Origin of the sequence: Caulobacter zeae, from assembly GCF_002858925.1 — a bacterium.
GTDB lineage: Bacteria > Pseudomonadota > Alphaproteobacteria > Caulobacterales > Caulobacteraceae > Caulobacter > Caulobacter zeae.
Window position 1 is genome coordinate 57,672 of sequence record NZ_PJRS01000045.1, and the last position, 42,670, is coordinate 100,341.

General features: G+C 69.3%; 34 protein-coding genes (1 of these 34 running past the window's edge). 25 read left to right on the forward strand and 9 right to left on the reverse strand.

Going from position 1 to position 42,670, the window contains the following annotated elements; all coding sequences use genetic code 11:
* Nucleotides 1-683, reverse strand: the 5' portion of a protein-coding gene (locus tag SGCZBJ_RS21705; RefSeq protein ID WP_101720042.1) for a fatty acid--CoA ligase. It extends 922 nt beyond the left edge of the window; only the first 683 of its 1,605 coding nucleotides appear in the window; its start codon is at nucleotides 681-683; the stop codon falls past the left edge of the window.
* A gap of 157 nt (nucleotides 684-840) precedes the next feature.
* Between SGCZBJ_RS21705 and SGCZBJ_RS21710 the strand changes: the two genes are divergently transcribed.
* The 5 genes from SGCZBJ_RS21710 (at nucleotide 841) to SGCZBJ_RS21730 (ending at nucleotide 5,591) form a co-directional block, all read left to right on the forward strand.
* On the forward strand, nucleotides 841-3,363 hold the full coding sequence (locus SGCZBJ_RS21710) for a CHASE3 domain-containing protein (protein ID WP_165799409.1): 2,523 nt from the start codon (nucleotides 841-843) through the stop codon (nucleotides 3,361-3,363).
* Nucleotides 3,360-3,740 (forward strand): response regulator, encoded by a 381-nt coding sequence (locus tag SGCZBJ_RS21715; RefSeq protein ID WP_101720013.1) that lies wholly within the window; start codon nucleotides 3,360-3,362, stop codon nucleotides 3,738-3,740. Before SGCZBJ_RS21710 ends, SGCZBJ_RS21715 begins: the two co-directional genes overlap by 4 nt.
* Complete coding sequence (locus SGCZBJ_RS21720; RefSeq protein ID WP_101720014.1) at nucleotides 3,737-4,000, forward strand: Hpt domain-containing protein; 264 nt, start codon at nucleotides 3,737-3,739, stop codon at nucleotides 3,998-4,000. Before SGCZBJ_RS21715 ends, SGCZBJ_RS21720 begins: the two co-directional genes overlap by 4 nt.
* Before the next feature lie 80 nt (nucleotides 4,001-4,080).
* Complete coding sequence (locus tag SGCZBJ_RS21725; RefSeq protein WP_101720015.1) at nucleotides 4,081-4,755, forward strand: DUF2306 domain-containing protein; 675 nt, start codon at nucleotides 4,081-4,083, stop codon at nucleotides 4,753-4,755.
* On the forward strand, nucleotides 4,740-5,591 hold the full coding sequence (locus SGCZBJ_RS21730; protein ID WP_240621604.1) for a LytTR family DNA-binding domain-containing protein: 852 nt from the start codon (nucleotides 4,740-4,742) through the stop codon (nucleotides 5,589-5,591). The genes SGCZBJ_RS21725 and SGCZBJ_RS21730 overlap by 16 nt, the downstream gene beginning before the upstream one ends.
* A gap of 59 nt (nucleotides 5,592-5,650) precedes the next feature.
* Here the strand turns inward: SGCZBJ_RS21730 and SGCZBJ_RS21735 are convergent, their stop codons facing one another.
* Nucleotides 5,651-8,113 carry a glycoside hydrolase family 3 protein gene (locus tag SGCZBJ_RS21735; protein WP_420808187.1) on the reverse strand — a complete coding sequence of 821 codons (2,463 nt, stop codon included), beginning with the start codon at nucleotides 8,111-8,113 and terminating at the stop codon, nucleotides 5,651-5,653.
* Between the two features lie 445 nt (nucleotides 8,114-8,558).
* Here SGCZBJ_RS21735 and SGCZBJ_RS21740 point away from each other — a divergent pair, with 445 nt between their 5' ends.
* From SGCZBJ_RS21740 to rutA, 6 genes are all read left to right on the forward strand, one after another.
* The gene (locus SGCZBJ_RS21740) at nucleotides 8,559-9,602 is read left to right on the forward strand and encodes a LacI family DNA-binding transcriptional regulator (protein WP_101720016.1); all 1,044 of its coding nucleotides are present in this window, start codon (nucleotides 8,559-8,561) and stop codon (nucleotides 9,600-9,602) included.
* A 99-nt stretch (nucleotides 9,603-9,701) separates the two neighbouring features.
* The gene (locus SGCZBJ_RS21745; RefSeq protein WP_338065467.1) at nucleotides 9,702-11,423 is read left to right on the forward strand and encodes a sensor histidine kinase; all 1,722 of its coding nucleotides are present in this window, start codon (nucleotides 9,702-9,704) and stop codon (nucleotides 11,421-11,423) included.
* Between the two features lie 195 nt (nucleotides 11,424-11,618).
* Nucleotides 11,619-12,320, forward strand: a complete 702-nt coding sequence (gene rutB, locus SGCZBJ_RS21750; protein WP_165799410.1) for a pyrimidine utilization protein B — start codon at nucleotides 11,619-11,621, stop codon at nucleotides 12,318-12,320.
* A 148-nt stretch (nucleotides 12,321-12,468) separates the two neighbouring features.
* A complete protein-coding gene (gene rutC / locus SGCZBJ_RS21755) occupies nucleotides 12,469-12,858 on the forward strand; it encodes a pyrimidine utilization protein C (RefSeq protein WP_101720018.1) in 390 nt (129 codons plus the stop codon).
* 8 nt (nucleotides 12,859-12,866) lie between these two features.
* On the forward strand, nucleotides 12,867-13,676 hold the full coding sequence (gene rutD / locus SGCZBJ_RS21760; protein WP_101720046.1) for a pyrimidine utilization protein D: 810 nt from the start codon (nucleotides 12,867-12,869) through the stop codon (nucleotides 13,674-13,676).
* 195 nt (nucleotides 13,677-13,871) lie between these two features.
* Nucleotides 13,872-14,930, forward strand: a complete 1,059-nt coding sequence (rutA, locus tag SGCZBJ_RS21765; protein WP_101720019.1) for a pyrimidine utilization protein A — start codon at nucleotides 13,872-13,874, stop codon at nucleotides 14,928-14,930.
* Nucleotides 14,931-15,074: 144 nt separating this feature from the next.
* On the opposite strand, the gene SGCZBJ_RS21770 is transcribed toward rutA, so the two are convergent.
* The gene (locus tag SGCZBJ_RS21770; protein WP_101720020.1) at nucleotides 15,075-15,587 is read right to left on the reverse strand and encodes an FKBP-type peptidyl-prolyl cis-trans isomerase; all 513 of its coding nucleotides are present in this window, start codon (nucleotides 15,585-15,587) and stop codon (nucleotides 15,075-15,077) included.
* Between the two features lie 84 nt (nucleotides 15,588-15,671).
* On the opposite strand from SGCZBJ_RS21770, the gene SGCZBJ_RS25470 reads away from it, so the two are divergent.
* Nucleotides 15,672-15,899 carry a hypothetical protein gene (locus tag SGCZBJ_RS25470; protein WP_133149309.1) on the forward strand — a complete coding sequence of 76 codons (228 nt, stop codon included), beginning with the start codon at nucleotides 15,672-15,674 and terminating at the stop codon, nucleotides 15,897-15,899.
* On the opposite strand, the gene SGCZBJ_RS21775 is transcribed toward SGCZBJ_RS25470, so the two are convergent.
* The 4 genes from SGCZBJ_RS21775 to SGCZBJ_RS21790 all read right to left on the reverse strand — a co-directional run bounded on the left by SGCZBJ_RS21775 (nucleotide 15,883) and on the right by SGCZBJ_RS21790 (nucleotide 23,423).
* Nucleotides 15,883-17,217 carry an alpha/beta hydrolase family protein gene (locus tag SGCZBJ_RS21775; RefSeq protein WP_240621605.1) on the reverse strand — a complete coding sequence of 445 codons (1,335 nt, stop codon included), beginning with the start codon at nucleotides 17,215-17,217 and terminating at the stop codon, nucleotides 15,883-15,885. The genes SGCZBJ_RS25470 and SGCZBJ_RS21775 overlap by 17 nt on opposite strands.
* On the reverse strand, nucleotides 17,214-18,899 hold the full coding sequence (locus SGCZBJ_RS21780; protein ID WP_101720022.1) for a glycoside hydrolase family 43 protein: 1,686 nt from the start codon (nucleotides 18,897-18,899) through the stop codon (nucleotides 17,214-17,216). The genes SGCZBJ_RS21775 and SGCZBJ_RS21780 overlap by 4 nt, the downstream gene beginning before the upstream one ends.
* Before the next feature lie 12 nt (nucleotides 18,900-18,911).
* A complete protein-coding gene (locus tag SGCZBJ_RS21785; protein ID WP_101720023.1) occupies nucleotides 18,912-20,042 on the reverse strand; it encodes an endo-1,4-beta-xylanase in 1,131 nt (376 codons plus the stop codon).
* Between the two features lie 114 nt (nucleotides 20,043-20,156).
* On the reverse strand, nucleotides 20,157-23,423 hold the full coding sequence (locus SGCZBJ_RS21790; protein WP_101720024.1) for a TonB-dependent receptor: 3,267 nt from the start codon (nucleotides 23,421-23,423) through the stop codon (nucleotides 20,157-20,159).
* Nucleotides 23,424-23,731: 308 nt separating this feature from the next.
* On the opposite strand from SGCZBJ_RS21790, the gene SGCZBJ_RS21795 reads away from it, so the two are divergent.
* On the forward strand, nucleotides 23,732-25,249 hold the full coding sequence (locus SGCZBJ_RS21795) for a tryptophan halogenase family protein (protein WP_101720025.1): 1,518 nt from the start codon (nucleotides 23,732-23,734) through the stop codon (nucleotides 25,247-25,249).
* Complete coding sequence (locus SGCZBJ_RS21800) at nucleotides 25,246-26,760, forward strand: tryptophan halogenase family protein (RefSeq protein ID WP_101720026.1); 1,515 nt, start codon at nucleotides 25,246-25,248, stop codon at nucleotides 26,758-26,760. Before SGCZBJ_RS21795 ends, SGCZBJ_RS21800 begins: the two co-directional genes overlap by 4 nt.
* A gap of 118 nt (nucleotides 26,761-26,878) precedes the next feature.
* Here the strand turns inward: SGCZBJ_RS21800 and SGCZBJ_RS21805 are convergent, their stop codons facing one another.
* Nucleotides 26,879-27,637, reverse strand: a complete 759-nt coding sequence (locus tag SGCZBJ_RS21805; RefSeq protein WP_101720027.1) for a transcriptional regulator — start codon at nucleotides 27,635-27,637, stop codon at nucleotides 26,879-26,881.
* A 183-nt stretch (nucleotides 27,638-27,820) separates the two neighbouring features.
* Between SGCZBJ_RS21805 and SGCZBJ_RS21810 the strand changes: the two genes are divergently transcribed.
* The 6 genes from SGCZBJ_RS21810 to SGCZBJ_RS21835 all read left to right on the forward strand — a co-directional run bounded on the left by SGCZBJ_RS21810 (nucleotide 27,821) and on the right by SGCZBJ_RS21835 (nucleotide 35,503).
* Nucleotides 27,821-29,959 (forward strand): marine proteobacterial sortase target protein, encoded by a 2,139-nt coding sequence (locus SGCZBJ_RS21810; protein ID WP_101720028.1) that lies wholly within the window; start codon nucleotides 27,821-27,823, stop codon nucleotides 29,957-29,959.
* On the forward strand, nucleotides 29,956-30,618 hold the full coding sequence (locus tag SGCZBJ_RS21815; protein WP_205685455.1) for a class GN sortase: 663 nt from the start codon (nucleotides 29,956-29,958) through the stop codon (nucleotides 30,616-30,618). The genes SGCZBJ_RS21810 and SGCZBJ_RS21815 overlap by 4 nt, the downstream gene beginning before the upstream one ends.
* Before the next feature lie 117 nt (nucleotides 30,619-30,735).
* Nucleotides 30,736-33,648: a TonB-dependent receptor gene (locus SGCZBJ_RS21820; RefSeq protein ID WP_101720048.1), complete on the forward strand. Its 2,913-nt coding sequence runs from the start codon at nucleotides 30,736-30,738 to the stop codon at nucleotides 33,646-33,648.
* Nucleotides 33,649-33,766: 118 nt separating this feature from the next.
* Nucleotides 33,767-34,375: a TetR/AcrR family transcriptional regulator gene (locus tag SGCZBJ_RS21825; protein ID WP_101720029.1), complete on the forward strand. Its 609-nt coding sequence runs from the start codon at nucleotides 33,767-33,769 to the stop codon at nucleotides 34,373-34,375.
* A 226-nt stretch (nucleotides 34,376-34,601) separates the two neighbouring features.
* Nucleotides 34,602-34,949, forward strand: coding sequence for a DMT family transporter (locus tag SGCZBJ_RS21830; RefSeq protein WP_338065468.1), 348 nt, complete (start codon nucleotides 34,602-34,604; stop codon nucleotides 34,947-34,949).
* On the forward strand, nucleotides 34,946-35,503 hold the full coding sequence (locus tag SGCZBJ_RS21835; RefSeq protein WP_101720031.1) for a TetR/AcrR family transcriptional regulator: 558 nt from the start codon (nucleotides 34,946-34,948) through the stop codon (nucleotides 35,501-35,503). Before SGCZBJ_RS21830 ends, SGCZBJ_RS21835 begins: the two co-directional genes overlap by 4 nt.
* Before the next feature lie 276 nt (nucleotides 35,504-35,779).
* Here SGCZBJ_RS21835 and SGCZBJ_RS21840 read toward each other — a convergent pair whose 3' ends face one another.
* Nucleotides 35,780-36,727: an acetamidase/formamidase family protein gene (locus SGCZBJ_RS21840; RefSeq protein WP_101720032.1), complete on the reverse strand. Its 948-nt coding sequence runs from the start codon at nucleotides 36,725-36,727 to the stop codon at nucleotides 35,780-35,782.
* 248 nt (nucleotides 36,728-36,975) lie between these two features.
* Between SGCZBJ_RS21840 and SGCZBJ_RS21845 the strand changes: the two genes are divergently transcribed.
* The 5 genes from SGCZBJ_RS21845 (at nucleotide 36,976) to SGCZBJ_RS21865 (ending at nucleotide 42,479) form a co-directional block, all read left to right on the forward strand.
* On the forward strand, nucleotides 36,976-37,185 hold the full coding sequence (locus SGCZBJ_RS21845) for an AtzG-like protein (RefSeq protein WP_101720033.1): 210 nt from the start codon (nucleotides 36,976-36,978) through the stop codon (nucleotides 37,183-37,185).
* Complete coding sequence (locus tag SGCZBJ_RS21850; protein ID WP_101720034.1) at nucleotides 37,182-38,570, forward strand: AtzE family amidohydrolase; 1,389 nt, start codon at nucleotides 37,182-37,184, stop codon at nucleotides 38,568-38,570. Before SGCZBJ_RS21845 ends, SGCZBJ_RS21850 begins: the two co-directional genes overlap by 4 nt.
* Complete coding sequence (hpxZ, locus tag SGCZBJ_RS21855; RefSeq protein WP_101720035.1) at nucleotides 38,567-38,968, forward strand: oxalurate catabolism protein HpxZ; 402 nt, start codon at nucleotides 38,567-38,569, stop codon at nucleotides 38,966-38,968. The genes SGCZBJ_RS21850 and hpxZ overlap by 4 nt, the downstream gene beginning before the upstream one ends.
* A gap of 218 nt (nucleotides 38,969-39,186) precedes the next feature.
* Entirely contained in the window at nucleotides 39,187-41,367 is a 2,181-nt protein-coding gene (locus SGCZBJ_RS21860; protein WP_101720036.1) for a TonB-dependent receptor, read from the forward strand.
* Nucleotides 41,368-41,510: 143 nt separating this feature from the next.
* Complete coding sequence (locus tag SGCZBJ_RS21865) at nucleotides 41,511-42,479, forward strand: nucleoside hydrolase (RefSeq protein ID WP_101720037.1); 969 nt, start codon at nucleotides 41,511-41,513, stop codon at nucleotides 42,477-42,479.
* Nucleotides 42,480-42,670 lie beyond the last annotated feature (191 nt).

A 42,670-nucleotide genomic window follows, 5' to 3' on the forward strand; every position in this document is an offset into this window, starting at 1 on the left:
TGGGCCACGGGCATGGCCACCAGGCTGACGTCGTCGGGGCCCCAGACGTTCCAGTCCATCGGCGCGCGCTCGGCGGCGGCCTTGCGCATGGCCAGCAGGTTGTCGTGGGTCAGCATCGCGCCCTTGGGCTTGCCGGTCGTGCCCGAGGTGTAGAGTTGCAGCACCACGTCCGACGACCGCAGCGGCGTGGCCGGATCGACGTCGCTCTGGGCGTCGCGCCAGGCGGTGAACAGCGGCAGGTCGGCCGGGCCGCCCGGCTCCATGGCCACCACCGGCGGGCGCGGCCCGTCCAGCAGCTTGGCCACCTCGCCCACGTGATCGACGAGCTCGGGACCGACGAACACCATCTTCGCCTCGGTGTCGGCGACGATGTAGGCGATCTCGGCGGGCGCCAGGCGCCAGCCGATCGGCGCGGTGACGATCCCGGCCTTGGCCGCGCCCAGCAGCATCTCGAAATAGAGGTCGCTGTTCTTGCCGACATAGGCGATGCGGTCGCCCGGCTTCAAACCCTCGGCGATCAGGGCCCGGGCCACCTGGTTGGTGTGCCGGTCGAGGTCGGAGAAGCGGGTGTCGCGTCCCTCGAACGAGAAGGCCACGGCGTCGGGTCGTTCCTGCGCGTGGTAGCGGGCGACGTCTCCCAGCGTGGGCATGCGGGCGAAGTCGACGGCGGCGGCCTCAGTCATCCGAACCTCCCTGCGCGCCGTCTGTCGCGGCTGCTCGGATAACATGGTTTTCGTCGTGACCCGGGGTAAGTCAACGGTAGCGGGAAACCCGCGTTTGGTCGCGCCGCCGACCGGCTCTAAGCTGTCGACTCGAACGCCCCCGAGGAAACCTCCGCCCATGACCAGCTTCCTCCTGCGCCGCGAGCAACGCGGCCTGCTGATCTCGGTGATCCTGGGGCTGATCGTCGCCCCGCTGCTGCTGCTGCTGACCACCTGGGAGATCCAGCGCGAGTTCACCCGCGGGCGCGTGCTGCGCGAGGCCGTCGACCACTCCTACGAGCAGCGCATGCAGCTTCAGACGCTGTTCTCCCTGCTGCAGGACGCCGAGACCGGCCAGCGCGGCTTCGTGATCACCGGCCAGCAGCGCTTCCTCGAACCCTATGACGCCGCCCAGCGGCGCCTGCCCAGCCACCTGGCCTCGCTGCGCGCCCTGCGCCAGCGCGACGTCGGCGACCTGATCGCCGGCGATGATCCCGTGTTCGACCGCCTCACAGCCCTCATCGAGCGCAAGCAAGGGACCATGGCCGAAGGCATCCGCCTGCGCCGGGACGAAGGCCCAGACGCCGCCCGCACCCTGGTCTCCAGCGGCCAGGGCAAGGTGATCATGGACGAGATCCGCGTCGTCACCACCGAACTCCAGGCCGCTGACAAGGCCGCCCTCGATCGGCGCATCGCCGCGAACGACGCCCTGACCAAGCGCACCGAGCGCCTGACCCAGACGCTGTTCATCGTGCTGGTGGTGTTCCTGCTGGCCGCCTTCCTGCTGCTGTCGCGCCAGATCCGCGCCCGCCAGCAGCTGTTTACCGTCGCCCAGGCCACGGCCGGGCGCCTGGACGCCATTCTCGACAACGCCCAGGACGCCATCATCACCCTCAATCCCAGCGGCACGATCGAGACGGTCAACAAGGCCGCCGAGGAGATGTTCGGCCAGCCGCGCGAGGCCTTGCTGCGCAAGGCCCTGGCCCAGTTCATCGACCTGCCCGACCGGGGCGAGCTGTTCATCCGCCAGCTGTCAGGCGCGGACGACCTGACCAAGGGCGTGCTGCGCGAGCTGATCGGTCGTCGCGCGGACGGGACCTCCTTCCCCATCGAGGCCTCGATCGGCCTCGTCCGCCTGCCCGAGGGCGAGCGCGTCGCCGCCTCGATCCGCGACATCTCCGAGCGCCGCCGGGTCGAGAAGCTGAAGGCCGAGTTCGTCTCCACCGTCAGCCACGAGCTGCGCACGCCGCTGACCTCGATCGCCGGCTCGCTGGGCCTGCTGGTCGGCGGCGCGGCCGGCGCCCTGCCCGAGCGGGCCGCGCGCCTCTTGGGCATCGCCCATTCCAACTGCCAACGCCTGGTGCGGCTGATCAACGACATCCTCGACATCGAGAAGATCGAGTCCGGCCAGATGGAGTTCGACCTGCAGCCGCTGGACCTGGGCGAGCTGGCCCGGCGGGCGGTCGACGGCATGGGCGGCCTGGGCGGCCAGATGAACGTCGCCTTCGAACTCGACGTGACGCCGGGCCTGCCGCTGGTGCGCGGCGACTCCGACCGCCTGGCCCAGGTGGCCGCCAACCTGCTGTCCAACGCCGCCAAGTTCTCGCCGGCCGGCGGAAAGGTCGAGGTCAAGGTCTCGGCCCCGCGCCCCGACCTGCTGCGCTTCTGCGTGCGCGACCACGGCCCCGGCGTGCCCGAAACCTTCCGTGACCGCATCTTCTCGAAGTTCGCCCAGGCCGACGCCTCCGACACCCGGGCCAAGGGCGGCACCGGCCTTGGCCTGGCCATCTCGCGCGAGATCGTCCAGCGCCACGGCGGCCGGCTGTGGTTCGAGTCCGAGCCCGGCCAGGGCGCGACCTTCATGTTCGAACTGGCGACGATCGAGACCCGCGCCCGTCAACCCGAGCCGTCCGACGGCGCGGCCCGGGTGCTGCTGTGCGAGGACGATCCCGACATCGCCGAGATCCTGTCGCAGGCCCTGCGCGAGGCCGGGGTGCGGGTGCACACGGTCGGCGACGTCGCCTCGGCCAGCGCGGTGATCGAGATCGGCGGCTTCGACGCCTTCGTCACCGACGTGCGCCTGCCCGACGGCAGCGGCCTCGACCTGCTGCGCCGCCTGCGCGCCGACGCCGCCACCCGCGACATCCCCGCCCTGGTGATCTCGGCCGAGGCCGCCGAGGGGCGTGGCGAGGCGTTGGACGTCGTCGACTGGCTGCAAAAGCCCATCGACCTGGAGCGCCTGCGCACCGCCGTGCATCGCGCCGTCAACGGCCACGCCGACACCCGCCGCATCGAGGTGCTGCACGTCGAGGACGACCTCGACGTCCACGCCGTGGTCCGCGACGCCTTGCAGGAACGCTGCGCCGTCCGCCACGCCGACAGCGTCCGCGCCGGCCGCGCCGCCCTGCAGGACGCCCGGCCCGACGTCGTGATCCTCGATCTTGGCCTTGGCGACGGCAACGGCGTCGAGCTCCTGGGCGACCTGCACGACGGCGGCGAGGAACCCGTGCCGGTGATCGTATTCTCGGCCCAGCCGCTGGAAGACAAGGCGCTGGCCGCCTCGGTCGACGCGGTGCTGACCAAGTCCAAGACCACGCTGGACCAGCTGGCCCGAACTGTGCGCAAGCTCGCCTCGGACGCCGATTCCAAGAGACGCCGATGACTGACCTGAAGCTCCTGTACGTCGACGACGAGGCCGACATACGCGAGGTGGCGACCTTTTCGCTGGAGCTCGATCCCGGCATCGAAGTGCGCTCGGCCGGCGGCGGGGTCGAGGCCTTCGCCATGCTCGACGGCGACGCCTGGCGCCCCGACGTGGTGTTGCTCGACGTGATGATGCCCGACATGGACGGCCCGGCCGTGCTGGAGCGTTTGCGCGAACGCGGCGACCTGGACGGCGCGCCGGTGATCTTCATCACCGCCCGCGCCCAGGCCGAGGAGCGCGCCCGCCTGCTGGGCTTCGGCGCCGCCGACGTCATCACCAAGCCGTTCGATCCGATGACCCTGGCCCAGGACGTGCGCGCGATCCTCGCTCGATGACCACCGCCGATCCCCTCGCCCCGCTGCGGGCCAAGTTCCTGGTCCGCGTCGCCGACGACCTGGCCAGGCTGCGCGCGGCCGACACCTCGATGAAGGACCGGCACTACATCGTTCACCGCCTGGCCGGCGCCGCGGGCGTGTTCGGCTACGCAGGCGTCACCGACCTCGCCCGCGACCTCGACGACCTGCTGCTCGACCAGGGCGAAGCCCCGCCCGAAGCCTTCGCCGAACTGATCGCGGCGCTGGAGGGACTGGGCTAGGGCCTGGGCCTCGCCCCGCGTCGCCGCGATCCGCCCCACGCCGCTTCCCCGCCCATGGCGCGCCGGCCACCACGGCGGTCATGCAACAGCTCTTCGCCCCTGCCCTCGCCCTGCACATCGCCTGCGGCCTGGCCGCCGTCGCCGCGGGCCTCGCCCCGATCCTGACCCGCAAGGGCTCGCGCCTGCACCGACTTTCGGGACGCGTGTTCGTCGTCCTGATGGGGGTGATGCTGGCGGCCGCCTGGCTGATGACGGCCCTGCACTTCAACGCCTATTTCACCGCCCTGTCGGCGACGGCCAGCCTTGGCCTGTTCTCGGGCTATCGGGTGCTGCGCCGCAAGCGGCCCGATCGCGATCCGGGCCAGCGCGCCACGACCCTCGACTGGATCGCCACCTTGGCCGTCGTGGCGATCGGCGGCTGGGTGCTGACCCTGCTGCTGGCCGGCGACAGCGACGCCCCGCGCGCCCCGGCCGTCGCCCTGGTCTGGGGCGCCTTCCTGATGGGCGGCTGGGACCTCTGGCGGTTCGCGCGCCCCGGTGACTGGCCGTTCTCGCCCGACCTCTGGACCTACGAGCATCTTATGAAGATGCTGGGCGCCTATGGCGCGGTGCTCAGCGCCTTCTCGGGCAACTTCCTGACCTTCCTGCCAACGCCGTGGAGCCAGCTCTGGCCGACCTTGCTGTTCCAACCGATGGCCGTGATCTGGATCGCGGCCCTGGCCATCCGGCGGCGGCGCACATGGTCGCTCGCCTGAAGGCCGCGCCGACCGCCGCCTGGGTCTGGGCCTTCACCGCCTACAGCTGGACGGTCACGAGCGTCAACGCCGCCTGGTTCGCCCGCCGGCTGGCGGCGGGGCGCGGCGAGAGCCTGTCCGTGGCCGCCTCCCTGCTCTGGCAGGGCGGGATCTACGCCGCCTGGCTGCCGGCGGCTGGGATCGTCTGGCTGGTGCTGCGCCGGTTCGAAGCCGGAGCGCGCGGGATCGCGGCGAGCTTCGCCGCCGGCCTCGCCGTCGTGCCGCTGGAAGCCCTGGCGGCCAGCCTGATCGACCGCGCCTTCGTCGGCGGCGAGACCGCCCTCGGCGCCCGCATGCTGGAGCGGACACCGGTCTGCCTGCTGCTCTATTCGGCCATCGTCGCGGTCGGCCTGGCCGCCGTCCACCACCGTCGCGCCCGCGAGGCCCGGGCCCGCAACGCCATGCTGGAAGCCGCGCTAGCGCAGGCCCGCGCCGTCGCCGCGCCGGCGGAGACGGCCGAACGGTTGATGGTGATGTCGGGGGCGCGCCGCATCCCGATCGAGGTTTCGGCCGTCGAATGGTTCGGCGGGGCCGACAACTATGTCGTCGTCCACTGGGCCGGTCGCGAAGGGCTGCTGCGCGCCACCCTGCAAAGCCTGGAAGCGAGGCTGGACCCCCGCCTCTTCGCCCGCGCCCATCGCTCGTCGCTGGTCAACCTCGCCCACGTGCGCGAGGCCCGTCCGCTGTCGGACGGCTCCTGGCGGCTGGCCATGGCCAGCGGCGACGAGGTGGTCACCAGCCGGACCTATCGCGACGCGCTGCTGGAGCGGCTGGGGGGACGGGCTTCATCCCCTTAATAACCTCCCGTCATTCCCGCCCTTGTGGCGGGAATGACGGGAGGTAAAAGTAAGCTTCCCTAGCTCCCCGGGCACCCCACATGCGCCTCGGTCGGCTCAAGGCGGATCTCGCTGAAGGCCAGCTTGAAGCCGGCCTGCGCCGACAGCACCACCGGCGAGGAGATGCGGCTCATGTCGGCGCCGGCGGCCTTCAGGCACGACAGCTTGATCTGGGTCTTGCGCCATTCGCCCACGGGCGCGTCGGCGAAGATCTTCGTCACATCGACGCCGCCGGCGCAGCCTTCGCCGCACGAGACCGAAAAGCCCACCGGCCCCGGCGCCCGCTCGTCGACGCGGTAGGTGAAGGCGATCGACAGGTCGCCGGTGGTCTGGCGGGTCAGGTCGGCCGGCGGGCCGTTGACCAGCAGGGCGCCGGGCCCTGTCCAGGTCGCCAGGCGCGCGTCCTCCTGGGCGGCGGCGTCGATGGCGGTCAGCTTCACCCCGCCGGCGGTCGACAGCAGCCACGGGGCCGGCGTGCGGCCCGAGATGAAGTATTTGTCGACATTGACACCGGCGCCGGACACGCCTGACACCTCGCCGAGCGTCGCCACCTTGCCGGGCTTGGCGTAGCTGAGGCCATAGCCGTAGGCGAACTGCGGGTCATAGCCCGCATCGCCCTTGTTCAGCGGGCCCTGGTCGGCGCGCTTGGGCCAGCTGAACGACAGCTTGCCGGTGAAGTCGCGCCTGGACTTGCCGTCCTTGCCGGCGACCAGAACGTCGGCCACGCCGCCGCCTTCCGAGCCCGGCAGCCAGGCGGCGACGAAGGCGTCCGAGGCGTTGATCTCGGGGTTCACCCACAGCGGACGCCCCGACAGGAACACCGCCACCACCGGCACGCCGGCGGCCTTCAGTTTCTTGAGCAGGGCCAGATCGGTCTTGTCGCCCGGCTGGTACTCCAGGTGCTGCAAGTCGCCCTGGAACTCGGCATAGGGCGTCTCGCCGAACACCACCACGGCCACGTCCGGCTTGTCGGTGAAGGCGCCGTCCCTGGACAGGGTCGCCTTGCCGCCCGAGGCCTCGACTGCCTCCTTCAGGCCCCTCCAGATCGACTGGGCGCCGGGGAAGTCGGCGTTGGTGTTGCCCGTGCCCTGCCAGGACAGCGTCCAGCCGCCGGCCGCCTTGCCGATGTCGTCGGCGTCGCCGGCCACCAGCACCTTCGCGCCCGCCTTGATCGGCAGCACGCCGTCGTTCTTCAGCAGCACCAGCGATTTCGCCACCGCCTCGCGGGCCAGGGCGCGGTGATCGGGCGCGCCGACCCGCTCGTAGCGGCCCTGAACCGGCGGGGCGACGCGGTCGAACAGGCCCGACTTGACCTTCACCCGCAGGATGCGCCGCACGGCGTCGTCCAGGCGCGCCATGCTGATCTCGCCGCTCTGCACCTGCTGCAAGGTATTGTCGAACAGGCCCTGCCAGCTGTCGGGGGCCATATACATGTCGAGGCCCGCGTTCAGGGCCTGCGGACACGAGACGTTCGAGCAGCCGTCGACCTGGCCGTGGGCGTTCCAGTCGCCGACCACGAAGCCGGTAAAGCCCATGCGGTCCTTCAGCACGTTCGTCAGCAGGGTCTTGTTGCCGGTGTGCTTGACGCCGTTCCAGCTGGAGAAAGAGGCCATCACCGTCAGGATGCCGGCCTCGATGCTGGGCGGATAGCCCTGGGCGTGCAGGCGCACGAGGTCGGCCTCCGACACCGGCGCGTCGCCCTGGTCCTTGCCGTTCAGCGTGCCGCCGTCGGCTAGAAAGTGCTTGGCGCTGCCCGCGATGCGGCCGGCCTCCAGCGCCTTGCCGGCCGTGAGCTTGCCTTGCAGGCCCAACGTCATGCGGCCGGCATAGCTTCTGACGATCTCCGGATCCTCGCCATAGCCCTCGTAGGCGCGGCCCCAGCGGTCGTCGCGCGGCACGGCCACCGTCGGCCCGAAGGTCCAGTCGCCGCCGGCCACGGCCACCTCTTCGGCGGTCGCCTTGCCGATGCGCTCGATCAGGTCGGGATCGCGGGCCGCGCCCAGGCCGACATTGTGCGGAAACAGCGTGGCGCCGACCACGTTGTTGTGGCCGTGCACGGCGTCGATGCCGAACATCAGCGGGATCGGCACGTGGCCGTCGCGCGTCTCCAGCGACACGGCGCGGAACAGGTCGACAAACTCGGCCCACTCTTTCGGACCGGCCTTGTCGTCGCCGTTGGGGCCCGAGCTGCCGCCGGCCAGGATCGAGCCCAGCGGATACTCGCGCAGCTGTTCTGGACGGATCGAGCCGATGTCGGCCTGGATCGTCTGGCCGACCTTTTCCCGCACCGACATCCTGGCCATCAGCGCGGTGATCTTCGCCTCGGTCGCCGCATCGGTCAGGGCCGCAGGGCTCTTGACCACGGGCCAGGCGGCGACATGCGCGGTCGCCTTGCCGGCGGGGGTCAGCGCCTCGGCGCTCGCGACGCTGGTCAGGCTGGTGGCGGCCAGAAGGGCTAGGGCGGAAAGGCGGAACGGCGTCACGGGCGGCCTCGATCGAAAAAGGAGCGCGACGGCCAAGGGGAAAGAGGCCGCCGCGCCCGAACACGCCACGGGAGCAGCGTAGGGTTTCGAGGCGGCGGCTGGCCGACGGGCGCGCGGCGGCCCCCGGGCCATGCGCACACGCATGGATCTGGCCTCCCGCTCGCGGGGTCGTCTGCTTGCGACCGCCTCACGAGATGACGAGACAACGTTGTCTTACTTGGTGTCAACACGCTTATATTTGTCCACGTGAGGACAAATTCACCGCAAGCCGTTCCACTGAAAGCGATTTCAACCGAAATAAGAGCACTACGAATTTCTGACAACGATGTCTTACTTTGACTGAATACGCCCTCTACTGGCGCCTTACCCTCAGGAACCGGCTCGACTCGGTCGCCATGGCCGCGCTATCGCTAACACCGCGCCGAAAGCCGGCGGCGGGAGCCCGATGCGCAACGTCACCATCGTCCATGTGGCCGAAAAGGCCCGGGTCTCGGTCAAGACCGTCTCGCGCGTGGTCAACAACGAGCCGACGGTCACGCCGCAGCTGCGCGAGCGCGTGCAGGCGGCCATCGACCAGCTGGGCTACGCCCCCAACATCGCCGCCCGCCGCCTGGGCGGATCGCGCTCGTTCCTGATCGTCGCCTTCAACGACCGCAGGCTGACGCTGGAGAACTGGCGCAGCGACCGGGGCAACAATTGGATCGACCGCATGCAGTACGGGGCCATGCTCCGCTGCGACGTCCACGGCTATCACCTGCTGTGCGAGTTGATCGACCTGGAGAGCGACCAGCTGGCCCGGCGGGTCCAGCACGTGCTGTCGTCGCTGCGCCCCGACGGGGTGATCCTGACCCCGCCCAACTGCGAGGACCCGACGGTGCTGGAGGCGCTGAAGCGCGCCCAGGTCCCGTTCGTGCGCATGGGCTCGGCGGCGGCCGGTCCGGGCGCGCGGGTGAGAATGGACGACCACGCCGCCGCCCGCCAGCTGACGGAGCACCTTGTCGGCCTTGGCCACCACCGCATCGGCTTCGTCACCGGCAGCGCCCGGTTCCTGGCCAGCCGGGCCCGCGAGGACGGCTATCGCCAGGCCTTGGCCGCCGCCGGCCTGCCCGTCGACGAAACCCTGCTGGTTCCCGGCGACTTCACCTTCGAGGGCGGTGTCTCGGCCGCCGAGGCGCTGCTGTCGCGCCCCGACCGCCCCACCGCCATCCTGGCCGGCAACGACGAGACCGCCCTGGCGGTGATGCACGTGGCCCGCCGACTGGACATCGCCATTCCCAATGCGCTGTCGCTGGCCACCTTCGACGACACGCCCAGCGTGCGGCTTTCGCTGCCGCCGCTGACCACGGTGCGCCAGCCGGTGGCCGAGATGGCCGCCCAGGCGGTCGACCTGCTGGTCGCCGCGGCCGCCAAGGACGGCAAGCTGTCGCGCGCCGATCACTTGCTGCCATTCGAACTGGCCCTGCGCGCCTCGACCGCGCCGCCGCCCTAAAGAAGCCTTGCTCGCCCGCGACGGGATGTCGCGGGGAGCTTGACCAGCCAGCCGGCGCGCCTTTTCCTCTTGCGACTTCGAATTTGGAGCCGGCAGCGCTTGGCCAGAGACATGACCCAGGTCGACGCCGCCTCAGCCGCCGCAGGACCGCCCACCGTCCGACGACGACTGCTGGTCATGGCCCTGTGCCTGGTCGCCCCGGCCATCGTGTTCATGGCCCTGCTGGCCCGCGCCGAATACGGCCAGAGCCAGGGCCGCTACGAACAGCAGCTGATCGCCACGACCCGAGCCCTCGGCCTGGCCGTCGATCGCCAGCTGGCCCTGGGCCAGAGCACCCTGCAGGCCCTGGCCGTCTCGCCCGCCCTGGCGGCCGGCGACCTGGAAAGCTTCGAGCGCCAGGCCCGCGCCGCCGTGCGCAGCAAGGACGCCTGGATCGTGCTGATCTCGCCGCGCGGCCAGGTGATCAACACCCGCATGCCGCCCGGCCAGGTCCCGCCGCGCACCGCCGGCCTGCCGCCCGAACGCTGGGCCGCCGTCCGCTCGGGCCGCACCACGGTCTCCAACCTCACTCAGGGCAAGGTGGCGGGCCAGCCGATCGTGGCCATCGACATGCCGGTGATCGTCGACGGCGAGCTCTACGACCTGGCCTATATCCAGACCCCGGCCGCCTTCGCGCCGCTGTTCGCCGCCCAGGGCGTGCCGCGCAGCTGGACCGCCAGCATCGTCGACCGCAACGCCCGCCTGGTGGCCCGCTCGCGCGACCAGGAGAAGATGCTGGGCCGTTCGGCCAGCAAGCCGATGCTCGAGGCCATGGCCAAGGACAACGACGGCGTGCTCGAGACCTACACCCTTGACGGCACCCCCACCCTGTCGGCCTTCAGCCGCTCGCCGACCTATGGCTGGAGCTTCATCGTCGGCGTGCCGCGCACCGAGCTGGAGCGCGCCAACCTCTCGTCCCTGGCCCTGCTGGTGGTGGCGGGCCTGGCCCTGCTCGCCATCGGCGCCGGGGCGGCCCTGCTGTTCTCGCGCGGCATCTCCGGCGAGGTCCGCGCCCTGGTGGCCGACGCCCGGCTCATGGCCTCGGGCGGCGAGATGCCGGCCCAGACCAGCGGCGGCCTGCGCGAGATCGGCGAGGTGCGCGAGGCCCTGCACGCCACCTCCCGCCAGCTGCGCGCCCGCGAGGCCGAGGAAAAGCGCGCCCAGGCCCGCCAGCAGCTGATGATCAACGAGCTGAATCATAGGGTTAAGAACACCCTGGCGACGGTCCAGTCCCTGGCGCTGCAGAGCCTGGGCAAGGGCGAGGCCGTGCCTGGCTTCGACGCCTTCAACGAGCGGCTCTACGCCCTGGCCCGCGCCCACGATCTCCTGACCCGCACCGTGTGGGAAAGCGCCGACCTGGCCGACCTGCTGCGCCAGACCCTGGAGCCCTACGGCGACCGCGCCCGCATCGAGGGCCCGTCGGCCGCCCTGCCGCCCAGCGCGGCCCTGGCCCTGTCGATGGTGTTCCACGAGCTGGCCACCAACGCCTCCAAGTACGGCGGCCTGTCCACCCCGGCCGGCCGGGTCGAGGTCACCTGGCGACGCGACCCGCTGGCCCCCGATCGCCTGGCCCTGCGCTGGGTCGAGAGCGGCGGCCCCAAGCTGACGGGCCCGCCCAGCCGCAAGGGCTTCGGCTCGCGCCTGATCGCCGCCAGCCTGCGCAATGAACTGAAGGGCGAGGCCCAGTTCGACTACCTGGCCACCGGGCTCGTCTGCACACTGACGGTCCGCGCCGACGGCGCCCAAGCTTTGGGCGAAGACGACCCCGCCACCGACGCCTGAACGGGCAGCCGCGCGCGCCCGCGCCTGGCGCCGGCCAGGCGCTTGACCGATGTTCTTCGGCTCATCGTGATGGTCGATCCGCTCAGCACCCATCCTGGGGCGCCGTCGGATCGATCGTATTGCCTCGTCGCGTAGATTGATCTTCCATGACGCCCGGGATGCGGCCGCCAGAGCCGCGACCACTCAGGGAAGACCATGATCGCCACCGACGACTCCGTCATGCTGCCGGCCCGGCCCGAGCCGATCCCGCTGGATCCGGCCCGCACGGCGGTGATCGTCATCGACATGCAGAACGCCTACGCCTCCAAGGGCGGCTATCTGGATCTGGCAGGCTTCGACATCGGCGGCGCGGCCGCCTGCATCCAGCAGATCAAGGGCGTGCTGGAGACCGCCCGCGAAGCCGGCGTGCAGGTGATCTATTTCCAGAACGGCTGGGACGACCAGTACGTGGAAGCCGGCGGCCCCGGCTCGCCCAACTGGTGGAAATCGAACGCGCTGAAGACCATGCGCGCCAAGCCCGAACTTCAAGGCAAGCTCCTGGCGCGCGGCCAGTGGGACTACGAGCTGGTCGACGAACTGGCGCCGCAGCCGGGCGACATCTGTCTGCACAAGACCCGCTATTCCGGCTTCTTCAACAGCCAGCTCGACAGCGTGCTGCGTTCGCGGAACATCAAGAACCTGGTCTTCGTCGGCATCGCCACCAATGTCTGCGTGGAGTCGACCCTGCGCGACGGCTTCTTCCTCGAATATTTCGGCACGGTGCTGGAGGACGCCACCCACCAGGCCGGCCCCGACTTCGTGCAGAAGGCCGCCCTCTACAACATCGAGACCTTCTTCGGCTGGGTCTCGACCGTGGCCGACTTCAAGGGGGCGTTCGGGCAGCTGGCGCCGAAGTAGATCGCGAAAAATCCTTCGTCATCCGGCCGCAGCGCAGCGGAGAGCCGGGACCCAGTGGCCGCCGCACCGCCGCCCGCCCCTGGGTCCCGGATCGACCTCGTCGAGGTCGTCCGGGATGACGAGCTTGCTTGAAGAAGGAACGAGACACATGCCCAAGACCGTCATCACCCCGCCCGGCACGGGCACGCCGATCGCGCCGTTCTCGCCGGGCACGCTGGCCGACGGGGTGGTCTATGTCTCTGGCACCCTGGCCTTCGACAAGGACAACAACGTCGCCCATGTCGGCGACGCCGAGGGCCAGACGCGGCAGGTGCTGGAAACCATCAAGTCGGTGATCGAGACCGCCGGCGGCACGATGGACGACGTGACCATGAACCACATCTTCCTGACCGACTGGGCCAACTACCAGACCATCAACAAGGTCTATGCCGAGTATTTCCCGGGCGACAAGCCGGCCCGCTACTGCATCCAGTGCGGTCTGGTGCGCCCCGATTTCCTCGTCGAGATCGCCACCGTCGCCCACATCGGCAAGAAGTGACGCACGCCGTGCAGACCGGGACCGTCGACGGCCTCCACTACGAACTGCACGGCGGTCCCATCGCCGGCCGCGAGGTCGTGCTGATGTCGTCTGGCCTGGGCGGTTCGGGAAACTTCTGGGGACCGCAGATGGCGGCCCTCACCGCGCGCTGGCCGGTGGTGCTGTACGATCACCGCGGCACAGGTCGCAGCGTGCGCGAACTGCCGGCCGACAAGCCCTACGCCGTCGCCGACATGGCCGAGGACGTGGTCAAGGTCATGGACGCCCTGGGGATCGCGAAGGCCCACGTGGTCGGCCATGCGGCCGGCGGCAATGCGGGCCTGGCGCTCGCGCTCTCCCACCCCGACCGGCTGGGCAAGCTGGTCGTCGTCAACGGCTGGTCGCGGCCCGACCCGCACATCAGGCGCTGCTTCGACACCCGCCTGCACCTGCTGAACGACACCGGCCCCGCCGCCTACGTCCACGCCCAGGCCCTGTTCCTCTATCCGGCGACCTGGATCTCGCAGAACAGCGAGCGCCTGGCCGCCGAGGAGCCGCACCACGTGTCCGGTTTCCCGCCCAAGGCGGTGATGCTGGCCCGCATCGGCGCCCTGCTGGCCTTCGAAATCGACGAGCGCCTGCCGCAGATCACCCACCCGGTGCTGGTCAGCGCCACCGCCGACGACATGCTGGTGCCGGTCACCTGCGCCCATCGCCTGGCCGAGCGCCTGCCCAACGCCACGCTCGACGTGCTGCCTTGGGGCGGACACGCCTCGAGCGTGACTGACGCCGACGGCTTCAACGCCTCGCTCGTGAAGTTCCTGGGAGGGGACGAATGAGCGAGGTCTTCGCAATAGATCCTCCCCCCTCTGGGGGAGGTGGCCAGAGGGCCGGAGGGGGGCGTTTTCAGCCTCCGCGGACTTGGCCGGCTTCGCAGCCACTCCCCCCCTCAGTCGCTTCGCGACAGCTCCCCCAGAGGGGGAGCATCTTTCTCATCGCATCCAGCATCACGCTCATAAGGGGGCACTAACACCATGCAGGTCGGCGTCTTCATCCCCATCGGCAACAACGGCTGGCTCATCTCCGAGACCGCGCCGCAGTACATGCCGAGCTTCGAGCTCAACAAGACCATCGTCCAGAAGGCCGAGCGCTACGGCCTCGACTTCGCGCTCTCGATGATCAAGCTGCGCGGCTTCGGCGGCAAGACCGAGTTCTGGGAGCACAATCTCGAGAGCTTCACCCTGATGGCCGGCCTGGCGGCTGTGACCCAGAAGATCAAGGTCTTCGCCACCGTCGCCACCCTGACCATCCCGCCGGCGATCGTCGCGCGCATGGCCTCGACCATCGACTCCATCGCCCCCGGCCGCTTCGGCATCAACCTGGTCACCGGCTGGCAGAAGGCCGAATACAGCCAGATGGGCCTGTGGCCCGGCGAGCAGCACTACACCGACCGCTATAACTACCTGGCCGAGTACGCCACGGTGCTGAAGGACCTGCTGGAGACCGGCGTCTCGGACTTCAAGGGCAAGTATTTCACCATGGACGACTGCCGGGTCAGCCCGCACCCGCAGGAGACCAAGCTGATCTGCGCCGGCTCGTCGGACGAGGGCCTGGCCTTCACGGCGCAATACGCCGACTACAGCTTCGCCCTGGGCAAGGGGACCAACACCCCCACCGCCTTCGCCTCGGTCAACAAGCGGCTGGAAGCGGCCGCCGCCAAGACCGGCCGCGACGTCGCCTCGTTCATCCTGTTCATGGTCATCGCCGACGAGACCGACGAGAAGGCCCTGGCCAAATGGCAGAAATACCGTGACGGGGCCGACCAGCAGGCCCTGGCCTGGCTGACCAACCAGGCCGCGCCCAACGCCGCCGCCGGCGCCACCACCAACACCGCCCAGCTGGCCGCGCCGGAATCGGCGGTGAACCTCAACATGGGCACCCTGGTGGGGTCTTACGAAAGCATCGCCCGCATGCTCGACGAGATCGCGCAGGTTCCAGGCACCGGCGGCGTCCTGCTGACCTTCGACGACTTCGTCCAGGGCATCGATGACTTCGGAACCAGGATCCAGCCGCTGATGAAGAGCCGGAAGTAAGGACAAGAGAACCTCCCCCTGTGGGGGAGGCGGCCGAAGGCCGGTGGGGGGACGCTTTCAGCTTCCCGTGCGTTGGCCAGGCCTTCGCAAACTCCCCCCACCGATCGCTGCGCGATCACCTCCCCCACAGGGGGAGGTTCATGATCAGTCCAGCGTCATCATGTCGATCAGCTTGACCCGGAAGATCATCACGCTGTTGGGCGGGATCTCGCCGGCGGCGCGGTCGCCGTAGCCGAGCGACGGCGGCACGAACAGCGTCCATTCGTCGCCCACCTTCATCTTCGGCAGAGCCTCCATCCAGGCCGGCACCAGCCCGCCCAGCGGCGCGATCAGCGGCTTGCCGCGCGCGAAAGAGCTGTCGAACACCGTGCCGTCGACCAGCTTGCCCTCGTAGTGGACCTTGATGATCTCGCCTTCCTTCGGCGAGGGCGCATCCTTCGCGCCCGCGGTCGTGACCTTGTATTGCAGGCCCGACGGCAGGGTGATCACGCCCGGCTGCTTGGCGTTGGCCGCCAGCCAGGCGGTCGACTTGGCCAGGTTCTCGGCGGCCGGATTGGCCGTGACGTTCGGGGCCGGCGCCGGGGTCGGCGTGGTCTGGGCCAGGGCCGGAGCGGCGAGAGCGACGGACAACCCCAGGGCGATGAGAGCGGTGCGCATGTTTGAGCGACTCGTGTTATCTATGCGACGAAATGTCAGAATAGACATTCGGCTGGACGAGAGCACACTAAAAACCGAGGGCTCGTGTTCAGCCAGAAGAAGAATGGCCATTTTCTACTTGGACCGTTCTTCGCTCGTCGGGAAGGAAACGTCATGGCCAGGGCTACTGGCGGCTCATTGAGCGGAGCGCATTGGTGGCAGCGCCACCCGATGTTCGCGCTCTTCGTCGGCTGGGTGGTGATCGGCTCGCTGGGCCTCGCCGCCGCTGTTCAGCTATGGCCGATGCTTACGCGCTTCACGCCGCTCGCCTGAAAGCGTGCTCGGCGAAATCCAGGAAATACAGCCAGTTGGGCCCGGGCGTGTGCCCTTCGGCGTGCTGGCGGAAAACAAGGTCATCGCCGGCCGTCAGGGTCAGGGGCGGTGGAAACGCCGCGCGGTCCAGCCCCGTCCCGCCCAGAAGCCGGTAGACCGGGCTCGCCGCCGCCGCGGCCATGAACATGCCGCGCGCGTCGACCCAGCCGTCAGTCGCATCGCCGCCCGTCCCGATGAACAGCGGCCGGGGCGCGGCCAGGGCGATCAGGCTGTGGGCGTCCACCGGCAGGTCGTCGGCGGTCAGCGGCCCGGCATAGCGCAGGAAGTTTCCCGCCATCCAATGGTGCTCGCCCACGGCCGCCAGGTTCTCGACCTGCTCGCCGCGCCGGCGGCGGTGCAGCTTGGCCCCACCCTCGCCCGACGAGGCGATGTAGCCGCCCGCCAGGCGCGGCTCATAGGCCATGGCCAGCAGCGCGGCCTTGCCGTAGCGCGACATCCCCGCCACCGCCACGCGCCGCGCGTCGATGGCGGGATCGGTCTCCAGCAGGTCCAGCACCCGCGAGACGCCCAAGGCCCAGGCGCGCAGGGCGCCCCAGTCGTCCGGATCGCGCGGCCGGCCGCGATTGGCCAGGCCGATGATCCCTGCCTGAAGTTGGCCCGGGTCGTCGGGCTGCACGCTGGTCGGGGCGTAGACGGCGTAGCCCCAGCCGCGCGCGATCGCGGCGTCTCGCCAATCGGGACCGGGCGGAAGCGGCCGGCCCCGCATCCAGGGCGGGCCGTCGGGAAAGCCCAGTTCGATCACCGCTGGTAGATTAGCCGCGCCCTCCGGCGTTCCGACCAGCAGGTCGATGGTCACTGTCCGGCCATGCGCCGTCACGTCGCCGGCCAGCCGTCGCTCGACCACCGCCACGCCGCCGCGCGTGACACGCTCCTCCTTCACCGTCCGCCAGACCGGCGCGGGCAGGCCGCGCGGGACCCGGCCGTGAATTTCGCGGGCGAAGGCCTCGACGATCTGGGGCCGCCGCACATCCCACCACGTCCGCGCAGCGCTCACCAGCGTCCCGTCCGGCAGGGCCAGGGGATCGGGCAGCAGGCTGAACGGCCCGGCCCTGGCCTCGTCGTAGTTCACCGGGTTGGCGGCCTTGGGGTTCATGCCGTCGACGCCCGGCCGCAGGGCCTTGATCCCCAGCCGCCGCAGCATCGCCGCATGGGCCTGTTCGCCGCTCAGGACCGCGACCCCGGCGGCGGCCGGCCCGCCGGCGGCCCCACTACCCGAAAAGATCGCAGCCGTCCCCGCCAGCAGGTCGCGGCGTCTCACTTTCCGTCCGCCCGGGCGTAGAGGCCCAGCATGGTCCCGACGAAGCCGCCGGCGACCTTGGTCGACAGGATGGTCCCGTCCTGGTCCCGGGCCAGGCTGTTCCAGGCGCCGTCGCCGGTCGCATAGGAAAAGTCGTAGAGCCCGCCGCGCGCCTCTATCCGCAGCCGCACCGGCGCCCCGGCCGCGACGTCCAGCGGCGCGCGCGCCACGACCACGCCGTCGACCGGATCCTTTTCGCCCGCCCGCTTCTCCAGGCGCACCTCGGGCCGCCCGCCTTGGCCGCCGGCGACGGTCAGGGCGTAGAAGAAGGCGTCGTTCTGCAACGCCACGATCCCGGCCCGATCGCCGTCGCCCTTCGGCGCAAAGCGTACGGTGGTCTCGGCGCTGGCGGCGAGGTGCTGCTGGCGGCGCGCCCAGATCGAGGGCTGCTCGAACCCGCCCAAGCGATCGGGCCGCGCCTTCAGAACCAGCGCCCCGTCCTTCAGCTCCCACCACCGCCCGGACGGTATGCGCATGGTCATCCAGTCCAGGCCCAGGGCCGGAGCGTCGAAGGTCTCGCGCACGGTGAAGGCGCCGGTGGTCGGCGTCTTCGGCTGTGATCCCGCCGGCAGGTTCGGCCGCCTGGCCGCATAGGGGATGGCCGTCTTGGCCGGCAGGATCACCGGCCAGCCGTCCTTCCACTCCACCGGCAGCAGGAAGGTCTCGCGGCCGGTGTTGTACGCATCGTCGCCATAGGGCCGCACGGCCAGGAAGGTCGCCCACCAGGCGCCGTCCTGAGTCTGGACGAGGTCGGCATGGCCGGCAGAGGTGATCGGGTGGGCGCGATCCCTGGGCAGGTCGCGCTGGGTCAGGATCGGGTTGCCGGCATAGGGCCCGTAGGGCCCCGTCACCGCGTCCGACCGCAGCACCACCTGCGAGTGGCCCTCGGCCGTGCCGCCCTCGGCGGCGGTCAGATAGTAGCGGCCGTCGACCTTCTGGATATGCGGCCCCTCGATCCAGATCGGCTTGGTGGCGGGATCCACGCCCCCGTCGACCAGCACCGAGCGCGGCCCGATCATCTTGCCGGCCTTGGGATCGTACTCCTGGATCCAGATCGCCCGGTGGCCGTCATAGCGCGAGGCCCCCTGCGGCGGGCCGTTGTTGACGATCCACGCCCGCCCGTCGACGTCGAAGAACAGCGAGGTGTCGATGCCGTCGATCTCCGGCAGCCACACCGGATCCGACCACGGCCCCTTGGGATCCCTGGCCGTGACCAGGAAATTGCCGCCGCAGTCGACGCAGGTGTTCAGGATGTAGAACACGCCCGCGTGCTCGGTGATGGCCGGCGCGAACACCGCCCGCGACATGGCCAGCCGCTTGAAGTCCAGCTGGCCGGGTCGGTCGATGGCGTTGCCGATCTGGGTCCAGTTCACCAGGTCCTTGCTGTGGAACACCGGGATGCCGGGGAACCAGGCGAAGGTCGAGTTGACCAGGTAGTAGTCATCGCCCACCCGCGTGACGCTGGGGTCGGGATAGAAGCCCTTCAGGATCGGGTTGGCGTATTGGCCGGGCGCCAGGGCCGCGTCGGTCGGGTCCTGGCCGCTATAGGTGAAGTCGTCGAAGGCGGCCGTTCCGGGGGCCAGGGGCGCGGCCTGGGCGGCGCCGGCCAGGAGGGACAGGGCCAGGGCGAGACGCAGCAGCATGACCGCCCTCCCCTAGCGCGCCGGCGCGTCGCGCAGGGCCTGGGCCACCGCCTGGCGCAGGGGCTTTGGCGCATAGGCATCGTCGTAGAGCGTCGGCCGCTTGGGGGCCTTGTCCTGACGCAGCCACTGGTTCTGCAGCCACGAATACTTGTCGACCATGCCCCAGGCCAGAAGCTCCTTGGTCTGGCGATAGCTCAGCATCAGGTCGAGATAGGCCTTGCCATAGGCCGCCACCGCCGCGTCGCGCTGTGCGAAGTCTGCCGGCAGCCCCTTGTCGTGGACGTCGAACTCGGTGAGCGCCAGGTCGTAGCCCATGCCGACGGCCTCATCGACAAAGGCCCGCCATTCCCTTTCCTGGGGTCGGCCAAAGCCCGTGAAGCTGTCGGCGTTCTCGGCCCCGATGTGGCTCTGGATGCCCAGGGCGTCGACGGGGACGTTGCGCTTGCGGAAGCCCTCCAGCAGCTTGAGCACGCCATGGCGGTGCTTCTCGTTGCCGACCTCCCAGCTCATGTAGTCGTTGTAGACGAGGCGGGCCTTGGGGGCCGCCTTGCGGGCCTGGTGGAACGAGGCGTCCAGGACCGGCTCGACCCCGCCCATGGCGTCGGAGAAGACCGTGCGGCGCAGGGCCCCGTCGGCGGGGTCGACGGTCTCGTTGACCACGTCCCAGGAATAGATCTGCGGATAGTGGCCGCACACCTTGTCGATGTGCTCGGCCAGCATGGCCTCGACGCGAGCGGCCGGCCTGGGGCCGAAGTCGTAGTCCTTCAACCAGGCCGGGAACCACTGCGGATGATGCCACAGCAGGGTGTGGCCCCGCAGGCCCGCGTCATGCTCGGCGGCGAAGGCGGCGATGCGGTCGGCGCGCTGGAAGGCGAAGGTCTTTTCCGCCGGGCGCAGCACGTACCACTTCAGCTCGTTCTCCGGGACCAGCACCCCGCACTCGTCGGCCAGGACGGCGCGGTAGCGGGCGTCCTCGAACGAGCCGGTCAGCGCGCCGGGCGGACCCGCGCCGACGGCGCTGCCGAAGACGAGGCCCTTCTGGGCGGCGAGGGACTTGAGCGGCTGGATCTTGCTCTCGGCCAGGGCCGGCGAAGCGGCCAGAGCGGCGCTGGCGCCGAGCAGCGCGTGACGACGGGTAATCATACGAAACCCCACTCAAAGAAACCGCGCACCGCGGGAGCGCGATGCGCGGATGAAGTCGGCAGGAGAAACAGGCGCGCGGCGAAGAGCGAGGGCCGCGCGCCCGGGTACGCGGTACTAGAAGCTGGCGCGCAGCACGAAGGTGTAGCGCCGGTCGTTCATGAACCAGGAGCGGCCCGTCTTCAGCAGGTTGCTGTCGAGCACCTGGGTCGTGCGGGTGGTCTCGTTCAGCAGGTTCACCGCCTGCACACCGACCTTCACCTTCGGGTTGACGGTGTAGAAGAACGAGCCGTCCAACTGGCCGGTGGCCTCGTTCATGATCGGGGCGTAGGGCACGATCACGTCGCGGACGGTGAGCAGGAAGTCCGAGCGCCAGTTGTAGGCCAGGCGCGCCGAGATCGGCCCCTTCTCGTAGATCGCCGCGAAGTTGACGTTGTGCTTGGACAGGCCCTGCAGCGGCAGCTTGCTGGTGTCGACCGTGGTGATCCGGCCGGCGGCCACGTCGGGGTCGGTGGCCGACAGGGTGCTCTGCGGGACGCCGTTGCTCTCGATGTAGCTGTAGTTGGCGTTGATGCCGAACCCGTCCAGCGGCTTGGGCAGGAAGTCGTAGAACTGCTGGTAGCCGATCTCGAAGCCCTTGACCGTCGCCTTCTTGTCGGAGTTGCCCGGCGTGGTCACCAGCACGTCGAACGTCGCCCCGTTGTTGGTGAAGGGCACGCGCGCGGTGGTGTTGGTGGCGACGTCGGACAGTTCCTTCCAGAAGGCCGCGAAGGTCAGCGAGCCGACCGGCGCGAAGTACCATTCCACCGAGGCGTCGACATTGGTCGACTGGGTCGGCTTCAGGAAGGGGTTGCCCACGGTCACGTTGCCCGACGGTTGGCCGCCGGTGATGCCGTCGAAGTTCGTGTTCAGAGCCAGGTTGTAGTAGTTGCGGGTCAGGCCGATATCGGGCGGCGTCATCGTCTTGGAGACGCCCAGGCGGTACTGCAGGCCGTGCGGGGCCATGATCTTCACGTTCAGGCTGGGCAGCCAGTAGTCGAACGAGGCCTTGGCGGTGCTCGGGGTCAGGGCGCCGTTGGCCCAGGCCCGGGCCGCGGCCCGCACTTGCGGCGTCAGCGAACAGAACGACGACGGGCTGAACGGCTGCTTCGGCTCCGGCAGCGCCTGCCAGTTGGTGAAGGCCAGGGTGCAATCGGCGTCGGTGGCCAGGCTGGTCGAGATCGGGAACGCCAGGTAGCCGGTCGCCTCGCGGTCGGTCTTGGTGTAGCGCAGGCCGATGTTGCCGCTGATCTTGTAGTCGCCGACATCGCCCTTGAAGCGGGCCATCAGGTAGGCGGCCTTGGTCACTTCGTTGACCGGATTGATCTCCTGCGGACGGAACGGCGTGCCGGCGGTGACGCCGCAGCGCTGCGCCAGCGGCACCCAGTTCTGCGGACAACGCTGACCCGTCTGCGCGTCGAGGACCGTGCGGTCACGCCACTCGTCGCCGACCGACAGCAGGAACTGCGAGACCGAGCCGTAGTTGTCGACCAGGTTCTGCGAGAAGAACAGGCGCGGGTCCGAGCCCGTCGGCACGCCAGTCTTGCCGCGTAGGAAGTTGTTGAAGGCGTAGGCCTCGACGAACTGGGTGCTGTTGGCGCCGCCGGCGGTGGTGGGGTTGCCGTTGATGGGATCGTCCATCCACACCGGCCCGCCGCTGCCCCAGATCTCGCTGACCACGCCCCAGTTGTAGGCCGAGAACCGGGTCGTCTGGTCGCGTTCCGACCAGCGCGCGCCGCCCTTGATCGAGTCCAGCCAGCTGTCGTTGTTGAGCTTGTACTCGACGTCGATCTTGACCGCGTCCTCGGTGCCTTCCGACTGCTCGATGTGGTCCATCGCCGAGCGCCAGAAGTTGTTGTACGGGTCGCTGAGGCTGGCGTGGGTCCCGCGGGCGTAGGACGGGCAGTTGTTGTTGAACGGCGCGCAGTTCGACACCGCCGTGCCGCTGGACGGGGCGGTGAATTTCACGTCCGGCAGGTCGTTGCCGTTGAGGGTGATCGAGGCGTTCTGGAACGTCGAGCCCCACATGCCCATGCTGATCGCGTCGACGCTCGAGTCCACGTGCTGGGCGTCGAACAGCACGCCCCAGTGTTCGTTCGGCGTCCACTTGAAGTTGAAGCCGTAGTCGGTGGTGATGTTGGTCGTGTTCTCGTCGCGGCGGACGTTGTTCGACTGCAGGCCGTTGATCGGCGTGCGCGGGTCGGCGCCGTTCTGGTCGGCGCGCCAGCCGGTGCTGCCGGTGATGATCCCGTTGGTGAAGACGCCGTCCTCGTCGAACGAGAAGGTGGTGCCGTCGGCCGGGCGCGAGTCGCCGTTGCCGGCCACGTTGTCGGTGGCGATCTCGACGGCGTGCTCGGTCCACTTCACGGTCGACTTCGAGCGCAGGTACTGCAACGAGGCCTGCATCGTGCCGTCGTTGCTCTTCCACTGGATCGCGCCGGCCTGGCCCTGGCGTTCACGGTCGTTGGTGGTCGAGCGGAACGCGGCCCCGCGCGGGAACCACACGCCCTTCGTGCCATTGCCGCAGTCGGCGCTGGAGACGCCCAGGTTGGTGCGGCAGCCGAAGTTCGACACCTGGATGGCGTCGCTGCGGCTGGCCAGTTGCGAGTTCACGAAGCTGGCCAGGACGCCGACCTCGCCGAAGCTGGTGTCGAAGCGGTCGCTGTAGAGGAACGAGTAGGTCGGCTTCCATTCCTTGACCATGTCGCCGTAGCTGGCCTCGGCCGACATCGACAGGATGCGCTTGTTGCTGTCGAACGGCAGGCGCGTGCGCAGGTTCACCGTGCCCGAGATACCGCCTTCGATCAGGTCGGCCGAGGGGCTCTTGAACACGTCGACGCCGCCCATCAGTTCCGACGGCACGTCGGCGAAGCTGAGGATGCGGCCGTTGTTGGCGGTGAAGGTGTCGCGGCCGTTCAGTTCCGACCGCACGAAGTTCAGGCCGCGGACCACGACGCCCGAGCCCTCGACCGAGAAGTGGTCGGGGTCGACGCCGGCGGCGAAGCGATTGATCGACACGCCGGGCACGCGCTGCAGGGCCTCGGTCACCGAGCGGTCCGGCAGGGCCCCGATGTCCTCGGCGGTGATCGAGTCGCCGATGATCTCAGACGACTGCTTCAGCTGCTGGCTGCTCTTGAGGCTCTGGCGGATGCTGGTGACGACCACCTCGTCGACCGTGTCCTCGGTGGTCTTGCCGCTGGCCGGGGCGGTCGTCTGGGCCAGGGCCGACGCCCCGAACACCAGGCTCAGCGCCAGGGCCGACGCCCCGCACTTCAGGCCGAATTTCAGGTTGTCGCCGAGAGTCTGGCGCCCACGCGTCGCGGACGCTCCGTTGACGGAGCTCATTCTTGTATTCCTCCCCAGGTGCGGTAACGCGGTAGCGCTACCATTGGTCATATGTCGAGACCATTATTGGTCTGATGATATGGCAAAGGTCGACTACGTCAAGGGCGTTGACATAACCCTGTAACGTCACTCGACGTGCCACTCATCCTTTTGTTTTGAAACGCCTTTCCCGGCAGAAATGGCGTCCCGGCGATTTTTCGCCGGCGGGAAACGTGACAAATGCGGACAGCGCAGTCAATTTACGACCCGCTTGAAACGGCGTTCAAAGCCGTGCGGACATAAGATCTTCTGGGGTGGGAAAGCGCATCATGTCAGACCAACGCGTGAGGTCCGTCATCGTCGTGGGCGGCGGTACGGCCGGGTGGATGACCGCGGCGGCGCTGGCCAAAACGCTCAGCGCCCAGGGCCTGAAGATCACCCTCGTCGAATCCGAGGCCATTGGCACGGTCGGCGTCGGCGAGGCTACCATTCCGCCGATCCTGACCTTCAACACCATGCTGGGCGTCGACGAGCGCGAGTTCATGCGCGCCACCAGGGCCAGCTTCAAGCTGGGCATCGAGTTCGTCGACTGGGGCGCGATCGGCGAGATGTATCACCACCCGTTCGGGACCTTCGGCCTGGACCTGGAGGGCATCAAGTTCCACCAGGTCTGGCGCAAGTTCGCCGCTTCGGCGGGACCGATCGGCGACTACAATCTCACCGAGGCCGCCGCCCGCCGCTGGCGCTTCTCCCTGCCCGATCCCGACCCGTCCAAGGTCATGTCGAGCCTGCGCTACGCCTACCACTTCGACGCCGGCCTCTATGCCCGCTTCCTGCGCGGCTTTTCCGAGCAGCGCGGCGTCGTCCGCATCGAGGGCCGCATCGGCCAGGTGGACCAGAACGCCGAGAGCGGCTTCGTCGAGGCCGTGGTGCTGGAGGACGGCCGCCGCGTCGAGGGCGACTTCTTCGTCGACTGCACGGGCTTCCGGGGCCTAGTCATCGGCCAGGCCCTGAAGGCGCCCTACCAGGACTGGGGCCGCTGGCTGCCCAACAACCGCGCCGTGGCCATCGGTTGCGAGCTGGGCGGCGACGGCCTGACGCCGTTCACCCGCGCCACCGCCCGCGAGGGCGGCTGGCAGTGGCGTATCCCGCTGCAACACCGGATCGGCAACGGCTACGTCTATTCCAGCCATCACGTCGACGACCAGCGGGCGCTCGACACCCTGCTGGCCAACCTCGACGGCGCGCCCACCGACGAGCCCAACTTCCTGCGCTTCACGCCGGGCCGCCGCGAGCGGGCCTGGGAGAAGAACGTCTGCTCGATCGGCCTGTCGGCCGGCTTCATCGAGCCGCTGGAAAGCACCAGCATCCACATGATCCAGGCCGGGATCACCAAGCTCCTGGCCCTGTTCCCGCGCAACGGCGTCGATCCGCTGGAGGTCGACGAATACAACCGCCTGACCGCCGAGCAGGTCGACCGCATCCGCGACTTCGTCATCCTGCACTTCCACGCCACCCGCCGCGATGACACCGACTACTGGCGCTACCTAGCCTCGATGACCGTGCCCGACAGCCTGGCCCGGCGCATGGAGCTGTTCGCCCATCGCGGCCGCTGGTTCCCGTCGGAGTACGACCTGTTCCACGAGCCCAACTGGCTGGCCGTGCTGCTGGGCCAGGGGATCGTCCCGGAGGAGTGGGACCCGCTGGTCGACAGCCTGCCCGAGAACGAGGTGCGCCAGCGCCTCTCCCACCTGTCCGCCCTGATCGCCCGCACCGCCGAGGCGATGCCGGACCACGCCCAGTTCGTCGCCCGCTATTGCGGCGCGGCCCAAGGAGTCGCCGCATGAGCAACGACCGCATCCGCCATGTCGTCATCGTCGGCGGCGGCACCGCCGGCTGGATGACCGCCGCCGCCCTGGGCCGCTTCCTCAAGGACGGCGTGACCAAGGTGACGGTGATCGAGAGCGAGGCCATCGGCACGGTCGGGGTCGGCGAGTCGACCATCCCCCAGATCAACATGTTCAACCGCATGCTGGGCCTGGACGAGGACGACTTCCTGCGCCGCACCAAGGCCACCTACAAGCTGGCCATCGAGTTCCGCGACTGGAAACAGATCGGCCACACCTACCACCACCCCTTCGGCCCCTATGGCGTCGACATGGAGGGGGTGTCGTTCCACGCCTACTGGCTGCGCTACCAGGCCATGGGCGAGGCGGCCGACCTTTCCGAATATTCGCTGCAATCGCTGGCGGCGGCCCAGGCGAAGTTTCAGCGCCCCACGGGGCAGAAGAACTCGCCGCTGGGCGACATTGCCTACGCCTTCCACTTCGACGCGGGCCTCTACGCCCGCTTCCTGCGCGACTACGCCGAGGCCCGCAGCGTGCGCCGCATCGAGGGCAGGATCGTCGACGTCGCCCTGCGCGGAACCGATGGCTTCGTGGAGTCGGTGACGCTGGAGAACGGCGCGGTGGTCGAGGGCGACCTCTTCATCGACTGCTCGGGCTTCCGGGGCCTGTTGATCGAGGGCGCGATGAAGAGCGGCTTCGAGGACTGGTCGCACTGGCTGCTCAACGACCGCGCCGTGGCCGTGCCGTGCGCCTCGGGCGGCTCGACCGATCCGGTCACCCGCGCCACCGCCCGCCCGGCCGGCTGGCAATGGCGCATCCCGCTCCAACACCGCATCGGCAACGGCTACGCCTTTTCCAACGCGCACATCAGCGAGGACGAGGCCACGGCCTACCTGCTGGCCAATCTCGACGGCGAGGCCCTGGCGACGCCGTGGACGCTGAAGTTCAAGGCCGGCCGCCGCAAGAAGAGCTGGAACAAGAACGTCGTGGCCATCGGCCTGTCGGCCGGCTTCATGGAGCCGCTGGAAAGCCAGAGCATCCACCTGATCCAGGTGGGGATCTCGCGCCTCCTGGCCATGTTCCCCGACCGGCGTTTCCAGCAGCCCGACATCGACCGCTACAACCGGGTGATGACCTTCGAGTACGAGAAGATCCGCGACTTCCTCATCCTGCACTACAAGGCCACGCAGCGCTCGGACACGCCCTACTGGGACTATCTGCGCGAGATGGAAATCCCCGACTACCTGGCCGACAAGATCGCCGTCTTCGAGAGCCACGGCCGGATCTTCCGCGAGAACGAGGAGCTGTTCAACGACACCTCCTGGTTCGCCGTCATGGTCGGCCAGGGCCTGAAACCCAAGGGCTGGGACCCGATGGCCGACGTCATGAGCGACGATCTGCTGCGCGCCCGCATGAGAGAGATCCAGGCGGTCATCGCCCGCTCGGCCGAGGCCATGCCGGATCACATGAGCTTCGTGGCGGATCGGGTGGCGCGGGCGCAGGCGGCTTAATTCGCAGCGTGGTCCTCGTCCTTCGACAAGCTCAGGATGAGGACCATTTCAGACTCGGCGACAACATCGAAAACCTCACCCTGAGCTTGTCGAAGGGCGTAGTTTTCGCCCCCGCCCTCTACCCCGCGAAGAACCGTGCGAAGCCCTTGTCGGTGACCCGGGCCAAGGCCGCGCGGTAGTCGTCGTAGGCCGCCGCATCCGGCCCGACACGGCCGAAGGCCGGCTGCTCCACGCGGCGCAGCGGCACGAAGGCGATGGGCGCGGCGGCCGGCGTAAGGTGGCTCCCCTGCCCCACCTGCAAGGTGGTCAGCATGCCGTACATCTCGCCGCCGATCGCTGGCCGGCCCAGGATGATCAGCCGGAACTGACCCAGCTCGTTGGTGATCAGGTAGGTGTGGCCCGACTGGTTCGACAGCGACACCGCCCCGCGCTGGGTGAACTCGGCGTCCTGGCGGGCGGCCTCGCGGAATACCAGGCTCGAGGCCGCGTCATCCCAGACGATCTCGGTGCGATAGGCGTAGACGGCGGCCGGATCCTCGAACGAGGGCCGCAGGGTCAGGTACTCGCCCTCCAGCCAGGTCACGGCCGGCCGCGAATAGGCGCCCAGGGCCTCGGGGGCCAGGCCGGTGACGGCGGCGGGCGCGGCCGGCGCGGCCGCGCGCAGCGGCTGCTCCAGGGCCTCCTCCAGCCGGATGGTCGTGGCCAGGGTGAAGGGGCGGCGGCCGCTCAGCGCCTTCTCCAGGGTCGAGATGCTGATCCGGGCCTTGTCGGCCAGTTGCTGGCGCGACATCCGGCGACGGGCCAGCGCCTCGCGCACGCACGCGGCGATCGCCAGGCTCTGCTCGTCCGGCAGCTCGGCTTCCGGCGCCAGGGTCATCGGGAAGGCCTCACGAATCCGCACATTTCCGCACAATGCGGCGCCGCTCCGGGCGCGGCAAGCCCGCCTCCGGACAAGCTGCACGGATCCCTCACGAAGATTGCAAATCCCGCCGCTCGCGGCGGCGCCGGCGTGTGACCAAAAGGGAGATCACCTGCTTTCGAGCTCCAAGGAGATCCGTCCATGTCCGCTCAAGACGTCGGCGCGCCCAAGCCCCGCGTCGCCTCCGGCGCCCGCCCCGCCCGTTGGTTCCTCATCCTCTGCGAAGCCTTCGCCCTGGGGCTGCTGCTCCTAGTGGCCCTGGCCGGGACCAGCCGCGCGGCTGAAGCGGAGGAAGCCGCAGCCGGCGGCCTGATCATGCGCGCCAAGGGCGGCGACCAGGTGGTCGAGGCCGTGCGCCTGGGGACCGACATCGACATGACCGTCAGCGGCCTGACCGTGCGCGGCCGCGTCACCCAGGCCTTTCGCAACGACACCGGCCGCTGGGTCGAGGCCGTCTACGTCTATCCCCTGCCCCAGGACGGCGCGGTCGACACGCTGAAGATGGTGGTCGGCAAGAAGGTCATCGTCGGCGAAATCAAGAAGCGCGCCGAGGCCCAGGCCATCTACGACGCCGCCAAGGCGCAGGGAAAGAAGGCGGCCCTGGTCGAGCAGAACCGCCCCAACATGTTCACCAACGCCGTCGCCAATGTCGCCCCCGGCGAGACGGTGCTGGTGCAGATCGAATACCAGGCCCCCATCGCCGTCTCGGCCGGCGAGTATTCGCTGCGCATGCCGCTGGTCGTGGCCCCGCGCTACGCCTCGCCCGGAACGGCGGCCACGCCCGAAAGCCGCGCACGCGTCGTCGACCCCAAGGTCGCCGGCGCGATCAACCCGGTCACCCTGACCGTCCACCTGCGCGCGGGCTTCCCGCTGGGCGCGACGGCCAGCGCCACCCACGCCGTCGACGTCCGCGACGAGAAGGGCGGCAAGGTCATCACCCTGTCCAAGGGCCAGGTTCCGGCCGACCGCGACTTTGTCCTGACCTGGAAGCCCGTCCCGCTGGCCGCGCCCAGCGTCGCCCTGTTCCGCGAGAAGATCGCCGGCGCCCACTATGTGCTGGCCCAGGTCACCCCGCCCATCGCCGCCCGCAGCGGCCCGCCGCCGGCTCGCGACATCATCTTCGTCATCGACAATTCCGGCTCGATGGGCGGGGAGTCGATGCGCCAGGCCAAGGCCGGCCTGCTGTATGGCCTTTCGAACCTGAAACCCGGCGACCGCTTCAACGTCGTGCGCTTCGACGACACCCTGACCGTACTGTTCGAGGGCGCGGTCGCGGCCGACGCCGGCAACCTGGCCCGCGCCCGCAAGTTCGTCTCGGGCCTGGAAGCCACCGGCGGCACCGAGATGGTCCCGGCCATGGCTGCGGCCCTACGCGACGATGATGAGCGCGACGAGAACGGCCGCGTGCGCCAGGTGGTGTTCATGACCGACGGCGCGATCAGCGACGAGCAGGGCCTGTTCGACACCATCGGCGCCGGCCGCGGCCGCTCGAAGGTGTTCATGGTCGGCATCGGCTCGGCCCCCAACAGCTACCTGATGAACCGCGCCGCCGAGCTGGGCCGCGGGACCTTCACCCACATCGGCTCGACCGCCGGGGTCGAGGAAGCCATGCGAGCCCTGTTCGACAAGCTGGAAAGCCCGGTGGCCACCAACCTCGTGGCCCGCTTCGAGGGCACGGCCTCCGACGCGGCCCCGGCCGTGCTGCCCGACCTCTATCTCGGCGAGCCGGTCACCCTGGCCGCGCGGGTGGAAGACCTGGACGGCGTGCTGACGATCAGCGGCGTCATCGACGGCCGCCCCTGGCAGACCCGGATCCGCCTGCGCGACGCCGAGGCCGGCAAGGGGATCTCCAAGCTCTGGGCGCGCCGCAAGATCACCGACGCCGAGGTCGCCCGCAGCCTGGCCCAGATCACCGAGGACGAGGCCGACGCGCGGGTGCTGAAGCTGGGCCTCGACCACGGCCTGGTGACCAGCCAGACCAGCCTGGTGGCGGTCGACAAGAGCCCGTCCCGCCCCGCCGACGCCCCGCTGCTGCGCAGCGACCTGCCGCTGAACCTCCCGGCCGGCTGGGATTTCGACGCCCTGTTCAACCGCAAGGCCGCCGCCAGCGGGAACGGCGACGCCCCGGACGATCCCGAGCAGCAGATCGCGCAGCTGGACCTGCCGCAGACGGCCACCGATGCGCCGATGCTGATCCTGACGGGCCTTGGCCTGATGATCCTGGCGCTCGCCCTGGGCGCAGGCGGCTGGGTCCTGGGCCGACGGAGGAACGCGGCGTGAGCCGGCTGGCGACCATGCTGGGAGCCGCCCGCCGGCGGCTCCCCTTCCTGCTGCCGGCCCTGGCGGCCGGAAGCCTCGGCCTGGTGCTCTGCGGCCAGGGCCTTTGGATCCACGCCAAGGCCGCCGTGGCCCAGGTGCTGCTGGAGCGGGCCTTCGACCAGAGCCTCCGCCAGGGCGGCGCGCCGGTTCGCCCCTGGAGTTGGGCCGACACCTGGCCAACGGCCCGCATCGTCTTCCCGCGCCAGGGCGAGCGGGTCATCGCCCTGGACGGCGCCAGCGGCCAGGCCCTGGCCTTCGGCCCCGGCCACGTGGCCGGCACGCCCCAGGCCGGCGACCGGGGCACGGCCGTCTATGCCGCCCACCGCGACACCCACTTCGCGGTGCTGGCCAAGGTCAGGCCGGGCGACCCGATCCTGGTCGAGCGCGCCGACGGCAAGCTCGCCCGCTTCGAGGTGGTCGGCGCCCGGGTCGTGCGCTGGGACGCCTCGGGCCTGGATCCCCACGCGCCCGGACGGGGCCTGGTCCTGGCCACCTGCTGGCCGCTGGACGCCAAGGCCCGCGGGCCGATGCGCTACGTGGTCATGGCCAGGCCCATCGACGCAAGCTTGGCCTTGTCCGACCTACACAATCGCAAAGGTATGACCACCTTGACACGATAGGCCTTACCTCGTAGCCGTTCACTCCTGTGACCGCTACCAGTCGTATCGCCGCGCAACGGCGGACGGCGGCGGTCGATGCGAAAAGCGCGAAAAGCCAAAAGCGCAGGGGAGTGAATGATGTCGTCCAGCCACCGCACGCGCGGAATCCGCCAGGTCCTGATCGGGGCCACTTGCCTGACCACCGCCCTCGTCGCCCTGCCCGCCCTGGCCCAGACGGCGCCCGCGCCGCAGGCCGCCGAGCCCGACGCGGTCGAGGAGGTCGTCGTCACCGGCTACCGCAAGAGCCTGGCCGACGCGACCAATGCGAAACGGGAAAGCGTCGCCTTCACCGACTCGGTCTTCGCCGAGGACATCGGCAAGTTCCCCGACCTCAACATCGCCGAGTCCCTCAACCGCATCCCCGGCGTCCAGCTGACCCGCGAGATCAACGGCGAAGGCCTGAACGTCACCATCCGGGGCCTGGGCACCAACTTCACCAAGATCCTGCTGAACGGCTCGCAGATCGCGGTGGCCTCGTCGGGCCGCACCGACAGCCAGAACCAGAACCGCGAGGTCGACCTCGACCTCTTCCCCACCGAGCTGTTCACCCGGCTCGACGTGCACAAGACACCGACGGCCGGAATGGTCGAGGGCGGCGTCGCCGGCGTGGTCAACATGCGCAGCGCCCGCCCCTTCGACTATAAAGGAGGCGGCCAGCTGATCTATTCGCTGCAGGCCGGCAAGAACAATCAGGCCGACGACATCAGCCCGCGCGGCTCGCTGATCGCCTCGAAGACCTGGGAGACCCCGATCGGCGACTTCGGCCTGCTGGGCGGCGTCGCCATCGCCCGCACCAAGAGCACCACCACCGGCTTCGAGAGCGTCGGCTGGTCGAACGCCAACATGACCTGCACCGGCTGCAACGTCACCGGCGGCAACAACTTCAACTGGGCCTCCACCGTGCCGGCCGGCGTCAACTCCAACGGACTGACGCCCGGCCAGACGATCGACAACGCCCTGCTGGCCGCGCTGAACCCCGGCACGACGCTGCAACAGCTGTCGGACGCCCAACTGCCGCGCCTTGGCCGGGACAGCTGGTCGTCGGGCGAGCGCGACCGCGACTCCTACGTGCTGTCGGCCGAATGGCGCCCCAACGACCAGCTGAACGTCTATTTCGACACCCTCTATTCCAAGGGCAGCCGATCGTTCGAGCGCATCGACATGAACTGGGTGGTGCGCAACTCCAACTTCATGGTCCCGGTGGGCGTGAAGGTGAACGGCGAGGGCGTGGTCACCGAAGGCACGTTCCTGAACTCGCAGTTCTTCCTCGAGTACCGCCCCTACGAGGAGGACGTCGAGGTCCTGAACCTCAACCCCGGCTTCACCTGGCGCCCCAACGACTGGATCAAGCTGGACGGCCAGGTGAACTGGAGCCGCAGCGTCTTCTTCCGCGAGGCGCCGACGGTGCTGTTCAACACCCCGCTGAACTCGGGCCTGAACGTCACCTACGCCAACGGCGGCGGCGACTATCCGTCGATCAAGGCCAACAAGGACCTCAACGACCCGTCGCTGGGCTGGGTGTGGGCCGGCGGCCGCGTCAACGTGCAGGCCGAAAAGCGCGTCACCCAGACCAAGGGCGCCCACTTCGACCTGACCCTGGGCGACGACAAGGGGACCAACTTCAAGTTCGGCGTCGCCTATGACGACGTCGGCCGCACGATCACCGCGCTCGACAACTCCGCCCGCTGGCAGGCCTTCACCTGCGGCGGCGGCGGGGTGACGCCGCAGAGCCCGGTTCCCGCCCCGGTCCCGGCCTGCGACGGCCGCGCCGGCTCGGCCATCCCCCAGGCCAACCTGGCCAGCTACATCCAGCAGGGCCCGCTGGGCTTCATCACCTTGGACAAGGACCGGTTCTTCGCCGACAGCAACTATCAGGCCTTCCTCGACAGCGCCCCGTTCTCGGCGGCGGCCGCCACCGGCGCGGCCTCGGGCCTGATCCGCGAGAAGACCACCGGCGCCTATGTCGAGGTCAACGGCGCCACCCAGGTGCTGGACCGCGACCTGCGCTTCAACCTGGGCGCCCGCTACTACTCGACCGACCAGACGATCGAGGGGCCGCAGACAGTCAACGGCGTGCTGTCGTTCCTGTCGCGCACCAGCAACTATGACGGCCTGCTGCCCTCGTTCAACGTCGCCTGGAACCTGCGCGAAGACCTGATCCTGCGCGCCTCGGCCTCGCGAACCGTCACCCGCCCCAACCCCAGCGCCATGCTGCCGGGCACCACCTTCTCGGACCCCTCGGCCCAGCAGGCCAACCAGGGCAATCCGAACCTGCAACCCTACACGTCCAACAACTTCGACATCGGCGGCGAGTGGTACACCGGCGGCGCCGGCTATATCGGCGTGGCCCTGTTCCGCAAGGAGCTGACCGGCTTCACCGTCAACGGGACCAACACCATCCCGTTCAGCCAGCTGGGCGTGCCCTTCGACCAGCTGACCAACCTGCAACAGCAGGCGATCAACAACCGCGGCGGCCCGGCCGCGGCGACGGTCACCGTGCAGCAGCAGGTCAACGCCGACGGCGTGCTGACCATCCTGGGCCAGGAAGTCACCTGGGTGCAGCCGCTGGACTTCCTGCTCGACGGCGCGGGCTTCACCGCCAACGCCACCCACGTGGAGCAGAACGCACGCGGCAATGGCGCCCCGGCCCAGGCCGTCGGCATCTCTCCGTGGACCTACAACGTCACCGGCTACTACGAGAAGCACGGGGCGACGGTGCGGCTGTCCTACGTCTGGAACGACGCCCAGATCTCGTCGGGCCCGGGCCAGAACGGCATTCCGGTAGCGACCATCAACACCGACGCCCGGGGGCAATGGGACCTGTCGGCCAGCTACCAGTTCGACAATCTGCCGACCCAGCCGCGCGTCAGCCTCGACGTCATCAACATCACCGAGGAGGCCCAGCGCAGCCCGTTCCAGTGGGACAGCGCCGCCTACACCTACTACCAGCCTGGTCGCCAGATCATGCTCGGGATCCGAGGGAAGTTCTGATCCCATCCCTCCTTCGCGTGGCCAACCTTCCCAGCGCCATGCGGTTTTGGCGGCGCATCCTCCCCGGATGCGCCGCTTTTTTTGACCCTGGGTCGCAAATGCGCTCTAGGTTGCGTCCATGGACTTCGAGCCCGGCCCGCCTTCCGAAACCCTGTCCGAACCGCCCAAGCGCCGGGGCCCCGGCCGCCCGCGCGACCCGGAGGTGGAAAAGCGCCTCAAGCGCGCGGCGCTGGAGGTGCTGGCCCAGCACGGCATGTCGGGCCTGACGCTTGAAAAGATCTGCGACAAGGCCGGCGCCCCGCGCGCCACCTTCTATCGCCGCTGGGCCACGCCGATGCAGGCGGTGGGCGAGGCCTTCAACGAGGCCTTCCTGTTCGAGACCCTGCCCGACACCGGCGACGTCGTCGCCGACCTCGTGGCGCTGGGCCAGGCGATGATCGACCTCTACAACGACCCCGTCGTCGGGCCCTGCATGAGCTTCCTGATCGCCGAGAGCCGCGTGCGGCCCGAGCTCTTTCAGAACGGCCAGGAGGACTTCCTGCGCCGCCGCGCCTACAACCGCCAGGTCGTCGAGCGCGCCATCGCCCGCGGCGAGATCCCCGCCGACACCGACGCCGACCTGATCATCGACGCCCTCAGCGGCCTGGCCCTCAACAACCAGGCCACCCGGCGACCACTGACGCCGCAGATGATGGAATTCGTGGTGCGACGGCTGCTGGGGCTTTAGGAACCTCCCCCTCTGGGGGAGGCGACCGAAGGCCGGTGGGGGGCCATTTTCAGCTTCCAGGCCTCGGCCATTCCGGCAAGCACCCCCCTCCGAGCGCTACGCGATCGCCTCCCCCACAGGGGGAGGTCCCTCAAAGCATCGCGGCATCAAAAGTTCACTTGCCCCCAACCTTGAAAACAAACCAACCAAGCGGTATCTTACATGCCTCCCCTTCCGAGGTTCTCGCGTGTCCGTCCCCGCTTCCGCCTACGCCATGCTCGCCGGCGCCATCGCCGCCGAGGTCGCCGGCACCACCTTCCTGCAGAAGTCCGAGCAGTTCACGAAACTGCTGCCCAGCCTGGCCACCGCCGGCCTCTACGCCCTGGCCTTCTTCCTGCTGTCGATCGCGCTCAAGCACATGCCGCTGGCCGTCGCCTACGCCATCTGGAGCGGGGTCGGCATCGTGCTGACGGCGGTCATCGGCGCCGTGCTCTTCCGCCAGATGCTCGACCTGCCGGCCATGATCGGCATCGGCCTGATCGTCAGCGGCGTGGTCGTCGCCCAGCTCTTCTCGCGCACCCTGGGGCACGGATGAACACCACCGCCTACAACCGCCCCAAGCAGCCCGAGCAGGTGCGCCGCGCCCTGCTGGAAGCCGCCGTCGCGCTCGCCGAGGAACAGGGCCTGGGGGGGATCACCGTCCAGGCGGTGGCCGAACGCGCCGGCGTCACCAAGGGCGGGCTGTTCCATCACTTCGCCAACAAGCAGGCCCTGATCGACGCGGTCTTCGACTTCATGCTCGAGCAGATGGAAGAGACGCTGGACCGCCTGATGGCCGAAGACAGCGGCCACGGCTGCTTCACCCGCGCCTATGTGGTCTCGACCTTCGAGTGCTGCGACCAGGCGCTGAGCGGCCAGGCCCTGACCATCTCGATGGTCACCGACCCGGCCCTGCGCCGCCGTTGGGGCAAATGGATCGACGATCGACTCGTGCGCCACGCCGACACCGATTCCGACCCGCGCCTGCGCGTCGTGCGCCTGGCGGCCGACGGCTATTGGTTCGCCCGCGTGCTGCACGAGGGCGACCACGGCAGCGAGACGCCGCAGGTCTTGCAGGCGCGCCTGATCGCCATGACCCGGGAGGCTTGAGGATGGGCTTCTTCCGCACCCACTGGGCGCTGCTGGCGACCGAAACGGCCAAAGCGGCGCCGACCAACGAACCTACGACGGAAGACCCTCCCGAACCCGAGCCTCTTGAGAACGAAAGGCGCTCGGCCTAGCTCCTCTCCCGAGAAACGGGGGAGGTGGCGCGACGCCATCGGCGACGTGACGGAGGGGGCGACCGCCGCAACCGCACCCAGTCTCGCCCCCCCCTCCACCGCTTCGCGGTCTCCCTCCCCGCTAGCGGGGGGAGGAGAAAGTCCCTCAGAACAGCACGCCCTTCTCCAGCATCCCATGCACGCCCTTTTCGCCGTTCACCGTCTGGGTGACGCGGAAGTCCACCGCCAGCGAACAGAACTGGTAGGCCTGCACCCGGGTCAGGGCCGAGCGCGCGCAGATGAAGTCGATCATGCCGCGCAGGGCCTGCTTCATGGCCAGGTCCAGGTCCTCGTTGAAGCCCATGACGATGTAGTGGGTCGGCGTCTCGGCCCGCGGCCAGGTGGCGACACCGATGTCGGCCGCCTTGTGCAGGATGAAGCTGAAGGTGCCGGTCAGCCCCATCTCCAGGGCGTTGACGCAGACCTCGCCGTCGCCCTGGCGGCCGTGGCCGTCGCCGGCCGAGAAGTTGGCGCCCGGAACCCAGACCGGCAGGAACAGGGTCGCGCCGGCGCCCAGCTCCTTGTTGTCCATGTTGCCGCCGTGCTCGCGCGGCTCGCGGCTGGACAGGCGCCCGTACCTGGCCGGCGGAGCCACGCCCATGGTGCCGAAGAACGGGCGCAGCGGCAGTTGCGGCCCCCACTCCGGCTTGCAGACGCCGCGCGCCTTGTCGACGGCGATGTGGCTGACATAGCGGTCGGGGAAGTCTTCCGGGATCGTGCCGGCCAGCGGCCGCACCGCGCAGTAGCCCCAGTCGTTGTTGGGCTCGACCGCCTCGATGCGCACTTCCAGCGTGTCGCCCGGCTCGGCCCCGGCGATGGCCACGGGCCCGGTGAGAATGTGCGGCCCGATCCGGTCGAGCCTGGCGTCGTGGATCGCCTGCAGGGCCGGCGGGATGGTCAGCCATGACTCCGGCCCCGGCATCACCTCGGGCCCGCCGGACACGCAGTCGAAGGTGACGCTGTCGCCCGGCTGGACGGTCAGGACCGGATCGAAGGCCGCGTCGAAGATGCCGAAGCGGACGGTTTCCGGGGTGGAGGCGAGGTGGTGATGCATGGCGAAGCGGGGACCGAAGGCTTGAAACGGCCTCCAGTCTCCGACCGCGCCGCCGCCCGGACGAAGCCCGGCTCGTCGCTCGCGCCCTGCTTTGCCAAATCTGCCTCCGCTCTGGGCGCCGTCTGCACCGACCTCGCGCATTCGGCAGGCGATCGCCTCAGCTTAAGCGCTTGAAAAACCCGCGCTGGCGGCGTTATCGTCGGCTGGCTATGAAGTATTCAATTACTTCCTAGCGTGAGTGACTTCCCATGTCGGGCGGCGATCTGTCGGCCTTCCAAAACCTCACCGACGCCAAGGTCGCCGCCTATCTGGATCGCCGCAGCGCCGAGCTTGGCCTGCCCGTTCCCGAAAGCTGCCGCGCCGGCGTCGCCGAGAACCTCGCCCTGCTGCGCGACCAGACCACGCTGTTCGCGGGACTGACGGATCCGTCCTCGGCCACGGAGGCGTTCGAGCCATGAGCTTCGACACCGTCCAGAGCCTTGGCCGCGCGCTGCGCGAGGGTCGCGCCACCGCCCGCCAGATCGCCCAGCGCGCCCTGGCCGACGCCAGGGCCGAGCCCTTCAACGCCTTCACCGCCGTGTTCGAGGCCGAGGCGCTGAGGCAGGCCGACGCCGTCGACGCCGCCTTCGCTGCCGGGGTCGACCTGGGCCCGCTGGCCGGCGTGCCCTTCGCGGTCAAGAACCTGTTCGACGTGGCCGGCCACGTCACCCTGGCCGGCAGCAAGATCCGCCGCGACGCTGCCCCCGCCACCGCCGACGCCACCGCCGTCGCCAAACTGAAGGCGGCTGGGGCGGTGCTGGTCGGGGCGCTGAACATGGACGAGTTCGCCTACGGCTTCGTCACCGAGAACGCCCACGACGGCCCCGCCCGCAATCCGCACGACCTCGCCCGCATCGCCGGCGGCTCGTCGGGCGGATCGGCCGCCGCCGTCTCCGGCGGGATCACGCCCCTGACGCTGGGCTCGGACACCAACGGCTCGATCCGCATTCCCGCCGGCCTGTGCGGCGTGTTCGGTATGAAGCCGACCCTGGGCCGGCTGTCGCGGGCCGGGACCTTCCCCTTCGTCCATAGCCTGGACCACATCGGCCCGTTCACGCGCACGGCCGCCGACCTCGCCGTCGCCTACGACGCCCTGCAGGGGCCCGATCCGTGCGACGAGCTGTCGCCGCCGGCAGCCGACCCGCTGTCGGGGCGCCTGGACATGCTGGCCGAGCAAGGCTTGCGCGTGGGCGTGCTGGGCGGCTGGTTCCAGCAAGGCGCCTTCCCCGAGGTGGTCGAGGCGCTGGAGATCGTCGCCGACGCCCTGCAGGCCCGCCGCGACGTCGAGCTGCCCGGGGCCCAGGCCGCCCGCGCCGCCGCCTTCGCCATGAGCGCCTCGGAAGGCGGCCACCTGCACTTCGACGACCTGGCCGCCCGCGCCCTCGACTACGATCCGGCGGTGCGCGACCGGCTGCTGGCCGGCGCCCTGCTGCCGGACGAGGTCGCGCAGGCCGCCCGCCGCTATCGCCCCGTGTTCCGCGATGCGGCCCGCAAGCTGTTCGAGGACTTCGACCTGCTGCTCGCGCCCGTCGCCCCCTGTCCGGCCCCGCCGATCGGCCAGGCGACCATGGAACTGGCAGGCGCGCAGGTTTCGGTGCGCAAGACCCTGGGCGCCTACACCCAGCCGATCAGCTATATCGGCCTGCCGGTGATCGCCGCGCCCTTGAACCGTCCCGGCAAGCCGCCCGTCGGCGTGCAGTTGATCGCGCCGGCCTGGCGCGAGGACCTGGCCTTCGCCGCCGCCCTGCGCCTGGAGCGCGCCGGGGTGATCGCCGCCCACCGCCCTCCGGAGTTCAGATCATGATCGTCAACGACCCAGAGGTGCTGGCGCAGGTGACCACCGCCGTCGACGCCTACGAGACCGCGCTGATGACCAACGACGTCGAGGCGCTGGACGGCTTCTTCCGCGACGCCCCCGAAACCGTCCGCTACGGCGTGGCCGAGAACCTCTACGGCTTCGAAGAGATCGCCGCCTTTCGAATCGGACGAGCCGGCGGCTCGCCGCTGCGTGAACGCCTACGCACAGAAATCACCACTTTTGGGCGCGATTTCGCGATCGCCAACGTCGAATTCCTCAGAACCGGGGCAAAACAGCCCGGCCGCCAGAGCCAGACCTGGCTGCGCACCGAAAACGGCTGGAAAATCGTGTCGGCGCACGTTTCGCTGCTTCAGGGCGGCGCCGACCAACGCCTTGCACAGTAAGCGAAAGACGTTCCGACCAAGGACAATAAGTAAGTATGTCCTGACTTATGACCTAGTTTTGGGCACCCTTGTCGCAGCGTGGTCAAATAGTGACAGCCCCTGAACAAACTTCACGGAGTCGATACCGAGTCGTCATCAAGCCTTTTGATTTCGGCGACGCCATTGTGCATTGCACCCCGCAACCGGCTCCTCCACCGGTGTTCGAAGGGGATTTCGACATGACCAACCAAGCCAAGCTGCGCTGCGGCGCCGCGTTCGGCGCTCTCCTGCTGGCCGCCGCCGTCGCGGCCCCGGCCTTCGCCCAGGACGCAGCCGTCGCCCTCGACGACGTGATCGTCACCGCCCAGAAGCGCTCGGAAAACATCCAGGACGTGCCGGTCTCCGTCGCCGCCGTCTCGGGCGAGAAGCTGGCTTCGATCTTCGCCGCCGGCGAAGACGTTCTGGCCCTGTCGAGCCGCGTCCCCGGCCTCTACATCGAAAGCTCCAACGGCCGCGCCGCCCCGCGCTTCTACATCCGCGGCCTGGGCAACGCCGACTTCGACCTGGCCGCCTCGCAGCCGGTGTCGGTGATCATGGACGACGTCGTCCTCGAGAACGTCGTGCTCAAGTCCTCGCCCGTCTATGACGTCGAGCAGGTCGAAGTCCTGCGCGGCCCGCAAGGCACGCTGTTCGGCCGCAACACCACCGCCGGCATCGTCAAGTTCGACACGGTGAAGCCCAGCGAAGACTTCCGCGCCAACGGCGCGGCCACCTACGGCTCGTACGGCTCGGCCACCTTCGAAGGCGGCGTCGGCGGCGCCATCGTCCCGGGCAAGCTGGCCGTCCGCGCCTCGGCCCTGTACCAGCACCGCGACGACTACATCGACAACAGCTTCACCGGCGTGAAGGACGCGCTGGGCGGCTACAACGAGAAGGCCGCTCGCCTCCAGATCCTGGCCACCCCGACCGAGGACACCTCGATCCTGGCCATCGCCCACACCCGTTCGCTGGACGGCACCGCGGCGGTCTTCCGCGCCAACATCCTCACGGCTGGCAGCAACAAGATCAATTCGAACTTCGACCGCGACAAGGTCAGCTACAACGGCGGCGCCAACAACCCGCAGGAGTACGACTCGACCGGCGTCTCGCTGAAGGTCGACCACGACTTCGGCGGCGTGAAGCTGACCTCGATCAGCGCCTATGAAACCGCCAAGGGCCGCAGCCGCGGCGATATCGACGGCGGCGTGGCCGGCGTCGGCCCGGGCTTCATCCCGTTCGACTCCGACACCCAGGACTCCATCGGCGACCTCGACCAGGTCACCCAGGAAATCCGCCTGGCCAGCGACACCGACGGCAAGCTGGCCTGGCAGGTCGGCGCCTACTACTTCAAGTCGGCCTTCACCGTCTCGACCAACCCGTTCTTCGTCGCCCCCTCGACCCTGGAGCACAAGAACACCTCGTGGGCCGTGTTCGGCCAAGGGACCTACCAGGTCACCGACGCCCTGAAGGTGACCGCCGGCGTCCGCTGGACCGACGACGACAAGGACATGGAAGTCCTGTCCTCGCCGTTCGGCGCCTCGGCCCCGGTGTCGGTCTCCGACAGCCAGGCCAGCTGGGACCTGTCGGCCTTCTACGCCGTCAACGACGATGTCAGCGTCTACGGCAAGGTGGCCCGCGGCTTCCGCGGTCCGTCGATCCAGGGCCGCGACATCGCCTTCGGCAGCCCGGCCTCGGTCGCCCAGTCGGAAACCATCCTGTCGTGGGAAGCCGGCGTCAAAAGCGAGCTGTTCGAGCGTCGCGTCCGCCTGAACGGCGCGGTGTTCACCTACACCATCGACGACCCGCAGTTCAGCGCGGTCGGCGGCGGCAGCAACTCCAACCGCCTGATCAACGCCAAGAAGGGCGAGGCCTACGGCGTCGAACTCGACGGCGAGTGGAAGGTGACCTCGAACCTGCTGGTCACCGCCGGCTACAGCTACAGCCACACCAAGATCAAGGACTCGGGCCTGGCCGTGGCCGTCTGCGCCCAGTGCACCGTGACCGACCCGCTGAACAGCGCCGGCCAGGCCCTGGTCAACGGCAACCCGTTCCCGAACGCGCCGGAATACATCCTGAACTTCGGCGCCCGCTACAACGTGCCGGTCGGCGCCAATGGCGAACTCTTCGCCGAAACCGACTGGTTCCGTCAGGGCTACACGAACCTCTTCCTCTACGAGAGCAAGGAGTTCAACAGCAAGGACACCTTCGAAGGCGGCCTGAAGCTGGGCTACGCCCGCACCGACGGCGCGTATGAAGTGGCCGTGTTCGCCCGCAACATCACCAACGAGGTGAACCTGCGCGGCGGCATCGACTTCAACAACCTGACCGGCTTCGTCAACGAACCGCGCGTGGTCGGCATCTCGCTGAGCGCCCGCCGCTAAGCGACGACAGAGCTGAAGCAAACGGCGGCCCGGGCGTTGAAAAACGCCCGGGCCGTTGTCGTTTTGACATGCCCGCGCCGCCTCGGAAGGCTAAGGTCGTCGGCTTTCCCGGCCTCCCGCCGGGCTCGCAGACAAGAAGACCGATGACGACCAAGATCATCTTCGACACCGATCCCGGCATCGACGACGCCATGGCCCTGCTGTTCATCGAGGCCAGCCCGGCGCTCGACCTGGTGGCCGTGACGACCGTGTTCGGCAACGCCGACATCGACACCACAACCCGCAACGCCCTCTATCTGAAGCAGCGCTTCGGCCTGACCGCCCCGATCTACAAGGGCACGGACAAGCCCCTGGTGCGCCCGCGCAATCCCTCCCCCACCTTCGTACATGGCGAGAACGGGCTGGGCGACGTCGAGCTGACCGGCCTGATCGCCGCCGAGCCGGAAGCCAAGCCGGCTTACCAGGCGATCATCGACATCGCCCGCGCCAACCCGGGCGAGATCACCCTCGTGGCCGTCGGCCCGCTGACCAACCTGGCGCTGGCGCTCGAGGCCGATCCGGAAGTGGCGACCATGCTCAAGGGCGTGGTGATCATGGGCGGCGCCTTCGCCGTCGCCGGCAAGCCGGGCAATGTCACGCCGGTGGCCGAAGCCAACATCTGGAACGACCCGGAAGCGGCCGACCGCGTCTTCACCGCCCCCTGGCACGTCGCCGTCATCGGCCTGGACGTCACCACCCAGGTAATCATGACGCCCGACTTCATGGAGGCCCTGGAAGCCTCGGCCGGTCCGGCCGGCCAGTTCCTCAACGCCATCTCCAAGCCCTACGCGGCCTTCTATGGCGGTCGCGACGGCATCGTCGGCTGCTGCGTCCACGACGCCGCCGCCGTGGCCTATGTCATCGACGAGAGCCTGTTCGAGGTCCGCCGCGGCTCGGTCCGCGTGGTCACCGAGGGCATCGCCCTGGGCCAGACCCTGCAGAAGGTGGAAGGCGAACTCTTCGGTCCCTCGGCCTGGGACGACCAGCCGATCCACAGCGCGGCCATCGCCGTGGATGCGGACCGGCTGCTGGCGCTGTACGCCCGGACGATGAACGGGGTGGTGGGGTCGTAAGAAATAAACCTCCCCCTCTGGGGGAGGCGACCGCGCAGCGGTCGGTGGGGGAGGTTTTAGCCAGGCAGGCCAAGTCTGCGGAAGCTGAGAACGTCCCCCCACCGTCGCCTCCGGCGACACCTCCCCCACTGGGGGAGGTTCCTGTTTTAAGATCCTCCCCCTCTGGGGGAGGTGGCCCAGAGGGCCGGAGG

Excerpts from the sequence above, each read along its gene's own strand:
- SGCZBJ_RS21710 (WP_165799409.1), top strand. The coding sequence starts at position 841 with ATGACCAGCTTCCTCCTGCGCCGCGAGCAACGCGGCCTGCTGATCTCG.
- SGCZBJ_RS21715 (WP_101720013.1), top strand. The coding sequence starts at position 3,360 with ATGACTGACCTGAAGCTCCTGTACGTCGACGACGAGGCCGACATACGC.
- SGCZBJ_RS21720 (WP_101720014.1), top strand. The coding sequence starts at position 3,737 with ATGACCACCGCCGATCCCCTCGCCCCGCTGCGGGCCAAGTTCCTGGTC.
- SGCZBJ_RS21725 (WP_101720015.1), top strand. The coding sequence starts at position 4,081 with ATGCAACAGCTCTTCGCCCCTGCCCTCGCCCTGCACATCGCCTGCGGC.
- SGCZBJ_RS21730 (WP_240621604.1), top strand. The coding sequence starts at position 4,740 with ATGGTCGCTCGCCTGAAGGCCGCGCCGACCGCCGCCTGGGTCTGGGCC.
- SGCZBJ_RS21740 (WP_101720016.1), top strand. The coding sequence starts at position 8,559 with ATGCGCAACGTCACCATCGTCCATGTGGCCGAAAAGGCCCGGGTCTCG.
- rutB (WP_165799410.1), top strand. The coding sequence starts at position 11,619 with ATGATCGCCACCGACGACTCCGTCATGCTGCCGGCCCGGCCCGAGCCG.
- rutC (WP_101720018.1), top strand. The coding sequence starts at position 12,469 with ATGCCCAAGACCGTCATCACCCCGCCCGGCACGGGCACGCCGATCGCG.
- rutA (WP_101720019.1), top strand. The coding sequence starts at position 13,872 with ATGCAGGTCGGCGTCTTCATCCCCATCGGCAACAACGGCTGGCTCATC.
- SGCZBJ_RS21770 (WP_101720020.1), bottom strand. The coding sequence starts at position 15,587 with ATGCGCACCGCTCTCATCGCCCTGGGGTTGTCCGTCGCTCTCGCCGCT.
- SGCZBJ_RS21780 (WP_101720022.1), bottom strand. The coding sequence starts at position 18,899 with ATGCTGCTGCGTCTCGCCCTGGCCCTGTCCCTCCTGGCCGGCGCCGCC.
- SGCZBJ_RS21785 (WP_101720023.1), bottom strand. The coding sequence starts at position 20,042 with ATGATTACCCGTCGTCACGCGCTGCTCGGCGCCAGCGCCGCTCTGGCC.
- SGCZBJ_RS21790 (WP_101720024.1), bottom strand. The coding sequence starts at position 23,423 with ATGAGCTCCGTCAACGGAGCGTCCGCGACGCGTGGGCGCCAGACTCTC.
- SGCZBJ_RS21795 (WP_101720025.1), top strand. The coding sequence starts at position 23,732 with ATGTCAGACCAACGCGTGAGGTCCGTCATCGTCGTGGGCGGCGGTACG.
- SGCZBJ_RS21800 (WP_101720026.1), top strand. The coding sequence starts at position 25,246 with ATGAGCAACGACCGCATCCGCCATGTCGTCATCGTCGGCGGCGGCACC.
- SGCZBJ_RS21805 (WP_101720027.1), bottom strand. The coding sequence starts at position 27,637 with ATGACCCTGGCGCCGGAAGCCGAGCTGCCGGACGAGCAGAGCCTGGCG.
- SGCZBJ_RS21810 (WP_101720028.1), top strand. The coding sequence starts at position 27,821 with ATGTCCGCTCAAGACGTCGGCGCGCCCAAGCCCCGCGTCGCCTCCGGC.
- SGCZBJ_RS21820 (WP_101720048.1), top strand. The coding sequence starts at position 30,736 with ATGTCGTCCAGCCACCGCACGCGCGGAATCCGCCAGGTCCTGATCGGG.
- SGCZBJ_RS21825 (WP_101720029.1), top strand. The coding sequence starts at position 33,767 with ATGGACTTCGAGCCCGGCCCGCCTTCCGAAACCCTGTCCGAACCGCCC.
- SGCZBJ_RS21835 (WP_101720031.1), top strand. The coding sequence starts at position 34,946 with ATGAACACCACCGCCTACAACCGCCCCAAGCAGCCCGAGCAGGTGCGC.
- SGCZBJ_RS21840 (WP_101720032.1), bottom strand. The coding sequence starts at position 36,727 with ATGCATCACCACCTCGCCTCCACCCCGGAAACCGTCCGCTTCGGCATC.
- SGCZBJ_RS21845 (WP_101720033.1), top strand. The coding sequence starts at position 36,976 with ATGTCGGGCGGCGATCTGTCGGCCTTCCAAAACCTCACCGACGCCAAG.
- SGCZBJ_RS21850 (WP_101720034.1), top strand. The coding sequence starts at position 37,182 with ATGAGCTTCGACACCGTCCAGAGCCTTGGCCGCGCGCTGCGCGAGGGT.
- hpxZ (WP_101720035.1), top strand. The coding sequence starts at position 38,567 with ATGATCGTCAACGACCCAGAGGTGCTGGCGCAGGTGACCACCGCCGTC.
- SGCZBJ_RS21860 (WP_101720036.1), top strand. The coding sequence starts at position 39,187 with ATGACCAACCAAGCCAAGCTGCGCTGCGGCGCCGCGTTCGGCGCTCTC.
- SGCZBJ_RS21865 (WP_101720037.1), top strand. The coding sequence starts at position 41,511 with ATGACGACCAAGATCATCTTCGACACCGATCCCGGCATCGACGACGCC.